This is a genomic window from Pseudomonas rubra, from assembly GCF_028656935.1.
GTDB lineage: Bacteria > Pseudomonadota > Gammaproteobacteria > Pseudomonadales > Pseudomonadaceae > Aquipseudomonas > Aquipseudomonas rubra.
In genome coordinates, this window is record NZ_JAMDGZ010000048.1 from 169762 (window position 1) to 227432 (window position 57671).

Annotated in this window: 47 protein-coding genes (2 of these 47 only partly in view); 13 read left to right on the plus strand and 34 right to left on the minus strand. The window is 60.2% G+C overall.

Annotation, left to right across the window (positions count from 1 at the left end; translation table 11 throughout):
- Window positions 1-381 carry the 3' portion of an autotransporter serine peptidase EprS gene (gene eprS / locus M5G17_RS21325; protein ID WP_273894868.1) on the plus strand. Its footprint begins 2619 nt before the window's first position, so the window shows 381 of its 3000 coding nt (coding positions 2620-3000); its start codon lies off the left edge, out of view; its stop codon occupies window positions 379-381.
- Between the two features lie 191 nt (window positions 382-572).
- Window positions 573-3572 carry an autotransporter domain-containing protein gene (locus M5G17_RS21330; RefSeq protein ID WP_273894919.1) on the plus strand — a complete coding sequence of 1000 codons (3000 nt, stop codon included), beginning with the start codon at window positions 573-575 and terminating at the stop codon, window positions 3570-3572.
- 155 nt (window positions 3573-3727) lie between these two features.
- Here the strand turns inward: M5G17_RS21330 and M5G17_RS21335 are convergent, their stop codons facing one another.
- From M5G17_RS21335 to rpmH, 23 genes are all read right to left on the minus strand, one after another.
- Entirely contained in the window at window positions 3728-8686 is a 4959-nt protein-coding gene (locus M5G17_RS21335; RefSeq protein ID WP_273894869.1) for a hemagglutinin repeat-containing protein, read from the minus strand.
- Window positions 8687-8787: 101 nt separating this feature from the next.
- Complete coding sequence (locus tag M5G17_RS21340) at window positions 8788-10512, minus strand: ShlB/FhaC/HecB family hemolysin secretion/activation protein (RefSeq protein WP_420793386.1); 1725 nt, start codon at window positions 10510-10512, stop codon at window positions 8788-8790.
- 769 nt (window positions 10513-11281) lie between these two features.
- Entirely contained in the window at window positions 11282-13117 is a 1836-nt protein-coding gene (gene glmS / locus M5G17_RS21350; RefSeq protein WP_273894872.1) for a glutamine--fructose-6-phosphate transaminase (isomerizing), read from the minus strand.
- Window positions 13117-13896: a DeoR/GlpR family DNA-binding transcription regulator gene (locus M5G17_RS21355; RefSeq protein WP_273894873.1), complete on the minus strand. Its 780-nt coding sequence runs from the start codon at window positions 13894-13896 to the stop codon at window positions 13117-13119. The genes glmS and M5G17_RS21355 overlap by 1 nt, the downstream gene beginning before the upstream one ends.
- A gap of 187 nt (window positions 13897-14083) precedes the next feature.
- Complete coding sequence (glmU, locus tag M5G17_RS21360) at window positions 14084-15451, minus strand: bifunctional UDP-N-acetylglucosamine diphosphorylase/glucosamine-1-phosphate N-acetyltransferase GlmU (protein WP_273894874.1); 1368 nt, start codon at window positions 15449-15451, stop codon at window positions 14084-14086.
- A 123-nt stretch (window positions 15452-15574) separates the two neighbouring features.
- A complete protein-coding gene (locus M5G17_RS21365; protein ID WP_028942548.1) occupies window positions 15575-15994 on the minus strand; it encodes a F0F1 ATP synthase subunit epsilon in 420 nt (139 codons plus the stop codon).
- 44 nt (window positions 15995-16038) lie between these two features.
- Window positions 16039-17415, minus strand: coding sequence for a F0F1 ATP synthase subunit beta (gene atpD / locus M5G17_RS21370; RefSeq protein ID WP_130262132.1), 1377 nt, complete (start codon window positions 17413-17415; stop codon window positions 16039-16041).
- 27 nt (window positions 17416-17442) lie between these two features.
- Window positions 17443-18303: a F0F1 ATP synthase subunit gamma gene (gene atpG / locus M5G17_RS21375; protein WP_038997915.1), complete on the minus strand. Its 861-nt coding sequence runs from the start codon at window positions 18301-18303 to the stop codon at window positions 17443-17445.
- Window positions 18304-18353: 50 nt separating this feature from the next.
- Complete coding sequence (atpA, locus tag M5G17_RS21380) at window positions 18354-19898, minus strand: F0F1 ATP synthase subunit alpha (RefSeq protein ID WP_273894875.1); 1545 nt, start codon at window positions 19896-19898, stop codon at window positions 18354-18356.
- Window positions 19899-19919: 21 nt separating this feature from the next.
- Entirely contained in the window at window positions 19920-20456 is a 537-nt protein-coding gene (locus M5G17_RS21385; RefSeq protein ID WP_273894876.1) for a F0F1 ATP synthase subunit delta, read from the minus strand.
- Window positions 20457-20468: 12 nt separating this feature from the next.
- The gene (locus tag M5G17_RS21390) at window positions 20469-20939 is read right to left on the minus strand and encodes a F0F1 ATP synthase subunit B (protein WP_273894877.1); all 471 of its coding nucleotides are present in this window, start codon (window positions 20937-20939) and stop codon (window positions 20469-20471) included.
- A 57-nt stretch (window positions 20940-20996) separates the two neighbouring features.
- Window positions 20997-21254, minus strand: a complete 258-nt coding sequence (gene atpE, locus M5G17_RS21395) for a F0F1 ATP synthase subunit C (protein ID WP_002555987.1) — start codon at window positions 21252-21254, stop codon at window positions 20997-20999.
- A gap of 143 nt (window positions 21255-21397) precedes the next feature.
- A complete protein-coding gene (atpB, locus tag M5G17_RS21400; protein WP_273894878.1) occupies window positions 21398-22267 on the minus strand; it encodes a F0F1 ATP synthase subunit A in 870 nt (289 codons plus the stop codon).
- Between the two features lie 16 nt (window positions 22268-22283).
- Window positions 22284-22691, minus strand: coding sequence for a F0F1 ATP synthase subunit I (locus tag M5G17_RS21405; protein ID WP_010222722.1), 408 nt, complete (start codon window positions 22689-22691; stop codon window positions 22284-22286).
- A 149-nt stretch (window positions 22692-22840) separates the two neighbouring features.
- A complete protein-coding gene (locus M5G17_RS21410; protein WP_273894879.1) occupies window positions 22841-23713 on the minus strand; it encodes a ParB/RepB/Spo0J family partition protein in 873 nt (290 codons plus the stop codon).
- A 9-nt stretch (window positions 23714-23722) separates the two neighbouring features.
- Window positions 23723-24514, minus strand: coding sequence for a ParA family protein (locus M5G17_RS21415; RefSeq protein ID WP_010222720.1), 792 nt, complete (start codon window positions 24512-24514; stop codon window positions 23723-23725).
- Between the two features lie 18 nt (window positions 24515-24532).
- The gene (rsmG, locus tag M5G17_RS21420; protein ID WP_273894880.1) at window positions 24533-25177 is read right to left on the minus strand and encodes a 16S rRNA (guanine(527)-N(7))-methyltransferase RsmG; all 645 of its coding nucleotides are present in this window, start codon (window positions 25175-25177) and stop codon (window positions 24533-24535) included.
- Window positions 25174-27066: a tRNA uridine-5-carboxymethylaminomethyl(34) synthesis enzyme MnmG gene (mnmG, locus tag M5G17_RS21425; RefSeq protein WP_273894881.1), complete on the minus strand. Its 1893-nt coding sequence runs from the start codon at window positions 27064-27066 to the stop codon at window positions 25174-25176. The genes rsmG and mnmG overlap by 4 nt, the downstream gene beginning before the upstream one ends.
- Before the next feature lie 517 nt (window positions 27067-27583).
- Window positions 27584-28954 (minus strand): tRNA uridine-5-carboxymethylaminomethyl(34) synthesis GTPase MnmE, encoded by a 1371-nt coding sequence (gene mnmE / locus M5G17_RS21430; protein WP_273894882.1) that lies wholly within the window; start codon window positions 28952-28954, stop codon window positions 27584-27586.
- An 83-nt stretch (window positions 28955-29037) separates the two neighbouring features.
- Window positions 29038-30720: a membrane protein insertase YidC gene (gene yidC, locus M5G17_RS21435; protein ID WP_273894883.1), complete on the minus strand. Its 1683-nt coding sequence runs from the start codon at window positions 30718-30720 to the stop codon at window positions 29038-29040.
- Between the two features lie 2 nt (window positions 30721-30722).
- Window positions 30723-30968 (minus strand): membrane protein insertion efficiency factor YidD, encoded by a 246-nt coding sequence (gene yidD, locus M5G17_RS21440; protein ID WP_080764817.1) that lies wholly within the window; start codon window positions 30966-30968, stop codon window positions 30723-30725.
- A complete protein-coding gene (gene rnpA, locus M5G17_RS21445; RefSeq protein ID WP_273894920.1) occupies window positions 30961-31365 on the minus strand; it encodes a ribonuclease P protein component in 405 nt (134 codons plus the stop codon). Before rnpA ends, yidD begins: the two co-directional genes overlap by 8 nt.
- A gap of 13 nt (window positions 31366-31378) precedes the next feature.
- The gene (gene rpmH, locus M5G17_RS21450) at window positions 31379-31513 is read right to left on the minus strand and encodes a 50S ribosomal protein L34 (protein WP_002551315.1); all 135 of its coding nucleotides are present in this window, start codon (window positions 31511-31513) and stop codon (window positions 31379-31381) included.
- Window positions 31514-32105: 592 nt separating this feature from the next.
- Between rpmH and dnaA the strand changes: the two genes are divergently transcribed.
- Genes dnaA through gyrB form a run of 4 tightly spaced genes read left to right on the plus strand, consistent with a single transcriptional unit; the run spans window position 32106 to window position 38309 of the window.
- Entirely contained in the window at window positions 32106-33620 is a 1515-nt protein-coding gene (gene dnaA / locus M5G17_RS21455) for a chromosomal replication initiator protein DnaA (RefSeq protein WP_273894884.1), read from the plus strand.
- Between the two features lie 40 nt (window positions 33621-33660).
- Window positions 33661-34764 carry a DNA polymerase III subunit beta gene (dnaN, locus tag M5G17_RS21460; RefSeq protein WP_273894885.1) on the plus strand — a complete coding sequence of 368 codons (1104 nt, stop codon included), beginning with the start codon at window positions 33661-33663 and terminating at the stop codon, window positions 34762-34764.
- A gap of 19 nt (window positions 34765-34783) precedes the next feature.
- Window positions 34784-35887 (plus strand): DNA replication/repair protein RecF, encoded by a 1104-nt coding sequence (recF, locus tag M5G17_RS21465; protein ID WP_273894886.1) that lies wholly within the window; start codon window positions 34784-34786, stop codon window positions 35885-35887.
- A 4-nt stretch (window positions 35888-35891) separates the two neighbouring features.
- Window positions 35892-38309, plus strand: a complete 2418-nt coding sequence (gene gyrB, locus M5G17_RS21470; protein WP_273894887.1) for a DNA topoisomerase (ATP-hydrolyzing) subunit B — start codon at window positions 35892-35894, stop codon at window positions 38307-38309.
- Window positions 38310-38375: 66 nt separating this feature from the next.
- On the opposite strand, the gene M5G17_RS21475 is transcribed toward gyrB, so the two are convergent.
- Window positions 38376-39689, minus strand: coding sequence for a sigma-54 interaction domain-containing protein (locus M5G17_RS21475; RefSeq protein ID WP_273894888.1), 1314 nt, complete (start codon window positions 39687-39689; stop codon window positions 38376-38378).
- Between the two features lie 240 nt (window positions 39690-39929).
- Here M5G17_RS21475 and M5G17_RS21480 point away from each other — a divergent pair, with 240 nt between their 5' ends.
- From M5G17_RS21480 to M5G17_RS21490, 3 genes are read left to right on the plus strand one after another with little or no spacing between them, the layout of a single operon-like run.
- The gene (locus M5G17_RS21480; protein ID WP_273894889.1) at window positions 39930-40814 is read left to right on the plus strand and encodes an MBL fold metallo-hydrolase; all 885 of its coding nucleotides are present in this window, start codon (window positions 39930-39932) and stop codon (window positions 40812-40814) included.
- A 37-nt stretch (window positions 40815-40851) separates the two neighbouring features.
- Window positions 40852-42129, plus strand: a complete 1278-nt coding sequence (locus M5G17_RS21485) for an NAD(P)/FAD-dependent oxidoreductase (RefSeq protein WP_273894890.1) — start codon at window positions 40852-40854, stop codon at window positions 42127-42129.
- Window positions 42126-42944: a sulfite exporter TauE/SafE family protein gene (locus M5G17_RS21490; RefSeq protein ID WP_273894891.1), complete on the plus strand. Its 819-nt coding sequence runs from the start codon at window positions 42126-42128 to the stop codon at window positions 42942-42944. The genes M5G17_RS21485 and M5G17_RS21490 overlap by 4 nt, the downstream gene beginning before the upstream one ends.
- 4 nt (window positions 42945-42948) lie before the next feature.
- On the opposite strand, the gene M5G17_RS21495 is transcribed toward M5G17_RS21490, so the two are convergent.
- Window positions 42949-43836, minus strand: coding sequence for a LysR family transcriptional regulator (locus M5G17_RS21495; protein WP_045199374.1), 888 nt, complete (start codon window positions 43834-43836; stop codon window positions 42949-42951).
- Window positions 43837-43972: 136 nt separating this feature from the next.
- Between M5G17_RS21495 and M5G17_RS21500 the strand changes: the two genes are divergently transcribed.
- Together M5G17_RS21500 and M5G17_RS21505 are read left to right on the plus strand one after the other, a co-directional pair.
- Complete coding sequence (locus M5G17_RS21500; protein WP_273894892.1) at window positions 43973-45622, plus strand: GMC family oxidoreductase; 1650 nt, start codon at window positions 43973-43975, stop codon at window positions 45620-45622.
- Window positions 45623-45722: 100 nt separating this feature from the next.
- The gene (locus M5G17_RS21505) at window positions 45723-47345 is read left to right on the plus strand and encodes an MFS transporter (protein ID WP_273894893.1); all 1623 of its coding nucleotides are present in this window, start codon (window positions 45723-45725) and stop codon (window positions 47343-47345) included.
- A gap of 173 nt (window positions 47346-47518) precedes the next feature.
- Here the strand turns inward: M5G17_RS21505 and M5G17_RS21510 are convergent, their stop codons facing one another.
- From M5G17_RS21510 to glyQ, 4 genes are all read right to left on the minus strand, one after another.
- Window positions 47519-48289: a lysophospholipid acyltransferase family protein gene (locus tag M5G17_RS21510; protein ID WP_273894894.1), complete on the minus strand. Its 771-nt coding sequence runs from the start codon at window positions 48287-48289 to the stop codon at window positions 47519-47521.
- Window positions 48290-48350: 61 nt separating this feature from the next.
- Window positions 48351-48884, minus strand: coding sequence for a D-glycero-beta-D-manno-heptose 1,7-bisphosphate 7-phosphatase (gmhB, locus tag M5G17_RS21515; protein ID WP_273894895.1), 534 nt, complete (start codon window positions 48882-48884; stop codon window positions 48351-48353).
- Between the two features lie 3 nt (window positions 48885-48887).
- Entirely contained in the window at window positions 48888-50942 is a 2055-nt protein-coding gene (gene glyS / locus M5G17_RS21520) for a glycine--tRNA ligase subunit beta (RefSeq protein WP_273894896.1), read from the minus strand.
- Complete coding sequence (glyQ, locus tag M5G17_RS21525; RefSeq protein WP_038997882.1) at window positions 50939-51886, minus strand: glycine--tRNA ligase subunit alpha; 948 nt, start codon at window positions 51884-51886, stop codon at window positions 50939-50941. Before glyQ ends, glyS begins: the two co-directional genes overlap by 4 nt.
- A gap of 82 nt (window positions 51887-51968) precedes the next feature.
- On the opposite strand from glyQ, the gene M5G17_RS21530 reads away from it, so the two are divergent.
- The gene (locus M5G17_RS21530) at window positions 51969-52565 is read left to right on the plus strand and encodes a DNA-3-methyladenine glycosylase I (protein ID WP_273894897.1); all 597 of its coding nucleotides are present in this window, start codon (window positions 51969-51971) and stop codon (window positions 52563-52565) included.
- Window positions 52558-53445 (plus strand): lysophospholipid acyltransferase, encoded by an 888-nt coding sequence (locus tag M5G17_RS21535; RefSeq protein WP_273894898.1) that lies wholly within the window; start codon window positions 52558-52560, stop codon window positions 53443-53445. The genes M5G17_RS21530 and M5G17_RS21535 overlap by 8 nt, the downstream gene beginning before the upstream one ends.
- A 141-nt stretch (window positions 53446-53586) precedes the next feature.
- Here M5G17_RS21535 and M5G17_RS21540 read toward each other — a convergent pair whose 3' ends face one another.
- The 5 genes in view from M5G17_RS21540 to def are tightly spaced (at most 57 nt apart) and all read right to left on the minus strand, a layout consistent with a single transcriptional unit that may run on beyond the window.
- Window positions 53587-53898, minus strand: coding sequence for a tetratricopeptide repeat protein (locus M5G17_RS21540; RefSeq protein ID WP_273894899.1), 312 nt, complete (start codon window positions 53896-53898; stop codon window positions 53587-53589).
- 12 nt (window positions 53899-53910) lie between these two features.
- A complete protein-coding gene (gene trkA, locus M5G17_RS21545) occupies window positions 53911-55284 on the minus strand; it encodes a Trk system potassium transporter TrkA (RefSeq protein WP_130262158.1) in 1374 nt (457 codons plus the stop codon).
- Between the two features lie 19 nt (window positions 55285-55303).
- Window positions 55304-56614, minus strand: a complete 1311-nt coding sequence (gene rsmB / locus M5G17_RS21550; RefSeq protein WP_273894900.1) for a 16S rRNA (cytosine(967)-C(5))-methyltransferase RsmB — start codon at window positions 56612-56614, stop codon at window positions 55304-55306.
- Window positions 56611-57543, minus strand: coding sequence for a methionyl-tRNA formyltransferase (gene fmt, locus M5G17_RS21555; RefSeq protein WP_273894901.1), 933 nt, complete (start codon window positions 57541-57543; stop codon window positions 56611-56613). The genes rsmB and fmt overlap by 4 nt, the downstream gene beginning before the upstream one ends.
- A 57-nt stretch (window positions 57544-57600) precedes the next feature.
- Window positions 57601-57671: the 3' end of a peptide deformylase gene (gene def, locus M5G17_RS21560; RefSeq protein ID WP_038605133.1), read on the minus strand. 436 nt of this gene lie beyond the right edge of the window; 71 of the gene's 507 nt are visible here — the last part of the coding sequence; its start codon lies beyond the right edge, outside the window; its stop codon occupies window positions 57601-57603.

Here is a 57671-nt window from a genome sequence, read left to right on the forward strand (position 1 = left end):
CGCGATGCCTTCCATGAAAAGGGCGACGCCGCGGCGCTGCAGGCTGGCGACGAGCAGCGTGATGCCTGGCTCAGCACCCTGGGCCTGCGTGGGCGCCAGCAATGGCAACTGAGCCCGCAGCAGGACCTGCAACTGGCGGCGAGCCTGGGCTGGCAGCACCGCCTGAGCGGGACCCAGGATCGCGAGCACCTGGCCTTTACCGGTAGCAACCTGCCGTTCCGGGTGGAGACTGCGCCGGCCTTGCGCGATGCCGCGCTAGTAGGGCTCCAGGCTCGGGTGGGGCTGACCCGCGACCTGGACCTGAGCCTGGACTACCAAGGGCGCCTGGCCAGCCGTGAGCAACAGCATGGCGCGGGCCTCAACCTGCAATGGCGTTTCTGAAGCGCTGTGGCGCGGATGGGGCCAAGGGCTCGCCGGCCAGGCGTTGCAATACGGAGTTTGACCAACGCAGTTTTTTATCAACGCAGCTAAGGAAGGTTGTAGTGAAGCAAGTCAAAAAGGATGACAGCGCGCTTGGGCAGGGCTGTGCCCTGGCCCCTCTGGGTCGGATATTGGTGGGCTGGGCGGCGCTAATGGGCACGGCCCAGGCCGCGCCCTACGTGGAGAGTGGCCGGTTGGGCGACGCCAGCAGTTGGCGCAGCAGTGAATTCAAGGCCGATTGGGGGCTGGGGGCTATCCACGCCGACAGCGCCTATGCCGCCGGTTACAGCGGCAAGGGGGTCAAGCTTGGGATCTTCGACCAGCCGGTGTACGCCCCGCACCCCGAGTTCGCCGGCAAGGACAAGATAGTGACCCTGGTCACCAGCGGCATTCGCCAGTACACCGACCCCTACATCCCGGTGAAAGCCGGTGATGCCTTCCGCTACGACGGTAGTCCTTCGGTGGGCTCGGACGGCAAGCTCGGCTCCCATGGCACCCACGTCGGCGGGATCGCCGCCGGCAACCGTGACGGCGTGCAGATGCATGGCGTGGCCTTCGCTGCGCAGATCATCAGCGCCGACAATGGCGACCCCGGCCCCGAGGATGGCATCGTCCTGGGCAACGATGGCGCGGTGTACAAGGCCGGCTGGGACAGCCTGGTGACCAGCGGCGCGCGGATCATCAACAACAGCTGGGGCATCGGCATCACCGATCGTTTCGCCAAGGGCGGTCGCAACCCGGACTTCGCGCATTTCACCGTGGACGATGCCCGGGCACAGTTCGCACAGATCCAGCCGCTGCTGGGCACCTTGCCCGGTGGCGCCTATGACGGCGCCATCGCCGCCGCCCGCAGCGGGGTCCTGACGATCTTCGCCGCCGGCAACGACTACAACCTGAACAACCCCGATGCGATTGCCGGGCTGGGCTATTTCGTCCCGGAGATCGCCCCCAACTGGCTAACCGTGGCGGCGTTGCAGCAGAACCCCGACACCAGCAGCGCCAACCCGTACCTGATCAGCACGTTCTCTTCGCGCTGCGGCTATACCGCAAGCTTCTGCGTATCGGCCCCCGGCACCCGGATCTACAGTGCGGTGATTGGCGGCACCAGCCTGGCAGACCTGACCCAGGGCTACGCCAACAAGAACGGTACGTCCATGGCCGCACCCCATGCCGCCGGTGCGGCGGCGGTGCTGATGGAGCGCTTCCCCTACATGAGCGGCGCACAGATCGCAAGCGTGCTGCGCACCACCGCCACCGACGTCGGCGCACCTGGCATCGATGCCTTGTACGGCTGGGGCATGATCAACCTGGACAAGGGTATCCGTGGCCCAGGCATGTTGGTCACCGAACAGGACATTCCCGAGGAGTACCGCATCGCCGGTGGCTACGGCGCGAGCCAGTTCGTAGCCGATCTGCCGGGTATCGGCGCCCTGGTGGATGCCGGCAAGCCGACCCAGCGGCGCTGCAACGACCTGAGCTGCATGCTGGACCTGTGGAGCAACGATATCTCTGGCCATGGCGGCCTGACCAAGCTGGGCATCGGCACCTTGGTGCTCACCGGTAACAACACCTACTCCGGCCCGACCCTGGTCAACCAGGGACGGCTGGCGGTCGATGGTTCGCTGCAATCGGCGGTGACGGTCAATGCCGGCGGCGTGCTGGGCGGCAATGGCCGGATCGGCGCGCTGGTGGCCAACGCCGGCGGCGTGGTGGCGCCAGGCAACTCCATCGGCACCTTGCACGTGAGTTCCGACGTGACCTTCCAGCCAGGTTCGACCTATGCCGTGGAGGTGGATACCACTGGCAGCGACCGCCTGGTCAGCGATGGCAAGGCTTCCCTGGGCGGTGCGAACCTGGCCCTGGATCTGCAGAACCCCGGGGTTTCGCTGCAGTCCCAGCAGACAACGAGCCTGGTGGGGCGTCAGTTCGACATCCTGGATGCTGCGGGCGGCGTGCAGGGCGGTTTCGCCACTGTGCAGTCCAACTCACTGTTCCTCGGGGGTGGCTTGGCCTATACCGGCAGCGGGGTGCGGTTGGCGGTGCAGCGTAACGCCACTTCCTTCTCCAGTGTTGGCCTGACCGCCAACCAGCGTTCGGTGGCCGCAGCCGCCGATCTGCTCGGCGCAGGCAACCCGGTCTACGAGAGCCTGCTGTGGTCGGCCGATGCTGGCAGCGCCCAGCAGGCTTTCGATCAACTGTCCGGGGAAATCCACCCGGCGGTGGGCAACCTGTTGATCAACGACAGCCGCCAGTTGCGCGACGCCGTCGGCGAGCGTACCCGCCAGCAAGGTATCGCCGCCGCGCCGGCCGTGGAAGGCCAGGGCAACGGCCTGTGGGTCAAGGCCCTGGGGGCCTGGGGCAAGGCTGACGGTGATTCCGGTCGGGCGCGCTATAGCAGTTCCATTGGCGGCATGTTGCTGGGGGTCGACGGGCAGATGAGCGAGGACACCCGTATCGGGGTCTTCACCGGCTACAGCGACAGTTCGCTGAGCATGGGCGATGGTCGTCATTCCTCGGCCAGTGTCGATAGCTACCATCTGGGTGCTTATGTCGGCAAGGAACTGGAGCAGATGCGCCTGAGCCTGGGCGGCAGCCACAGCTGGCACCGGATCGAGACCAAGCGCGAGTTGCAGTACAACGAGGTCAGCGATCGCCAGAAGAGCAAGCGCGATGCCCAGAGCACGCAGGTGTTCGGCGAGGCGGCATGGAAGGTCGCACTGCCGAGCATGGCGCTGGAGCCGTTCGCCAACCTGGCCTATGTGCATATAGCCAGCGACAGCTTCAAGGAACATGGCGGCGCTGCTGCGCTCAAGGGTGGGCAGGATAACCGCGATGCCTGGCTCTCGACCCTGGGCATGCGCGCCGGCAAGCAACTGCAATTGTCCAGCGGCCAGGCGGTGGAGCTTTCCGCCACCCTGGGCTGGCAGCACAACCTGAGCTCCACCGGGGCCGACCAGCACCTGGCCTTCGCTGGCCAGGGCGACACCTACAACGTCCAGGCGCTGTCTCTGGATCGTGATGCGGCGGTGGTCGGTGCACGGGCGGGGATCGCCCTGGGTCGCCAGGCCCGGGTCAACCTGGACTACAACGGGCTGCTGGGGAGTCGCGACAAGAGCCACGGGGTCGGTCTGACCCTGGATTGGGCGTTCTAAGGCCCCACTAAGGACCAGAGGCATCGCAGGAGACGGTGGGATAGACCTCACCGGCTCTGGATTTTGAGAATTAAAACTGTCGCAGCCACAAAGTCGGCAAAACGGATTGCACAGGTCAATTAAGGCCGCCCCCGAACAGGAGGGCGGCCCGTGCCTCATGGTATTTTCTGGTCGATTCCGGCTTGCAGCAACTGGCTGTCACTGTGGCCGCCTAAACGCAGCGGGCCAACGTTGAACAACTGGTCCTTTTGGGTGGCTTCGTCCTGGTTGCGGGTCAGTTCCTTGATGCTGCCCGTGATCTGGGTGAGCTGCGACGTGGACAGGTTGAGCCCGACATTCGCGCGATAGTCCGAACCGGCCAGAGCCGTGCTCGTTACCTTGGAACCGCCCAATTCGACGCGACCCTCGCTGGCACCGATGCGGGCACCGGTGAGCTGGGTTTCGCCGCCGACCTGCAGATTGATTCCCTGCTGAGCGTTGATCCCTGAGGCCTGTTCCACGCGGTTCTTGCTCTCGTGGCTGACGTTCAGGTTCAAGCTGGGGGTATAGGAGGTGGTGCCGCTCTTGTCGCCGAACAGCACCTCTTCAGCGGTGTTGGCCACCTTGCTGCCGGTGGTGGTGTTCTCGCTGACCGAGTAGCTGTCGCTGGTTTTCGGCCAGAAACGCTCTTTCAGGCTGGAGAAGCTATTGCCCACGGCGTCGGCTTTGTCGGCCAGGTAGTTCTTGGTCTTGTCCATGCCGCTGCCAAAAGCGCCACGTGGTTCAGGGTTGACGTCGTAGCTGCCGCTGCGGCTGAGTTTCTCCCCCAGGCGCTCCTTGGCGTCGCTGGCCTTGGCGACCAGGCTGTCCTTGGCCGAGCCGAGTTTGTCGACGCCCGTGTCGACTGCGTTTTCCAGCTTCTCGCGATTTGACTGGAAAGCTTCCTCTGCCTTGGCTTGCAAGGTGTCCTCAAGAGGACCTGTCGCGCCGGTTATCTTGTTCACCAGCCCAGGCTGATTTTTCTCCACCTCCAGTTTGGCGTCGAAATTGACCTGGGTGCTGTTCAGATGGTCTTGACGACTCAGGACCTTCAGATCGCCAATGATGGCTCCGTTGACCTGTTGTGCATCGATGCGTGCACCAGCCAGATAGACGTCGTCGGCGCTATTAAGGGTGACCTGATTGGCCTTGATTACGCTGTTATGCTGAGTGACACCTTGAGTGAAGTCGACGTCGACTTTGGCAGAGGCGTTGGTTCCAAGGTCGACCTTCGGCGAGTCATGTGCGAGTGCATCGGCCATGGTGGTTTTGCCGAGTTTGATACCGCCACCCAGGTCTACGCCCCAGTTGGAGTGTGACTGTGTGGACTGCGCTGACTCTTGGTAGATGCCTCCTTGAGTGGCTGTCAGCGTTACCTCAGGCGCCTCAATCTGCGTGCCTTGAAGGTGAATCGCATTGTCGCCTTTCGCGTTGCTCTTCAGCAGAACTTGACCGTTGCTGTACAGCGTTGAGCCGTGTTGGGTCTGGTCATTTTCTGCGCCCTGGCCAATGTTGAAATTGGCGCTGAAGTTGACGTTTTTGCTACTGCTCTCTTCGCCGCTGGTTTTACCGCCACCAGCCGTGAAGCCACCACCCAGGTTGCTGGCATTGCTACTGTGAGTATCGACAGCGGCCTGCAGGTCAAGCTTGCCACCGGCATTCAGACTGATATCGCCGGTGGGGTGTTCGGCATTGCCGATCTGGGTACCTTGTAATGTCAGATTACTGATACTGGTGAGCTCGACCGGTCCTTGGCCCTGGATGCTAGCGATCCGCGCCTGAGTGTCCTGTTGATTGTTGGCCTTGTGGTCCAATTGCAGACTGGCGCCCAGATTGAAGTCCTTTTCGTTGGCGCCCGGCTTGAGGCCAAAACTCAATGAGGCGTTCCCAGTCACGCTGGACTCACTGCTACTCTTACGGTCGTTGGCTTGCTCCAGTGCCAGTTCACCGCCGGTCTTGATGCTTACGCCACCCAGTTTCCCGTCGAACTGACTGCCTTCGAAGCGCCCGTCGCCTTTGAGATCAATGTTGACCCCCTGGCTGCCGGCATAGCTGCCCACTTGGGCTGTTTCGGTGCTGCTGGTTACGTTACTACTGCCGCCAGCACCGCTGCCGCGGATACTCACGTCGTTGAGGGTGTTGGTATAAACCCGCACACCGACGGTGGCGTCCACGCTCTGCTCGCTGCGGTGCTGGGTATTGCTGGTCGCGCTGGCTTGCAGGCTACGTGCACTTATCTTCAGAGCGCCATCTGTTGCTTGGTACTGGGTGCCTTGATCGCTCATCTGGCCAGTTGCATTAACTTCTACCTGGCTGCCGCTGAGTTGGCTGACTACTGCTGTGTTGCTACTTTCGTTGAGTTGACGGTTCTGGTGACCGATGTCGATATCGAGACCAGCGTTGGGTTGCTCCAGATCATCGAATGAGCTGAGTTCATCGAAATTGCCCTGGGCTATGTCTTGAATGGCTTTCGCTACAGGCTTGGTGAGCCCTTTATATTCAACGTTGGCGCCGACATCCACTCTCCAGTTGTTCTCCTTGTGGTCGCTGGTTTCGCTGTTGCGGGCGGCTTTGTTGTCGATTTCGGTGGCGTTGACCAGCAGTGTGCCTTGGGCCTTAACTTTTGCACCTTCAGTGCTAAGGCGGTTGTCGGCGTTGATGGTCAGGTTGCCCTTTGCCTCAATATTGCTGGTTTGCGCAGTGCTTTTACTGCTGCTGTCCTGAGTCTTGTTGTGGGCAACTTCGATACCGTTGCCAGCACGCTCGATGCCGCCTGTGTAATAGAAACCGCCGCCAGTGGTAGTGGTGTCGCTGTGCTTCTCTTGTGTGTGGTCCGAAGCCAGCAGTTGGACATTTTTCCCGCTCAGGTTAGCTGCACCAGCCGTAGCCTTCAGGGCGCTGCTTTCAATACGCAGATCCTCGTCTGCCTTGACCGTCAGGGTGCCGCCGGTGAGGCTGGAGGCCTGTTGCTGAGTACGGGTGGTGCTCTCGTTTTGCTGCTTATCCTGGTAGTGAACGCCGGCTCGGTACTGGTCGGTATCCGCTGCGTTTTCCTTGGCGTAGGTCTCTAAGCCGCGGACTTGTGTGCTGGTGCTGTTGTGCTGGGTGTTTTCGCCAGCCACGACCTTGACAGTGCCCTTGGCGCTTACCTTTAGATCGCCCTGCGCGGTGACCTGGGAGCCGCTAACGTTCAGGTCCTCTGCACTCTTCAGTGTGAGGTTGCTGTCCGAGCGCAGTTGGCTGCTGACGGTAGTCTTGTCCTTGTGCTGCTGATGGCTTTCGTCTTTGGCGATGCCAAAGAACTTACTGTCATTGCTGTTGCTGTTGCTGTGAGACGTGTCCTGCAAGCCATCGATGGTCAGTGAGCCCTGTTCGCTGATGACGCTGGCCTCGGTACCGCCCCGTGCCTGGCTGCCGCTGATGCGCACGCTGGCGGCGCGCACGATCAGCTTGCCGTCGGCATTGACCTTGCTGCCCTGGTTCTCGGTTTTGCCCTGGTCGCCGTCGGCGTTCTTGCCGAAAAAGCCACCGCCCACAAGGTCGCCGGAGTAGCTCTGGTTGTTCTGGCTCAGCTGGCGGCTGGCGCTGTTGATGTCCACATCCTGGGCGGCAAGTGTGATGTCACCCTGGCTGTGCAGTTCAGCGCCCTGCAGTTGCAGTTTCTGCTTGCTGGTCAGATCCAACTGCTTGTCGCCCTGGAGCTGGCTGGCGACAGTGCGTTGCTCACTGCTGGCGCTGTCCCAGTTTTCTTTCCACAGGTGCTTGCGATGCTTGCCTTGGTCGCTCTGGGTGTGGGTTTCGGTGGCCGCGGTCAGGCTCAAGTCGCCCTTGCTGTCGGCGCTCAGGCGGTTATGTGCTTTGACATTGCTGCCCTGGATTTCAGTCTCGGCGCCGGAGTTCAGTACGGCGTCGTTTTGGGCTACTACTTTGGTGCCGTGTTGGCGGCTGTCGCTGTCGGACTCGGTACGGTCGTAGGTTTCCCAGGTGATGCCGATGGTGCTGTTGTCCCACTGCTCGCGTTTTTCCTGGAGCTTGCGGCTTTCGATAGCGCTCAGGGTCAGGTTGCGCCCGGCATCAAGCTTGACGTTGCGGCCGCTGACGTCGGTGGCGGCCAGGGTCAGGTCCTTGGCGCCGTGGAGTTCGATATCGCCCTGACTGCGGACTCCGGCGCGCGTGGCGTCGAGGCTGTTGGCCACGGCCTCGCCGCGGATGTCCAGATCACCGGCGGAGCTCAGCTTGACTCCGTCGCGGCCGTCCACCTGGACGGCGCCGACGCGCACCCCGGCGCCTTCAGCGGTGCTGACGATATTGATCCGCCCAGCCTGCATGGCGCCGAACAGACTGGCGTCAATGCGTTGCTCCTGGGTGAGGCTGCTCGGATCGACACTCAGGACCTTGCCAGTGGGGTAGTCCAGCTGGTTACGGCCGACGGTCACATTCAACTGGTCGAGAGCCGTGAGCTCGCCCTTGCTGTCGATGCGTGGTGCGATCAGGTTGATCGAGCCTTCGGCATTGCGTAGACCGCCTCCGTGGATATCTAACTGGCCCCGGGTGTCCTGAGTGTTGAGACCCTGCAGTTTGCCGTCCTGGAGTTCCGGGCGACCGACCACCAGGCTGGCGTTGGGGGTGTTGATGAAGCTGCCGCCATTGACCGAGATGCCGTTGGGGTTGGCCAGCACGAAATCGGCGGCGCGGCCGAAGATTTCCTGGGCGCCATTGAGTTGTGAGGCGTTGCGGCTGATTACTTCGTTGAGAATCACGCTGGCCGCCTGGCCGTGGAGTTGCTGGTTGGCCGCCAGTTGCCCGGCCAGTTGCGACTGCCCGGCCTGCAGGGCGTTGTTCAGGACCACGCCTTGTTGCCCGACGTTGTAGTCGAGGAACTGGTTGTGGGACAGGCCACCGGTATTAGGCGCGACAATGTTGACGATGGGTACGCCGCCCTGGTTTTGCAGGATCGGGATGCCACCGGGGCCTTCGACCACGGTGATGCCGTCGGCCACGGCCAGAGGCAGATGGGACGCTAGCAGCAGGCTGGCGATGGTCCAGCGTAATGTGCCCTGGGGTGAAAGGTTGAATCTATAAGTGTTGTCAGACATGTGAATCTCGTTCTGAGTGGTTAAGCCTGGCATTGCTCTATCGGGTGCAGAACTTAATGGCGCTCAGGTTCGTCGTTGGTTTCAGGCTAATCAGTGGTGGTTTAAATTTGCAAGCTGAACCTGGCCAGCCAGACTTCCGGCTCCGTGCGAAAGCCCTGCGGGGTGGTGAGGCTGCGTTGGTAATCCAGGTCGACCTGGAGTTTTTTCCACGCCAGGTTGAGGCCCAGGCTGGCACCGTCGAGATGGCGGCTCTGGGCGCCGTGCTCGGCCTTGATCCAGCCGTTGTCCAGGCCCAGGCGTGGGGTGATCTTGACCGGCAGGTCGCTGTTCAGGGGCAGGCGCAGGGTGTTGCGCCAGACCCCGCCGATGGCGCCGGAGGCACTGTTTACGCGGTAGCCGCGGACCGCCGAATCGTCGGTGCCCAACAGTTGCTCGATAGCCGGCAACGGGTCCGGGCTGTATTGCAGGGACAACTGGCTCTGCCACTGCCAGCGCTGTGCGCCCCACTGGCCATTGCGCCACTGGCTCAGACCTGCGCGGTACTTGCGAAATTGCGCCTGGGGCAGGTTGCGCTGCACCTGCTGCGAATCACGGTCGGCACCGAACCAGGTCAGGCCCTGGGCGTAATTGACATCCAGGTTCCATACCGCGCTGTTGAGCCAGAACAGGTTGAGCCCGGCCTCGGCCACGGTCAGGGTCGGGCTCTGGATCTGCAGGTGGGCTTTTTGCAGGTAGCTGTCGACGTCCTTGTAAGCCAGTTGCAGGCTGGCGCTGAGCTGGTGGCTCTGGTCGCGCCACAGCACCCGGTCGGCGCGGCCGCTGACCATGTCGGTGCGGCCGCTGTTGTACAGAGTGGTGCGGGCCAGCTTGAGCGGGGCGCGGTATTCGGCGTGGCTGGCGAACAGGCTGTAGGTCCAGTAACCGTAGGGCACCGAGTAGAACAGGCTGCTGCTGCGGCTGTAGCGCGGGCCGTGGTTGAGGGTATCGCTGTAGTTCAGGTTCAGCGCGTCGTTGATGTGCAACGGGCTGTCCAGATTGAGGTTGATCGACTGCCGGTCGCGGCCGGTGCCGGCGCTGCCGAGGTTATCCACTCCCAGCCCGAGGCCCCAGCGCCCGGCGCTGCTGCGCGAACGCAGGATGATCCGCGAGGCACCGGGCTGGCTGCCTGGGGCGATGTCGGCGGTCAGGTCCAGGGAGCGCAGGCGGTTCAGTTGATCCAGGCCCTGCTCAAGGTCTCGCAGGTTCAGGGGCTTGCCGAGCATGCCCGGGAAAGCCCCGCCCAAGGAGACTGGCAGACTCTGGTCGGCCAGTTCGACGGCTTCGACGTAGCCTTCTTCCACCAGGATATCCAGGCTGTGGCCGGCAGCCGGGGTGCTGGCCAGGTAGGGGCGGCTGGCGATGTAGCCGGCCTCGACATAGAGACGGGTGATGGCTGCCAGCAGCTGGTTGATCTGATTGACCCCCATGCACGGTGCCACGTACGGCTTGATGTAGTCATTTATCCGGGTCTTGGCGAACAGACTGACGCCACCGATGCGGGTGCCGCTCAGGGGCCAGCAGCGGCTGTCGCTGGCGGTCTGTTTCGGCAGGGTGGGCGTGGCCGGGGTGCTGCTGAAGCTGCCGCGCTGCATCTGCCGCTGGCGCTGCTCCAGTTGCAACTGCTGCACGTCTCGTTGTTGCTGTTGTTGCAAACGTAGGGTCTCTTGGCCGGAAAGGAAGCCGTCGGCATGCGCTGGCGCGATATGCAACAGGCCCAGTAATGACCCGAGGCATAAAGTACGGACGCTGGAGAAAAAGGGGTGTTCAGTGCGTAATGAATGGTGCACTTGGCATCCTTATGGTTAACAGGACTCAATGCGTATAGATGATCTACGAAAGGCGGGATCGACTAGTGATTATGGCGTTAGTGCCGTTCTATGAGCATTGAGACTCACCGGTATAGTATCGAGTAACTGGGCTTAAATTTACGAAATGCAAACTTCTGACTTAGTGCCGTAGCAACCAATATCATTTAGGGGTGGCAAACGAACTGGACTCGTCGAGGGATAGACGTTAAAGCGAAGGTTAAAATTAGTTAGCCGGTTGGTTTTGATAGAGCAAAAACCTGAGGGGAAAATCTGATGCTTACGTAGAGCCTAGATGTGTTGTAACCACTACGAATGCAATAACCCCAAGGAGTGTAACACAGCGATGTAGTGGTCAACTAATCCCGGACACTGCGTTAAGTTTTCCCTCTGCAACAGCGGGCGGCAGCCCGCCATTGAATTGATGTGGCCTTTGCCAGTGAAGCACTCATGTAGCCCACGGACGGTAGCCTTGGTCGAGCGCCAGGCTAGCGGCTTCACGCTTGAATTCTGGGGTAAAGGTACGACGTTGCTTGGTCATCAGACACCTCTCTATGGCGAGCATTCTCGCCTAAATGGGTGTCCGGTTTCATTAGACCACTACAAAGCAGAGTTGCGGCCGGCGCAACTGGAGGAAGGAAGATCGCGCTGACGAAGGGAGCCAGTGGCGGCCCCCTTCGTCAGCGACAGTTTTAATTACGGATCGACAGATTTAATTCGCAAAAACCAAAGGATCTGACAGCAACTATCGTTACTCGACAGTCACCGATTTCGCCAGATTACGCGGCTGGTCGACGTCGGTGCCCTTGAGCACGGCAACGTAGTACGACAGCAACTGCAGCGGAATGGTGTAGAGGATCGGTGCCAGAGCATCAATGATGTGCGGCACGGCGATCACGTGGGTACCTTCACCATTGCTCATGCCAGCCTGCTCGTCGGCGAAGACGATCAGCTCGCCGCCACGGGCACGGACTTCCTGCAGGTTGGACTTGAGCTTCTCCAGCAGTTCGTTGTTCGGCGCCACGGTGACCACTGGCATGTCGCTGTCGACCAGGGCCAGCGGGCCGTGCTTGAGCTCACCGGCTGGGTAGGCTTCAGCGTGGATGTAGGAGATCTCTTTAAGCTTCAGAGCACCTTCCATCGCGACCGGGAACTGCGCGCCGCGCCCCAGGAACAGGGTGTGGTGCTTGTCGGCGAACAACTCGGCGGTCTTCTCGACGATGGCATCCATGGCCAGGGCTTCGCCCAGGCGGGTTGGCAGGCGACGCAGTTCCTCGACCAGCTCGGCCTCGACACCGACGGCCAAGGTGCCACGCACCTGACCCAGGGACAGGGTCAGCAGCATCAGCGATACCAGCTGGGTGGTGAAGGCCTTGGTCGAGGCGACGCCGATTTCCGGGCCAGCCTGGGTCAGCAGGGTCAGGTCCGACTCGCGCACCAGCGAGCTGATGCCGACGTTGCAGATCGCCAGGCTACCGAGGAAGCCCAGTTCCTTGGCGTTACGCAGTGCGGCCAGGGTGTCGGCGGTTTCACCGGACTGGGAGATCGAGACGAACAGGGTATCAGGCTGCACCACCACCTTGCGGTAGCGGAACTCGCTGGCGACTTCGACCTGGCAAGGAATACCGGCCAGGCTTTCCAGCCAGTAACGGGCAACCATGCCGGCGTGGTAGCTGGTACCGCAGGCAACGATCTGCACGTTGCGTACCTTGGCGAACAGCCCGGCAGCTTGCGGGCCAAAGGCCTGAACCATGACGTGGTCTTTGCCCAGGCGACCTTCCAGGGTGCGTTGCACCACGGTTGGCTGCTCGTGGATTTCCTTGAGCATGAAGTGGCGGTAGGCGCCCTTGTCAGCGGCTTCGGCACCTTCGTGGTACTGCACGGTTTCACGCTGGACAGCAGTGCCGACGACGTCCCAGATGGTCACCTGGTCGCGGCGGATTTCGGCGATATCGCCCTCTTCCAGGTACATGAAGCGGTCGGTGACCTGGCGCAGGGCCAACTGGTCGGAGGCCAGGAAGTTCTCGCCGTGGCCCAGACCGATCACCAGCGGGCTGCCGCTGCGGGCGGCCAGCAAGCGGTCAGGCTGCTTCGCGCTGATCACGGCCAGGCCATAGGCACCATGCAGTTGCTTGACCGTGGCCTTGAGCGCATCAGCCAAGTCAGGCACGGACTTGAGGGTGTGCGCCAGCAGGTGAACGATCACCTCGGTATCGGTCTCGGAGCTGAAGACGTAACCCAGGCCCTTGAGCTGTTCGCGCAGCGCTTCGTGGTTCTCGATGATGCCGTTGTGCACCACCGCCAGTTCATGGCCGGAGAAATGCGGGTGAGCGTTATGCTCGGTTGGCGCGCCATGGGTGGCCCAACGGGTGTGGGCGATACCCAGGTTGCCGGCCAGCGGTTCAGCGGCAACGGCAGCTTCAAGTTCGCTGACCTTGCCGATGCGGCGGCGGCGTTCGAGGTTGCCCTGCTGGGTAAAGACGGCCAGACCTGCGCTGTCGTAGCCGCGGTACTCGAGGCGCTTGAGGCCTTCGATCAGAATGGTTGTGATGTTACGTTCGGCGACGGCACCAACGATTCCACACATTAGTTATGCTCCTGGGTGATAGCGGCGCAAATCACGTTGATGCCGCGGGCTTCAATCTGTTCGCGTGCCTCAGTGGGCAGGCGTTCATCAGTAATAAGGGTGTTGACGCTGCCCCAAGGCAGTTCAAGGTTGGGGATCTTGCGCCCGACCTTGTCGGACTCGACCATGACGATCACTTCGCGGGCGACTTCAGCCATCACCCGGCTCAGGCCCAGCAGTTCGTTGAACGTGGTGGTGCCGCGCGCCAGGTCGATGCCATCGGCGCCAATGAACAGTTGGTCGAAGTCGTATGAGCGTAGTACCTGCTCGGCCACCTGGCCCTGGAAGGACTCCGAATGCGGGTCCCAGGTGCCACCTGTCATCAACAGCACCGGTTCGTGTTCCAACTCGCTGAGGGCGCGGGCCACGTTCAAGGAGTTGGTCATCACCACCAGACCTGGTTGATGACCAAGCTGCGGGATCATCGCGGCAGTCGTGCTGCCACTGTCAATGATGATCCGTGCGTGTTCGCGGATGCGACCCACGGCGGCTTTGGCGATCGCCTGCTTGTACAGGGAAACCGGCTGGCCCTGATCGGTAAACAGCTCCTGCGGCAGGGTCACTGCACCACCATAGCGGCGCAACAACAGCCCGTTGGCTTCGAGGGCAGCCAGGTCCTTGCGGATGGTAACTTCCGACGTTTCGAAACGCTTGGCCAGGGCATCGACGCTCACCTCACCCTGCTCATTGAGCAAAGCCAGGATGTTATGACGTCGTTGGGGAGTGTTACGTTTCGACATGGCGTCTTTAAGTTTCGTTTCGAAAGATAATGACGCCAATCAAAACCTATAGCGGCCGATGCGTCAAGGGTGCTCGGAAAAAATCCTTCTGTGAATAACGTTCCCCATGACAGCGGTTTATCCACACAACGAAAAAAGGCCGACTTATACACAATCCAGTCGGCCTTTCTGTTCAGCTGTGGGTAACTCAGCTCTTCTTGATCTTCTCTGGCCGCTTCCAGCCATCGATGTTGCGCTGACGCGCCCGACCAACCGCCAGTTGTGCCGCTTCAACATTCTGGGTGATGGTCGAACCCGCTGCAGTGGTAGCCCCATCAAGGATATCCACAGGCGCGACCAGAGAGTTGTTCGAGCCGATGAACACATCCGCGCCGAGCACCGTCTTGAACTTGTTGGCGCCGTCGTAATTGCAGGTGATGGTGCCGGCACCGATGTTGGTACGCGCACCTACCTCGGCATCGCCCAGGTAGGTCAGGTGACCGGCCTTGGCGCCTTCACCCAGATGGGCGTTCTTGAGCTCGACAAAGTTACCCACATGGGCGCGCGCCTCGAGCACACTGCCTGGACGCAGGCGGGCAAACGGGCCGGCATCGCTGCCTTCGCCCATGATCGCGCCTTCCAGGTGGCTGTTGGCCTTGACCACCACGCCTTTGCGCAAGGTGCTGTTCTTGATCACGCAGTTCGGGCCGATGACCACGTCGTCTTCGATTACCACGCGTCCTTCGAGAATCACGTTGATATCGATCAGCACATCGCGACCAACGGTTACGTCACCACGCACGTCGAAGCGCGCCGGGTCTCGCAGGGTCACACCCTGGGCCATCAGGCGACGGCCTTCACGCAGTTGATAGTGGCGCTCAAGCTCAGCCAGCTGGCGACGATCGTTGGCGCCCTGCACTTCCATCGGGTCCAGCGGCTGTTCGGTGGCGACCACCAGGCCATCGGCCACAGCCATGGCGATGACGTCGGTAAGGTAGTACTCACCCTGGGCATTGTTGTTCGACAGGCGCCCCAACCAGTCTGCCAGGCGTGCGCCCGGGACAGCGAGAATGCCGGTGTTGCCTTCCTGGATGGCTTTCTGCGCGTCGCTGGCATCCTTGTGCTCGACGATCGCCGTCACCTGGCCCTGGCCATCGCGAACGATGCGGCCGTAACCGGTCGGGTCATCCAGAGTCACGGTCAGCAGGCCGAGCTGCTGTGGCGTGACCTTGGCGAGCAAACGCTTGAGGGTATCGACTTCGATCAGTGGGACGTCGCCGTAGAGGATAAGCACGGTTTCGGCGCTCAGCGCCGGCAGGGCCTGGGCTACGGCATGGCCGGTACCCAGTTGCTTGTCCTGCAGGACGAAGTTCAGGTCATCGGCAGCCAGTCGCTCACGAACCAACTCCGCACCGTGCCCGATCACCACATGGATGCCCAGCGGCTGAAGCTGGCGGGCGCTGTGGATAACATGACCGAGCATGGAGTCGCCGGCGACCGGATGCAGTACCTTGGGCAGCGCCGAGCGCATGCGGGTACCTTGGCCGGCGGCGAGAATAACGATATCGAGAGACATTGACTGGCTACCAATCCTGAACGGTCAGCGCTGTGACCAAAAGAAGAAATTCGGAAAAAGAAAAAGGGTAGCCGAGGCTACCCTTTAACTCAATCGCAACAGAAGCAACCGGCGAGTGCCAGATTACTTGCCTTTGCGCATTTGCTGGACGGTACGCAGCTGGGCTGCGGCCTCGGCCAGACGTGCGGCAGCGGCGCCGTAATCGAACTCCGCGCCTTTTTCGTTCAGGGCGTTCTCAGCAGCCTTGAGGGCATCCTGAGCCTGAGCTTCGTCCAGGTCAGCAGCACGTTGCACGGTATCGGCAAGCACCTTGACCATGTTCGGCTGGACCTCGAGGAAACCACCAGAGATGTAGAACACCTCTTGGGCGCCACCCTGCTTGGTCAGCGTGATCGGACCTGGCTTCAGATTAGTGATCAGCGGCGCGTGGCCTGGAGCGATACCAAGATCACCCAGGTTACCGTGCGCAACCACCATCTCGACCAGACCGGAGAAGATTTCTCCTTCCGCGCTGACGATATCGCAATGGACTGTCATAGCCATCTGCTTGCCTCAACCTGATTAGCGCCCCTTGCGGGGCGCCGGGATTACAGTTTCTTGGCTTTCTCGACGGCTTCTTCGATGCTGCCGACCATGTAGAACGCTTGTTCTGGCAGGTGGTCGTAGTCACCTTTGAGGATGCCGCTGAAGCCTGCAATGGTGTCTTTCAGGGAAACGTATTTGCCTGGAGAACCGGTGAAGACTTCGGCCACGAAGAACGGCTGGGACAAGAAGCGCTGAATCTTACGAGCGCGGGATACCAGCTGCTTGTCGGTTTCGGACAGTTCGTCCATACCCAGAATAGCAATGATGTCCTTCAGCTCTTTGTAGCGCTGCAGTACGTACTGAACGCCACGCGCGGTGTCGTAGTGCTCGTTGCCGATCACGTTCGGATCCAGCTGGCGCGAAGTCGAGTCCAGTGGATCGACCGCTGGGTAGATACCCAGGGAAGCGATGTCACGGGACAGTACGACGGTGGCGTCCAAGTGGGCGAAGGTGGTCGCTGGCGACGGGTCGGTCAGGTCGTCCGCAGGTACGTATACGGCCTGGATCGAGGTGATCGAACCTTCCTTGGTCGAAGTGATACGCTCTTGCAGAACGCCCATCTCTTCAGCCAGGGTCGGCTGGTAACCTACTGCCGAAGGCATACGGCCCAGCAGTGCGGATACTTCGGTACCGGCCAGGGTATAACGATAGATGTTGTCGACGAACAGCAGAACGTCGTTACCTTCGTCACGGAACTTCTCAGCCATGGTCAGGCCGGTCAGCGCTACGCGCAGACGGTTTCCTGGTGGCTCGTTCATTTGACCGTATACCAGAGCAACCTTGTCCAGTACGTTGGAATCCTTCATCTCGTGGTAGAAGTCGTTACCCTCACGAGTACGCTCACCCACACCGGCGAACACGGAATAACCGCTGTGCTCGATGGCGATGTTACGGATCAGTTCCATCATGTTTACGGTTTTGCCTACACCGGCACCACCGAACAGACCAACTTTACCACCCTTGGCGAACGGGCAAACCAGGTCGATAACCTTGATGCCGGTTTCCAGCAGGTCGTTGCCGCCTGCCTGGTCAGCGAAGGAAGGCGCGTCGCGGTGGATACCCCAGCGCTCTTCTTCACCGATCGGGCCAGCTTCGTCGATCGGGTTGCCCAGTACGTCCATGATCCGGCCCAGGGTCGCTTTACCGACTGGAACGGAGATGGCTGCGCCGGTATCTGCAACGTCCAGACCGCGCTTCAAGCCTTCGGTCGAGCCCATCGCAATGGTACGAACCACGCCGTCGCCCAGCTGCTGCTGAACTTCCAGGGTGGTTTCCGCGCCTTGTACTTTCAGCGCGTTGTAAACACTCGGAACGCTGTCACGTGGGAATTCCACGTCGATGACGGCGCCGATGATTTGAACGATACGTCCGCTACTCATAGCTGGATCCTCTGAATATTTGAACCGTTAAACCGCGGCAGCGCCGCCGACGATTTCCGAGATCTCTTGGGTGATCGCAGCCTGACGCGCCTTGTTGTAGATCAGCTGCAATTCGCTGATCAAATCACCGGCGTTGTCGGTGGCGTTCTTCATCGCGATCATCCGGGCAGCTTGTTCAGCTGCGTTGTTCTCGACCACCGCCTGGTAGACCTGCGACTCCACGTAACGCACCATCAAGCCGTCCAGCAGCTCTTTGGCGTCAGGTTCGTAGAGGTAGTCCCAGTGGTGCTTGAGTTCTTGATCCGGGGTTGCAACCAACGGAATCAACTGCTCGACCGTTGGGGCTTGCGTCATGGTATTGACGAACTTGTTCGATACCACGGACAGACGGTCGATACGACCATCCAGGTAAGCGTCCAGCATGACCTTGACGCTGCCGATCAGATCATTGATCGACGGCTCTTCGCCCAGGTGGCTGATCGCGGCAACGACGTTACCGCCGAAGCTGCGGAAAAACGCCGCACCCTTGCTGCCAACCACGCAAAGATCGATCTCGATACCTTGCTCGCGGTTGACCGCCATGTCCTTGACCAGGGCCTTGAACAGGTTGGTGTTCAAGCCACCGCACAGACCACGGTCACTGCTCACGACAACATAACCGACGCGCTTTACTTCGCGTTCGATCATGAAGGGGTGGCGGTATTCCGGGTTGGCGTTGGCCAGATGACCGATAACCTGGCGGATACGCTCCGCATAAGGACGGCTAGCAGCCATGCGCATTTGTGCCTTGCGCATTTTACTGACCGCCACTTTTTCCATGGCGCTGGTAATTTTTTGCGTGCTTTTGATGCTCGCAATCTTACTGCGAATCTCTTTTGCGCCTGCCATGTAACACCTATCAGGTTAGCAAGCGGGGGCCGCAAAGCCCCCGCTGCGGCTTACCAGGTTTGGGTGGCCTTGAACTTCTCGATACCGGCTTTGATGCCAGCGTCGATTTCGTCGTTGAAGTCACCCTTCACGTTGATCTTCGCCATCAGTTCGGCGTGATCACGGTTGAAGTAAGCAATCAGCGCTTGTTCGAAGCTGCCGATCTTGGGGATTTCAACGTCGGTCAGGAACCCACGCTCAGCGGCATACAGCGACAGCGCCATGTCCGCGATGGACATTGGAGCGTATTGCTTCTGCTTCATCAGCTCGGTAACACGTTGACCGTGCTCGAGTTGCTTGCGGGTGGCTTCGTCCAGGTCAGAAGCGAACTGGGCGAATGCCGCCAGTTCACGGTACTGAGCCAGAGCAGTACGGATACCACCGGAAAGCTTCTTGATGATCTTGGTCTGAGCGGCACCACCCACACGCGATACCGAAACACCGGCGTTAACTGCAGGGCGGATGCCCGAGTTGAACATGGCCGATTCCAGGAAGATCTGACCGTCGGTGATGGAAATCACGTTGGTCGGAACGAACGCGGAAACGTCGCCAGCCTGAGTTTCGATGATCGGCAGTGCGGTCAGCGAACCGGTCTTGCCAGTTACAGCACCGTTGGTGAACTTCTCGACGTACTCTTCGGAAACGCGCGATGCACGCTCCAGCAGACGGGAGTGGAGATAGAACACGTCGCCTGGGTACGCTTCACGTCCTGGTGGACGGCGCAGCAGCAGGGAGATCTGACGGTAGGCAACGGCCTGCTTGGACAGGTCATCGTATACGATCAGCGCGTCTTCACCGCGGTCACGGAAGAACTCGCCCATGGTGCAACCGGCATATGGCGCCAGGAATTGCAGTGCGGCGGATTCCGAAGCACTGGCAACCACCACGATGGTGTTGGCCAGGGCGCCGTTTTCTTCCAGCTTGCGAACGATGTTGGCAACGGTGGAACGCTTCTGGCCGACAGCAACATAAACACAGAAAATACCGGAGTCTTTCTGGTTGATGATGGCGTCGATGGCCATGGCGGTCTTACCGATCTGACGGTCACCGATGATCAGCTCGCGCTGACCACGGCCGACCGGGATCATGGCGTCGACAGATTTGTAGCCAGTCTGTACAGGCTGGTCTACCGACTTACGCCAGATCACGCCCGGAGCAACTTTCTCGACCGCGTCGGTCTCGGTGTTGCCCAGTGGGCCTTTGCCGTCGATTGGGTTGCCCAGTGCGTCGACAACGCGACCCAGCAGTTCCTTACCAACAGGAACTTCGAGGATGCGGCCGGTGCACTTGGCGCTCATGCCTTCAGCGAGGGTGTCGTAGGCGCCCAGTACTACCGCACCAACGGAGTCTTGCTCCAGGTTGAGGGCCATACCGAACACGCCACCTGGAAACTCGATCATTTCGCCGTACATAACGTCGGCCAGACCGTGAATCCGCACGATACCGTCAGAAACGCTGACGACAGTACCCTCGTTGCGGGCTTGGGAGGTCACGTCGAGTTTCTCGATGCGACCCTTGATGATTTCACTAATTTCGGAAGGATTGAGTTGCTGCATTGCTCTGCTGCCCCTTCAAACTCAAGATTTCAATGCTTCGGCCAGTTTCGCGATTTTGCCGCGAACCGAGCCATCGATTACCAGGTCGCCGGCGCGGATCACGACACCACCGATAAGGGTGGCATCCTCCATCGCATGCAGGCGCACTTCCCGGTTGAGCCGTGCACTGAGAACCTTGGCGAGTTTGTCTTGCTGTTCTTGGTTCAACGCAAAAGCACTGGTGACTTCCACGTCCACGGATTTCTCTTGTTCAGCCTTGTACAGGTCGAACAACGCCGAAATCTCCGGCAAAAGCAGGAGACGGCCATTTTCCGCGGCAACATGAATGAAATTCTGTGCCTGTGCATCAAACTTGTCACCGCACACGTCAATAAACGCGGCGGCCTTTTCTGCGCTCGTCAGTCGCGGGGCCTTGAGCAGGCGCTGCACTGTGTCGTCTTCCGACACTGCAGCAGCCAGGCCGAGCATGGCTGACCAATTGGCCAGTTGCTGATGGGCCTGGGCGTGCTCAAAGGCCGCCTTAGCGTAAGGTCGGGCCAACGTGGTCAATTCTGCCATGATCGCCCTCGCTTAAATTTCAGCGGCCAGTTTATTAACCAGCTCCGCATGCGCGTTTTGATCGATTGTGGCGCCAAGGATTTTTTCAGCACCGCCGACAGCCAGCAGACCCACTTGGGCACGCAGGGCGTCTTTGACACCGTTAATATCCTGTTCGATCTCGGCTTGAGCCTGAGCCTTCACACGGTCAGCTTCGACGCGGGCCTGATCACGGGCTTCCTCGACGATCTGAGCACCGCGCTTCTTGGCTTGCTCAATGATTTCGGCTGCCTGAGCTTTCGCTTCGCGCAGTTGCTGACCCGCTTTGTCTTGGGCCAACTCCAGGTCGCGAGCTGCTCGGTTGGCAGCGTCCAGTCCATCCGCGATCTTCTTCTGACGTTCTTGCAAAGCCGCGATGACCGGAGGCCACACGAACTTCATGCAGAACAGCACAAAGATGAAGAACGCAACGGACTGGCCAATCAGGGTTGCATTAATGTTCACGCCAACACCTCGCTCGTTCTTTGTCCAACACACCAAACCACTCGAAAATCCGAGTGATTAGCCAGCGAGTTGACCAACGAAAGGATTAGCGAAGGTGAAGAACAGAGCGATACCAACACCGATCATGGTTACGGCGTCGAGCAGACCGGCAACGATGAACATTTTAACTTGCAGCATTGGCACCATCTCTGGCTGGCGAGCAGCGCCTTCCAGGAACTTGCCGCCCAGCAGGCCGAAACCAATGGCGGTACCCAGAGCACCCAGGCCGATCAGCAGAGCAACAGCGATAGCGGTAAGACCAACTACAGTTTCCATCTTTCCTCCCGACTTTTACGTCGTATTGGTTAGGTTTTTTAGTTTGAAGCGGTAAAACAAAATCGTTTGGTACAGCGGCCCTTGCGGACTTTTTCGACCCTCCCCGGTACTGGCGAGAGGGTCATCAGACACGCCAGGCGGTCTTAATGGTTATCTTCGTGAGCCATCGACAGGTAGACGATGGTAAGCATCATGAAGATGAACGCTTGCAGGGTGATGATCAGGATGTGGAACACAGCCCACGCCCACTGCAGCACCACGCCCAGGCCACTGAGCCAGAGCAGGCCGCTGCCGAACATCACGGCAATCAGGATGAATACCAGCTCGCCGGCGTACATGTTGCCGAACAGACGCAGGGCCAGCGAGATTGGCTTGGCAATCAGGGTCACGAATTCGAGCAGGAAGTTGACCGGGATCAGCAGGATCTGCAGGAAAATATTCTTGCTACCGAACGGGTGCAGGGTCAGTTCGCCGAGGAAGCCGCCAATGCCCTTGACCTTGATGCTGTAGAAAATAATCAGGGCGAACACGCTGAAGGCCATGGCCAGGGTCGCGTTCGGGTCGGTGGTCGACACGGCACGGAACGGAATGTGCGGATCACCGGAGATCAGGATGGCCAGCTGTGGAATCCAGTCGACCGGAATAAGGTCAACGGCGTTCATCAGGAAGACCCAGACGAAAATGGTCAGCGCCAGTGGGGCGATCACCGGGCTGCGGCCGTGGAAGCTGTCCTTGACGCTGCCGTCGACGAACTCAACCAGCACTTCTACGAAGTTCTGCAGGCCGCCAGGCTGGCCGGAAGTCGCCTTCTTGGCTGCCATGCGGAACAGGAGTACGAAAAGCAGACCCAGCGCGACCGACCAACCCAGGGTGTCCAGGTGGAAAGCCCAGAAGCCCATTGCCTTGGCTTCTGCTGCGGAATGGGCAAAGCCCCAACCGCCGTCTGGTAGTTGACCGAAGGTCAGGTTCTGCAAGTGGTGCTGGATATAGCCCGAAGCGGTTTCTGCTGCCATGGTTGCCTCAAACGCCCTAAGGTCTCGAAAGTCTTATATTCATCAGCAGGGGCGCGAACCAGCTGACCAACTGGGTCAGCAGAAAGACACCGAAGACTGCTAACGGCGCCAATGGCTTCACTCCTGCAAACGTCAGCGCAAAAAGCACTGCCGTCAAAATCAATTTGCCTGCCTCGCCAGCGTAGAACGACTTGACGATAGCCTGCGCTGCCCTGGCTCCGGTGTAACGAAAAGCCTTCCAGGCGAAATACACATTCGGCAGCCAGGCAATCAGCCCTCCGCAGAGTGCCGAATATCCACTGACCGCCCCGTGCCACTGCCACAACGCCAAAGTTGCCAACAGAAACACGACACACTGAGCCAACAGTACCGGAAAAACCGCCCAGCGATGGAAAGGCAAGCGGTTTGGCGTGCGGGTTTCCATCACAACTGCTCCTCAAAAGTCGACCAACCAGTCAGCTATGACTTGGCATAATTTGTGCCGACAAAATGCGCGCAGAGTATAGGGGCGGTTTAACCCCTATTCAACTGCCGGGTAGTGATTTCCGACTACGCGCTACAAAAGGAATTGTTTCAGCGGATGTGAGCAAGGACACCTTGCAACTCATCTAGTGAGTTGTAACGAATAACTAACTGGCCCTTGCCCTTGTTACCGTGACGGATCTGTACAGCCGAGCCCAGACGCTCTGCCAGACGCTGTTCAAGGCGGGTGATGTCTGGGTCCGGCTTGGCAGGTTCTACCGGCTCGGGCTTGCCATTGAGCCACTGGCGTACCAGTGCTTCAGTCTGGCGCACAGTCAGGCCGCGTGCGACAACGTGACGCGCCCCGTCAACCTGCTGATCATCCGGCAAACCGAGCAATGCCCGGGCGTGCCCCATCTCCAGATCGCCGTGGGACAACATGGTCTTGATCACGTCCGGCAACGAGATCAGGCGCAGCAGGTTGGCCACGGTTACCCGCGACTTGCCCACAGCATCGGCGACCTGTTGCTGGGTCAGCTGGAATTCCTGCTGCAAGCGCTGCAGGGCAATGGCCTCTTCCACCGGATTGAGGTCTTCGCGCTGGATGTTCTCGATCAGGGCCATGGCGATGGCCGCTTCATCCGGTACATCGCGGACCATTGCCGGGATGGTCTCCAGACCAGCCTGCTGGCTGGCACGCCAGCGGCGCTCACCGGCGATGATCTCAAAGCGGTTATCAGCGATCGGGCGGACCACGATCGGCTGCATCACGCCCTGGCTCTTGATCGATTGGGCGAGTTCTTCCAGTGCCTGCGAGTCCATGTCCCGGCGCGGCTGGTACTTGCCGCGCTGGATCAGATCGAGCGGCAGGTGTTGCAGTTCCTTCTGGTCGACCTGGACAGCCTGCTCTTCGAGCGCGCTGACGGTCGGACCACTGAGCAGTGCATCCAACCCACGTCCGAGACCCCGTTTCTTAACGGCCATGCGGATTCCTTAAGTTGTTTGTGCAGTGCGGGTTTGACGACGTTGGCGTCGCACCAGTTCCCCGGCCAGGGCCAGGTACGCCAGGGCGCCACGTGATTGCTTGTCGTACGCCAGGGCCGGCATACCGAAGCTCGGGGCCTCGGCCAGGCGGATGTTGCGCGGAATCACGGTGTCGTACAGCTGGTCGCCGAAGTGTTCCTTGAGCTGCGCGGAAACATCGTTGATCAGGCTCAGGCGCGGGTCGTACATGGTCCGCAGCAGGCCTTCGACCTTGAGCTGCGGGTTCAACCGCTCGCCGATCCGCTTGATGTTATCCACAAGGTCACTCAAGCCTTCCAGGGCAAAGTATTCACATTGCATTGGAATGATCACGCCATCGGCGGCAACCAGGGCGTTGAGGGTCAGCATCGACAGCGACGGCGGGCAGTCGATCAGGATGTAGTCGTAGTTCTCGCGGATCGGCGCCAGTGCGGTACGCAGGCGGCTCTCCTTCATCTGCATTTCCAGCAGCACCACTTCGGCAGCGGTCAGGTCGCGGTTGGCTGGCAGCAGCTGGTAGCCGCCGTGCTCGGAGAAGTGCATGGCCTGGGCCAGATCGCATTCACCGATCAACAGGTCATAGACCGAATGTTCCAGGACGTGTTTATCCACACCGCTACCCATGGTGGCGTTGCCCTGTGGATCGAGATCGATCAGCAGCACGCGGCGCTTGGTTGCCACCAGCGATGCTGCGAGATTGATACAGGTGGTGGTTTTACCCACACCACCTTTCTGGTTCGCGATTGCGAATACCTTAGCCATTCTTGCTTGTGTTCCCAGTCATGCCGTGCGGCGCAGTATCAGCAGATGGCGTTGGCCTTGGCAACCCGGAACGGTCAAGGCCTGCTCGCTATCCACTCTGAAATCTGCCGGCAATGCTACCAGCTCATCGGCAGGATGCAGCCCTTTCATTGCCAGCCACTGCGTCTGGGCGTCACCGAGGTGGCGCGTCCAGTTGGTGAAGTTCTCCATGCTGCTGAAAGCACGGGAAACAATTCCGGTGAAAGGCAGCTCCGGTTGGAACTCCTCGACCCGCTTGTGGATAACTGTGAGGTTATCCAGCTTGAGCTCCAGCTTTACCTGGGTCAGGAAGCGGGTTTTCTTGCCGTTGCTGTCGAGCACCGTGACGTGCTTCTCCGGATGCAGGATAGCCAAAGGAATCCCGGGCATGCCACCGCCGCTGCCAACATCCAGCCAGCGCTCGCTGTGGATAAACGGCATGACGCTGAGACTGTCGAGCAGGTGGCGGGAAACCATCTCGTCCGGATTGCGCACAGCGGTCAGGTTGTAGGCCTTGTTCCACTTGATCAGCAAGGCCAGGTAGGCCAGCAGTTGTGCCTGCTGGGCCTCGCTCAGCTCGACACCGAGCTGGCGGGCGCCTGTGGACAACTCTTCGGCGTGTTGAGGGGTGACCTGAGAACTCAAGCGCTTTGCTCCAACTCGCGGCCTGCGCCGCGTTTTTTCAGATGAATCAGCAACAGGGAAATCGCCGCCGGGGTCACGCCGGGGATACGCGAAGCCTGACCCAGGGTCTCGGGCCGGGTCTGGCCGAGCTTGCCCTGGATTTCCTTGGATAACCCGGAAATACCGCTGTAATCGATATCGTCGGGCAGGCGGGTATCTTCGCTGGCGCGCAGCCGGGCGATTTCTTCCTGTTGCCGGTCGATGTAACCGGCGTATTTGGTTTTGATCTCAACCTGTTCGGCCACTTGCGGGTCGATATCCGAGCCGCCAGTGACTTCCATCAGCCCGGCGTAATCGATTTCCGGGCGGGTCAGCAGGTTGAGTAGGTTGTACTCGTGGCTCAGCGGCGTGCCGAATTTCTCGGCAATGGCTTGGCCTTGCGCAGTGTCCGGGCGGACCCAAGTGGATTTCAGACGCTGCTCTTCCACGGTAATGCTTTCGCGCTTGGCGCTGAACGCGGCCCAGCGCTCGTCGTCAACCAGGCCCAGCTCGCGACCTTTTTCGGTCAGGCGCAGGTCGGCGTTGTCCTCACGCAGGATCAGGCGGTACTCGGCCCGCGAGGTGAACATGCGGTACGGCTCCTGGGTCCCCAGGGTAATCAGGTCGTCAACCAGCACGCCGATGTACGCCTCGTCGCGACGCGGGCACCAGCTTTCACGGCCCTGCGCACGCAGTGCCGCGTTGGTACCGGCAAGCAGGCCTTGCGCACCGGCTTCTTCGTAGCCCGTGGTGCCGTTGATCTGACCTGCGAAGAACAACCCGCCAATGACCTTGGTTTCCAGGCTGTACTTGAGGTCCCGCGGATCGAAATAGTCGTACTCGATGGCGTAGCCAGGACGCACGATGTGGGCGTTTTCCATGCCGCGGATCGAACGCACGATCTGCAACTGCACATCGAACGGCAAGGATGTGGATATCCCGTTCGGGTACAGCTCGTGGGTGTTCAGGCCTTCTGGCTCGATGAACACCTGGTGGCTTTGCTTGTCGGCAAAGCGATGGATCTTGTCTTCGATCGACGGGCAGTAGCGTGGGCCAATGCCTTCGATGACTCCAGAGTACATCGGTGAACGGTCGAGGTTCGACGCGATGATCTCGTGGGTACGGGCGTTGGTGTGGGTAATCCAGCAACTGACCTGACGCGGATGCTGCTCCTTGGAGCCCATGAACGACATCACCGGGATCGGTGTGTCACCGGGTTGCTCGGTCATGACCGAGAAATCCACCGAGCGACCATCGATACGTGGCGGTGTACCGGTTTTCAGGCGGCCGACGCGCAATGGCAGTTCACGCAGGCGACGTGCCAGGGCAATCGACGGCGGATCGCCAGCTCGGCCACCGGAGTAATTCTGCAAACCGATGTGGATAAGTCCGCCGAGGAAGGTTCCTGTGGTCAATACCACGGAGTCGGCGAGAAAACGCAGACCCATTTGGGTCACCACACCGCGTACCTGGTCCTGCTCGACGATCAGGTCGTCGCACGACTGCTGGAATATCCACAGGTTGGGCTGGTTCTCAAGAATCTCGCGCACCACCGACTTGTAGATGGCGCGGTCGGCCTGGGCACGTGTAGCGCGCACTGCCGGGCCTTTGCGGTTGTTCAAAACACGGAATTGGATACCGCTCTTGTCAGTGGCCAGTGCCATGGCACCGCCGAGCGCATCGATTTCCTTGACCAGGTGGCTCTTGCCGATGCCACCGATGGCCGGGTTGCAACTCATATGACCGAGGGTTTCCACGTTGTGGGTCAGCAGCAGGGTTTTCACACCCATGCGTGCAGACGCAAGCGCAGCCTCGGTACCGGCATGGCCGCCGCCGATGACGATCACTTCAAAACGGGAAGGGAAATCCACCACGCACCTCGTGCCTGTTTCGGGAATAGATAGGGATAACGCACAAGTATAGGGACTTACCTCCCTCTAAAGGAACCTTTTGCACAAAATTTAACCAGGCTGTGGATGAGTGGCGGGTAATAGAAATTAAAAGAGAGAAATTTATTAAAGCTTTGTTTTTATGTTTATTCTTAGTCAGGCACCTTTCTGTGGATAAGGTTCTACAGGCCTTTATTTACATTGTGTACAGAGATTCAAAACCCTGTGGTCTACCAGGGATGAGCATTCTGGATAAGCGCTTTAAGCCTGTGGATTAAATGGCCAGTTACCCACAGGCGAAGTTATCTCCAGCCTTGAAGGCCAGTTATCAACGGAGCTGAAGGTGGGTTTTCCACAGGGCTTATTTCAGCGAAATGTGGATAGACGCGCAGAAATCAACGCAGCACAACCGCTATGGCTGTACTGACCAGGAGAGGGGATTGGAGAAAATGGCTGCTACGGTCGGGCCCATTGCAGGCCCGACTGTGGATAAGAACGCTTACTTGCCGATGCAGAAGCTGGAGAAGATCCGCCCAAGCAAGTCATCAGAGCTGAATGCCCCGGTAATCTCGCCCAAGGCTTGTTGAGCCTGGCGCAGATCCTCTGCCAGCAGTTCACCGGCCCCGGCAAGGGTCAGCTGGGCGCGACCGTGCTCCAGGTGCGCACTGGCCTGACGCAGTGCCTCCAGATGGCGCCTGCGGGCGCTGAAGCTGCTTTCGGCAGTCTGTTCATAACCCATGCAGGACTTCAGGTGCTCGCGCAGTAGCTCAAGGCCCATGTCGGTATCTTTGGCGCTGAGGGTGATGGTGACATGGCCATCTTCACTCTGTTCCATGGCAATGGCTTCGCCACTCAGATCTGCCTTGTTACGAATCAGTGTGACCTTCGCCGGATCCGGGCGCAGATCGAGAAACTCGGGCCATAGGGCAAACGGATCACTGGCTTCCGGCGCAGTGGAGTCGACCACCAGCAAAACCCGGTCAGCCTCGTTGATCGCCTTGAGCGCACGTTCCACGCCGATCTTTTCCACATGGTCGTCGGTATCGCGCAACCCGGCAGTGTCGACAACGTGCAGCGGCATGCCATCGATGTGGATATGTTCGCGCAGGATGTCCCGGGTGGTGCCGGCGATATCGGTGACAATCGCGGCCTCACGGCCGGCCAGTACGTTAAGCAGGCTCGACTTGCCGGCATTCGGCCGACCGGCAATCACTACCGTCATGCCATCACGCAGCAACGCGCCCTGCCCGGCCTCGCGCTGCACTGTGGATAAATTGTTGCGCACCTCATCGAGCATGCTCAGCACGTGACCGTCAGCGAGAAAGTCGATTTCTTCCTCGGGGAAGTCGATCGCCGCTTCCACGTAAATACGCAGGCTGATCAGTTTTTCGGTGAGGTTATCCACACGACGGGAAAATTCACCCTGCAGCGAGCGCAAGGCATTGCGCGCCGCCTGTGCGGAGCTGGCTTCAATCAGGTCGGCGATGGCCTCGGCCTGAGCAAGGTCAAGCTTATCATTGAGGAACGCACGCTCGCTGAATTCACCCGGGCGCGCCAGCCGGCAGCCCAGTTGTACACAGCGTTGCAGGAGCATATCGAGCACCACCGGGCCACCGTGGCCCTGCAGTTCCAGCACGTCTTCGCCGGTGAAGGAGTTCGGCCCGGGGAAGAACAGCACAATGCCTTCATCCAGCACCAGGCCATCTTCAGCGCGGAACGGACCGTAATGGGCGTGCCGCGGTGTTAGCGTTTTGCCACAGATGGCCAACCCGGCTTGTTTGGCCAGAGGGCCGGATAGCCGCACGATTCCCACCCCCCCACGTCCCTGGGCGGTAGCAATGGCGGCAATGGTTTCACGCACAGTGTTCATGCTCGACGGTCTCACGACAAAAACGACAGATAGCAAAACGCCCCACGAGGGGGCGTTTATCCACAGGTTAGCTGGCTAACCCGTTAAGCGGCGGCATTCTTGGCAGCCTTTTCGATACCGCGGGTGATGTACCACTGCTGTGCGATCGACAAGCAGTTGTTCACAACCCAGTACAGCACCAGACCTGCAGGGAACCACAGGAAGAAGAAGGTGAAGATGATCGGCATCAGCTTCATCACCTTGGCCTGCATCGGATCCGGCGGAGTCGGGTTCAGCTGCTGCTGGATGAACATGGTCGCGCCCATGATGATCGGCAGGATGAAGAACGGATCCTTGATCGACAGGTCAGTGATCCAGAACATCCATGGCGCCTGACGCATCTCGACGCTTTCCAGCAGAACCCAGTACAGCGAAAGGAAGACTGGCATCTGCACCAGGATCGGCAGACAGCCGCCCAGCGGGTTGATCTTCTCTTTCTTGTACAGCTCCATCATGGCTTGCGACATTTTCTGCCGGTCATCGCCATGTTGTTCTTTGAGTGCTGCCAGTTTCGGCGCAACGGCACGCATGCGGGCCATCGAACGATAGCTGGCGGCCGACAGCGGGAAGAACAGCGCCTTGATCAGCATGGTCAGGACGATAATCGACCAGCCCCAGTTGCCGAGAAGGTTGTGGATATGTTGCAGCAGCCAGAAGATTGGCTGGGCAATGAACCACAGGATGCCGTAGTCGACGGTCAGTTCCAGACCTGGGGACAACTCCTTGAGCCGCTCCTGAATCTTCGGACCGGCATACAGCATGGTGCTGGTTTCAGCTTTGGCGCCAGCGGCAACGTTCAGCGCCGGTCCGGTGAAACCGATGATGTAGTTGCCTTGGCTGTCCTTGCGGGTCTGAACGATGTTGTTTTCAGACTTGTTAGGAATCCAAGCAGTTACAAAGTAGTGCTGCAGCCAGGCTACCCAGCCGCCGGTAACATTTTCTTTCAGATTTCCCTTGTCGATGTCTTTCATCGACACTTTTTTGTAGGGCTCCGAACTTGTCCACAGGGCAGCGCCGAGGTAAGTCGCAGTACCGGTTGCGGTGCTCGAGGAAGGATCCGAACTGGCATCGCGCTTGAGCTGTGCGAACAGGTTACCGGTCCAGGGCTGTGCGCTCTGGTTGTCGATCAGGTAGGTGACGGTCAGGTCGTACTCACCGCGCTTGAAGCTGAAGCGCTTGATGTAGTTGACGCCGGCATCGCTGAATTTCAGGTCGACTACCAGTTGGTCCTGACCGTCGGCCAGTTGATAACTTTTCTGATCAGCGGCGTACAGAGGACGGCCAGACGAACGCGCATCAGGTCCGTTGACACCGGTAAGACCGCTCTGAGCCAGGTAAGTACGCTCACCACCGTTGTCGAACAACTGGAACGGAATGTCTGGATGGTCTTGACGACGTGGGTATTTCGGCAGCATCAGCTGGGCGATGTCACCACCGTTTGGATCGATAGCCAGGTCGAGGACATCAGTCTTGACCCGAATCAGGTCCTTGCTGACCACTACCGGGGCAAGTTCTGCTGGGCTGGATTCAGCGTTGGCGCTCGGTACATCGGCGCTGGCGCCAGTGTTACCGGCCTGCGCGGTGTCCGGCAGGGCCGGGGCAACGTTGCTGGCAGCAGTATTCTGAGTCGGCAGGGCAGCCTGGCCATAGTCCTGGTTCCAGTTAAGGACCATGACGTAGGACACGATTGCCAGGGCCGCGATCAGGATCGTGCGTTTAATATCCATGATTACTCGGCTATCGAAGAAGTACGGGAAGAGGAGGCAGGTGGAACCGGGTCAAAACCACCGGCATTCCACGGGTGACAACGCCCCAGGCGACGAACGGTAAGCCACCCGCCGCGTAAAAGGCCATGTGTTTCGATGGCTTCGTACGCATAGCAGGAGCAACTGGGGTAGAAACGACAGTGACTGGCCATCAGAGGACTAATGGCATAACGGTAAAACTGGATCGGAACGAGCGCCAGTTTACGCATCTTGACTGTCTACCCCCACAGAGTCGGTGTTAACCACTGGAGCGGGCCGACTGCGTGCAAGGCGCTTCCAGAGCTTGCCAAAATGTTGGTGCAATTCTGGGTTTTCAATCTCGCCCAACCCTTTGCGCGCGACGATCACGATATCCCAACCGGCAAGCAAATGCTGGTTCAGGCGAAACGAATCGCGCATCAGGCGTTTCAGGCGATTGCGTTGAACGGAGAGCTTGACGCTCTTTTTCCCGATCACAAGCCCCAGGCGGGGATGATCAAGACCGTTCTCGCGAGCAAGGATCAGCAGGCATTTCCCTGGAACCTTGCCGGTTGGGGAGTCGAAGACCGCTTTGAAGTGCCGGGGAATAAGCAGGCGCTTTTCCCGACTGAAGTCCTGACTCACCACCATTGCCGAAAAATCAAACTGCCAGGCGCTTACGGCCTTTGGCACGGCGACGCGACAGAACGGCACGACCGTTCTTGGTGGCCATACGGGCACGGAAACCGTGAGTGCGAGCGCGCTTGATGGTGCTTGGTTGGAAAGTACGTTTCATGGCGTGTTACCTGGTTCGTCGACTACGGGCCGGAATGGCCCCCGTTTTAAGAGACCGGCGATTCTAGAGAAAGCGGGGCCGTAGGTCAATTTCCAACCAGCTTTTCCTTATAGACGGAAAATCGGCTGCGTTTTGGGCATCACTGGGGATGAGCGGCCAGGGCACGAGTAGTGGTTCACTTAAACATAGAAAAAAAGAGAGGACTTATTTAAAGCTTTTTAGTGAATCTTATAGAGCTTATGTAGAGACTTTCTGTGGATAACAAGCTGAAGGCCTTTAATTACCTACTGTACAGAGAACAGAAACCTTGTCGAGAAACGGTGCTGTGACTGTGCTGTAGCCTCGGAAAAGCTGTGGATGAAATAGCATGTTATCCACAGGCAGGTTATCCACTGGTTTCAGCCCCCAGTTGTGCAAAGACCTCAGGTCCGGTTATCCACAGAGCTTATTCACATGGCTCAAGTGTCATTTTGGTCACTAAATTGCTGATTTATCGCCATCCTCGTCTTACCTGCATGTGGATAACTGAGCTGGCGCTGGGTACAATGGGCGCTTGTTTTTGCCTCACCGGCTTTCAACTCAGGGGATATCCGTGTCAGTGGAACTTTGGCAGCAGTGCGTGGAGCTTCTGCGCGATGAACTGCCTGCCCAGCAATTCAACACCTGGATCCGTCCGCTACAGGTCGAAGCCGAAGGCGACGAGTTGCGCGTCTATGCGCCCAACCGTTTCGTTCTCGACTGGGTCAATGAAAAGTATCTGAGCCGTCTGCTCGAACTGCTGGGTGAACACGGCAACGGTATGGCGCCTGCGCTTTCCTTATTAATAGGTAGCAGGCGCAGTTCGGCACCGCGTGCCGCACCTAATGCACCGCTGGCTGCAGCCGTGGCGGCCTCTCAGGCACAAGCTGCACAAAGCGCAGTGGTCAGTGAGCCTGTGGCCGCACCCGTTGCAGCACCGGCAGCTGTGGCCGAAATCGAGCAAGCGCCTTCGCGTGACAGCTTCGATTCCATGGGAGAGGCCAATGCCGCTCCGGCACCGAGCCGCACCGAACAACGCACTGTGCAGGTCGAGGGTGCGCTCAAACACACCAGCTACCTGAACCGCACCTTTACCTTTGAGAACTTCGTCGAAGGTAAGTCCAACCAGCTGGCACGCGCTGCGGCCTGGCAGGTTGCCGACAACCCCAAGCATGGCTACAACCCGTTGTTCCTGTATGGCGGCGTGGGCCTGGGTAAAACTCACTTGATGCACGCGGTGGGCAACCACCTGCTCAAGAAGAACCCGAATGCCAAGGTGGTGTACCTGCACTCCGAGCGCTTCGTCGCTGACATGGTCAAGGCGCTGCAACTCAATGCCATCAACGAGTTCAAACGCTTCTACCGTTCGGTCGATGCGCTGCTGATCGATGACATTCAGTTCTTTGCCCGTAAAGAACGTTCCCAGGAAGAGTTTTTCCACACCTTCAACGCCCTGCTCGAAGGCGGCCAGCAGGTCATTCTGACCAGCGACCGTTATCCGAAGGAAATCGAAGGCCTGGAAGAGCGCCTGAAGTCGCGTTTCGGTTGGGGCCTGACCGTTGCGGTAGAGCCTCCAGAACTCGAAACCCGGGTGGCGATCCTGATGAAGAAGGCGGATCAAGCCAAGGTCGACCTGCCGCATGACGCGGCTTTCTTTATCGCCCAGCGTATCCGCTCGAACGTGCGTGAACTCGAAGGCGCCTTGAAGCGGGTGATCGCTCACTCGCACTTCATGGGCCGTGACATCACCATCGAGCTGATTCGAGAATCGCTCAAGGATCTTCTGGCACTGCAGGACAAACTGGTGAGTGTGGATAACATTCAGCGCACCGTTGCCGAGTACTACAAGATCAAGATCTCCGATCTGTTGTCCAAACGTCGTTCCCGTTCGGTCGCCCGCCCGCGGCAAGTTGCTATGGCCTTGTCCAAAGAGCTGACCAACCACAGCCTGCCGGAAATCGGCGACGTTTTCGGCGGCCGCGATCACACCACCGTGTTGCATGCGTGCCGCAAGATCAACGAGCTCAAGGAATCCGACGCGGATATCCGCGAGGACTACAAGAACCTGCTGCGGACTCTGACGACTTGATGAACGTCAGCGCAGCTTATTAAAGGCAAGGGACTAGACCATGCATTTCACCATTCAACGCGAAGCCCTGTTGAAACCCCTGCAACTGGTCGCAGGCGTCGTCGAGCGCCGCCAGACCTTGCCGGTACTGTCCAACGTACTGCTGGTGGTAGAGGGTCAGCAATTGTCGCTGACCGGTACCGACCTGGAAGTGGAACTGGTTGGCCGCGTGCAGTTGGAAGAGCCAGCCGAGCCTGGCGAGATCACCGTGCCTGCGCGCAAGCTCATGGACATCTGCAAAAGCCTGCCGAACGACGTGCTGATCGACATCAAGCTCGATGAGCAGAAGCTCGTGGTAAAGGCTGGCCGTAGCCGTTTCACCCTGTCGACCCTGCCGGCCAACGACTTCCCGACCGTGGAAGAAGGCCCGGGCTCGCTGACCTGCAACCTGGAGCAAAGCCGCCTGCGCCGCCTGATCGAGCGCACCAGCTTCGCCATGGCCCAGCAGGATGTGCGCTACTACCTCAACGGTATGCTGCTCGAAGTATCTACTGATACGTTGCGCGCCGTTGCCACCGACGGTCACCGTTTGGCCATGTGCTCGATGCGTGCTGAAATTGGCCAAGCCGATCGCCACCAGGTCATCGTGCCGCGCAAAGGTATCCTGGAGCTTGCTCGTCTGCTTACCGAGCCGGACGGCATGGTAAGCATCGTGCTGGGGCAGCATCACATCCGCGCCACCACGGGTGAGTTCACCTTCACCTCCAAGCTGGTCGACGGCAAGTTCCCGGACTACGAGCGTGTCTTGCCCAAGGGCGGTGACAAGCTGGTGGTGGGCGACCGTCAGGCACTGCGTGAAGCCTTCAGCCGTACTGCAATTCTGTCCAACGAGAAGTACCGCGGCATCCGTCTGCAGTTGGCCAGTGCCCAGTTGAAGATCCAGGCTAACAACCCAGAGCAGGAAGAAGCAGAAGAAGAAATCAGCGTCGAGTACAACGGTAGCTCGCTGGAAATCGGTTTCAACGTCAGCTACTTGCTGGACGTGCTGGGTGTCATGACCACTGAGCAGGTTCGTCTGATCCTGTCGGACTCCAACAGCAGTGCACTGCTGCAGGAAGCCGACAACGACGATTCCGCTTATGTCGTCATGCCGATGCGCCTGTAATTTGTCCAGCAGACTCTAGATGTCCCTCAGTCGCGTTTCTGTCACCGCGGTGCGTAACCTGCACCCGGTGACCTTCTCTCCCTCCCCCCGCATAAACATTCTGTACGGCGCCAACGGCAGCGGTAAAACCAGTGTGCTGGAAGCCGTTCATCTGTTGGGCCTGGCCCGGTCGTTCCGCAGCACTCGACTCACCCCGGTGATTCAGTATGAGCAACTGGCTTGTACAGTATTCGGCCAAGTCGAGTTAAGCGAAGGCGGTTCCAGCAACCTGGGTATTTCGCGGGATCGGCAAGGTGAGTTCACCATCCGCATCGACGGGCAGAACGCCCGTAGCGCTGCACAGCTGGCAGAGATCCTGCCGCTGCAGTTGATCAACCCCGACAGTTTTCGCTTGCTCGAAGGCGCGCCGAAAATACGCCGGCAGTTCCTTGATTGGGGGGTGTTCCACGTGGAACCCCGCTTCATGTCCACATGGCAACGCCTGCAGAAGGCTTTGCGGCAGCGGAACTCATGGTTGCGGCATGGTACACTTGACGCTGTTTCGCAAGCGGCCTGGGACCGGGAACTGTGCCTGGCCAGCGCGGAAATAGATGAATACCGTCGCAATTACATCAAGGCCTTGAAGCCTGTCTTTGAGCAAACTCTCAGCGATTTGGTCGAGCTCGAAGGGCTGACCCTGAGCTATTACCGTGGCTGGGACAAGGATCGCGAACTCAGTGAAGTGCTCGCCTCCTCCCTGCAACGTGATCAGCACATGGGCCATACCCAGGCCGGACCACAACGCGCGGACTTGCGTTTGAGACTCGGCGCCCATAACGCCGCAGACATTTTGTCTCGCGGTCAGCAGAAGCTGGTGGTCTGCGCATTGCGTATCGCCCAAGGCCATCTGGTTAGCCAGGCGCGTCGCGGCCAATGTATTTATCTGGTGGATGACTTGCCGTCGGAACTCGACGATCAGCACCGCCGCGCACTTTGTCGCTTGTTGGAAGACTTACGCTGCCAGGTGTTTATCACCTGTGTAGATCACGAATTATTGAGGGAAGGCTGGCAGACGGAAACGCCAGTTGCTTTGTTCCACGTGGAACAGGGCCGTATCACCCAGACCCACGACCATCGGGAGTGAAGGCATGAGCGAAAATCAAACGTACGACTCCTCCAGCATTAAAGTGCTGAAAGGGCTAGATGCCGTGCGCAAGCGTCCCGGTATGTACATTGGCGACACCGATGATGGTAGCGGTCTGCACCACATGGTGTTCGAGGTGCTCGATAACTCGATCGACGAAGCACTCGCCGGCCACTGTGACGACATCACCGTAACCATCCACCCGGACGAATCCATCAGTGTTCGCGACAACGGTCGCGGCATTCCGGTCGACGTGCACAAAGAGGAAGGCGTCTCCGCCGCCGAGGTCATCATGACCGTCTTGCACGCCGGCGGTAAGTTTGACGACAACTCCTATAAAGTATCCGGCGGTCTGCACGGTGTAGGTGTGTCGGTGGTTAACGCCCTGTCCGAGGAGTTGATCCTGACCGTTCGCCGTAGCGGCAAGATCTGGGAACAGACTTACGTCCACGGCGTGCCACAAGCCTCGATGGCAATCGTTGGGGATAGCGAAACCACCGGTACCCACATCCACTTCAAGCCGTCGTCTGAGACGTTCAAGAATATCCACTTCAGCTGGGATATTTTGGCCAAGCGGATTCGCGAACTGTCCTTCCTGAACTCTGGCGTTGGTATCCTGCTGAAGGATGAGCGTTCGGGCAAGGAAGAGCACTTCAAGTACGAAGGTGGCCTGCGTGCCTTCGTTGAATACCTGAACACCAACAAGACCCCGGTCAACCAGGTGTTCCATTTCAGCGTTCAACGTGAAGACGGCGTGGGCGTTGAAATCGCCCTGCAGTGGAACGACAGCTTCAACGAGAACCTGTTGTGCTTCACCAACAACATCCCGCAGCGTGACGGTGGTACCCACCTGGTCGGTTTCCGTTCGGCGTTGACCCGTAACCTGAACAACTACATCGAGCAGGAAGGCCTGGCCAAGAAGAACAAGGTTGCGACCACCGGCGATGACGCCCGTGAAGGTCTGACCGCGATCATCTCGGTGAAGGTGCCGGATCCGAAATTCAGCTCGCAGACCAAAGACAAGCTGGTTTCCTCGGAAGTGAAAACGGCCGTGGAGCAGGAGATGGGCAAGTACTTCTCCGACTTCCTGCTGGAGAACCCGAACGAAGCCAAGGCCGTTGTCGGCAAGATGATCGACGCTGCCCGTGCCCGTGAAGCAGCACGTAAAGCGCGTGAAATGACGCGTCGCAAAGGTGCGTTGGATATCGCCGGCCTGCCGGGCAAACTTGCGGACTGCCAGGAGAAGGACCCTGCCCTTTCCGAACTGTACCTGGTGGAGGGTGACTCCGCGGGTGGCTCGGCCAAGCAAGGTCGTAACCGCAAGACCCAGGCGATCCTGCCGCTCAAGGGCAAGATCCTCAACGTCGAGAAAGCACGCTTCGACAAGATGATCTCGTCCCAGGAAGTGGGCACGTTGATCACCGCGTTGGGCTGCGGTATCGGCCGCGAAGAGTACAACATCGACAAGCTGCGTTATCACAACATCATCATCATGACCGATGCTGACGTCGACGGTTCGCACATTCGCACCCTGCTGCTGACCTTCTTCTTCCGTCAGTTGCCGGAGCTGGTCGAGCGTGGCTATATCTACATCGCCCAGCCGCCGCTGTACAAGGTCAAGAAAGGCAAGCAAGAGCAGTACATCAAAGACGACGAGGCCATGGAAGAGTACATGACTCAGTCGGCTCTGGAAGATGCCAGCCTGCACCTGGACGAATCCGCACCACCTGTTTCCGGCGTCGAGCTGGAGCGTCTGGTCAACGAATTCCGTACCGTGATGAAGACTCTCAAGCGCCTGTCGCGCCTGTACCCGCAGGAGCTGACCGAGCACTTCGTCTACCTGCCGGCGGTATCGCTGGAGCAGTTGGGCGACCATGCTGCCATGCAGCAATGGCTGGGCAAGTTCGAAGAGCGTCTGCGTACCAGCGAGAAGTCCGGCCTGCTGTACAAGGCCAGCCTGCGCGAAGACAAAGAGCGCAATGTCTGGCTGCCAGAAGTGGAAATCACCTCCCACGGCCTGGCCAGCTACGTCACCTTCAACCGTGACTTCTTCGGCAGCAACGACTACCGCACCGTCACCGCCCTCGGTGCACAGCTGACCACCCTGCTGGGTGACGGCGCCTACGTGCAACGTGGCGAGCGCAAGAAAGCCATCACCGAGTTCAAGGAAGCACTGGACTGGCTGATGACCGAAAGCACCAAGCGCCACACCATCCAGCGCTACAAAGGTCTGGGTGAGATGAACCCGGATCAGCTGTGGGAAACCACTATGGACCCAACCGTGCGCCGCATGCTCAAGGTGACCATTGAAGACGCGATCGCTGCTGATCAGATCTTCAACACCCTGATGGGCGACGCCGTTGAGCCACGTCGTGAGTTCATCGAGAGCAACGCCCTGGCGGTGTCCAACCTGGACTTCTGATCAGGCGCTACCGCTACAAACAACAACCCCGGCCAAAAGCCGGGGTTTGTTGTTTCTGCGCATAGGTCAAAGCCCCAGCTCGCGCAAGCGTCGGTACAGGGTGCGTTCACTCAGGCCCAAGTGACGGGCCAGCTCGCTGCGCGAGCCGTTGAAACTGTCCAGGGCCTGGGCCAGTTGTCCGAGGTTGTCCTTGGCACGGCGGCTCAGGGTTTGCGTCGGTTCAAGGACTGAACCGAGTTCCGCAGGCAGATGTTCGGCTCGGATCAGTCCGTCGTCAGCGAACAACCGCGCTCGCTCGAGGATATTTCGTAGCTCGCGGATGTTGCCGGGATAGGTATGCAAGCTCAGCCGTTTCATCGCTTGGGCATCGACTTGCGGCGCGGCCGAACCGGCCATGCGCTGCAGCAGGCTCTGGATCAACAACGGCAGATCATCAACCCGCTCACGCAAGGCCGGCAGCCGAATCGGAAAGCCACTGATGCGGTAGTACAGGTCCTCGCGAAAGGTGCCTGCTGCAGCCATTTCCTTGAGGGGTTTGTGGGTAGCCGAGACCAGCCTGAAATCCGAGTGAACCGTACGCAGGCTGCCAACCGGACGAAAGCTGCCGGACTCGATCAGGCGCAGCAGTTTGACCTGCATCGCCAGCGGCACTTCACCGATTTCATCGAGGAACAAGGTGCCGCCATGGGCTGCTTCGGCCAGGCCGATCTTGCGCTGATGAGCGCCGGTGAAGGCGCCTTTCTCGTAGCCGAACAACTCGCTTTCGAACAACGACTCGGTCAGGCCGGTGCAATCGACCACTACCAGTGGACCGTTCGCCCGCGGACTACTCAGGTGCAACGCGCGGGCAAACAGCTCCTTGCCGGTGCCGGACTCACCCTGGAGCAACACCGGGATTTGCGCCGGTGCTGAGCGCTGCAAGCTGGCCAGTGCTTCCTGGAATGCCGGTGAGCGCCCGACCAGTCCGTGCTGCTGGGGCTGAGCCGAGGCGACGGTGATGCTGGTCAGGCGCTCGACAAAAGCCACCACCTGACCCTCTTCATCGAGGATAGGGCGCAATTCGACATCGACGTGTTCTGGCCCGCGTGGCGTGTGGTGCACATGCAACACACGTTCAGGTGCACGACTGTCCCAGGCCTTGCGCATCGGACAGTGTTCGCCAGCCTGGTCGCAAGGCACGGCGTAGTGGTGGGACACCCGGTGGCACTTGGCGCCAATAGGCGGCTGACCATCAATGCCGAACTGGCGGCGGTAGGCGCTGTTGGCCGCAAGGATGTTGTAGTCAGTGTCGAGCACGATGGTCGGCTGGGCGTCGTGTTCGAGGTAGGACACCAATGCCTGCACGGCAGGATCAGGAGTAACAACGGAAGAGAAGGACATGGCGACACCTGGGCAAGCTCGGGCAAAGCTTAACTGAAGGTGCCAAGGACTGCCAAAAACTGCCATGTCACTGCCAACTATGCTGACAGTTTGGCAGCGGTAAGCGATACGCAGCCCGAAAATTCGCCGTAGCCATTGAGAAACAGCCCACCTAAATGGTGGCACATATCTTGATGACAGTCTGCCCACTGCCAGCAAGGCTTCATAGCTGGCATTTGTGATGAATTCGGAGCGTGGTAAATGATCATCGGCGGCAACTTGTATGTGGAGGCACTGTTCGACACGGTGACCTCGACCATCAGCTATCTGGTGATGGACCGTGACAGCGGTGACTGTGCCTTGATTGACAGCGTGCTGGATTACGATCCAAAGTCCGGGCGCACCCACAGTGCATCGGCGGACAAACTGATCGATCGGGTCAGCGAACTAGGCGCCAAGGTTCAGTGGATTCTGGAAACCCATGTTCATGCTGACCACCTGTCTGCCGCCGCCTACCTCAAGCAAGCCCTGGGTGGCCGGATCGCGATAGGTAGCCAGATTACCCAAGTGCAGAAAGTTTTCGGTGCACTGTTCAATGCCGATGGCGGTTTCGCCCGCGATGGCAGCCAGTTCGATGTGCTGTTCAACGATGAGCAGCCCTTCACCATCGGCAATCTTCAGGCCCGCGCTTTGCACACGCCCGGGCACACCCCGGCGTGCATGACCTATGTGGTGGAGGTCGCCGGGCAGAGCATTGCCTTCGTCGGTGACACCTTGTTCATGCCCGATTACGGCACTGCCCGATGCGACTTTCCCGGCGCCAGTGCGCGCACCCTGTACCGTTCGATCCAGCGCATTCTTGCCTTGCCCGCCCAGACGCGCTTGTTCATGTGCCACGACTACCTGCCGGGTGGCCGCGAACTGCGGTACATGACCACAGTGGCCGAACAGCGCGCGAGCAATATCCATATCCGCGAAGGCATAAGCGAAGACAGCTTCGTCGCCATGCGCGAAGCCCGCGACGCCACCCTGGAAATGCCGGTGCTGATTCTGCCCTCGGTACAGATCAACATGCGCAGCGGTCAGTTGCCCGAACCTGAAGACAATGGAGTGCGCTACCTGAAGATCCCGCTCAACGTGCTCTGAGCTACACCCCAGAATTATTATTAGAAGGATCCTTGCCATGCCTGCTCAACTCTCCTCTGCCGAGGTACCGAAAGGCGACCACCATAAAGTGCTGATTGTTGGTGCCGGTGCCGCCGGTATCGCTGCCGCTTCCAGCCTGATCAGCCGAGACCCTTCGCTGGATGTCGCCATCATCGACCCGGCCGAAGTTCACTACTACCAGCCTGGCTGGACCATGGTCGGTGCCGGTATCTTCCGGGCGCCTTCGACCGCGCGCACCATGGCGTCGACCATTCCCGCCGGCGTGCAGTGGATCAAGGCACGGGTCGAGACGTTTGACCCGCAGGCACAAACCGTCAGCCTCAATGACGGCCGCGTGCTCAGTTACGAGCAGTTGGTGGTCTGCCCTGGGCTCAAGCTCGACTGGGACGCCATCGAAGGCCTGAGCCAGACACTCGGGCGCAATGGCGTGACCTCCAATTACCGTTACGACCTGGCGCCGTACACTTGGCAACTGGTACAGAACCTGCGCGAAGGCCGGGCGCTGTTCACCCAGCCGCCGATGCCGATCAAGTGCGCCGGTGCGCCTCAAAAAGCCCTGTACCTGTCGTGTGATCACTGGCTGCGCAATGGCCGATTGGGCAACATCCAGGCGCAGTTCTTCAATGCCGGCGGCGTACTGTTCGGGGTGCCCGACTATGTTCCGGCGCTGATGGAGTACATCGACAAGTACGCCGTGGACTTGCAGTACGCCCATCGCCTGGTGGCGGTCGATGGCCCGGGTAAACGGGCGACGTTTGTGCGCACCCTGCCCGATGGCAGCACCGAAACCCGCATTCAGCCCTTTGACATGCTGCATGTGGTGCCGCCTCAGGTTGCACCGGAATTCATCCGCAACAGCCCGCTGGCTGACCAGGCCGGCTGGATCGATGTCGACCCGGCCACTTTGCGTCACAAGCTCTACGGCAACATCCACGCCTTGGGTGACGGCATCAATACCAGCAACGCCAAGACCGCAGCAGCTGCGCGCAAGCAGGCACCGGTGGTGGCCAACAATGTGCTGGTGGCGCTGGGCCGCTTGCCCAATCTTGCTCACTACGATGGCTATGGCTCCTGTCCGTTGACGGTCGAGCGCGGCAAGATCGTGCTCGCCGAGTTCACCTATGGCGGCAAGCTGTCGCCGAGCTTCCCACGCTGGCTACTCGACGGCCGACGGCCTACGCGCCTGGCCTGGCTGCTGAAGGCGCAGATCCTGCCGCCGCTGTACTGGCGCTGCATGCTCAAGGGTCGTGAGTGGCTGGCCAAACCCCGAGTTGCCGCCGAGGGTCTGCGGTGATTGAGCATCAATTCGTAGCGGCAGGTTTGGGGGTGATCATCGGTGCGGTGCTGGCGCTGACCGGCGCCGGTGGTGGCATTCTTGCCGTGCCCTTGTTGGTGTTCGGCTTGGGTTTGTCGATGGTCGAGGCGGCGCCAGTGGGCTTGCTGGCCGTCGGCATGGCCGCGGCAGTGGGTGCCCTGTTGGGATTGCGCCAAGGCCTGGTGCGTTATCGCGCGGCGCTGTTCGTGGCGTTGATCGGCATCGCTGTTGCGCCCTTCGGGCTGATGCTGGCCCATCGCTTGCCGAACGGGCCATTGGCCCTGACCTTTGCCCTGGTGCTGGTCTATGCCTGTGCACGCATGCTGCTCAAGGCGCACCGCGAGCTGCGTGGGCAGCCGCCATTGGGGCAGCGCATGGTCATGCCTTGCGTGCTTAATCCCTTGCAGGGGCGTTTGCGCTGGACCCTGCCCTGCGCACGCGCCCTGGCGTTTACCGGCGCCCTGTCTGGTTTACTGTCGGGGCTGCTGGGTGTCGGTGGTGGTTTTGTGATCATTCCGGCGCTGAGCCGTTATACCAACCTGGACATGAAAAGCATCGTTGCCACGTCCCTGGCGGTGATTGCCCTGATCTCCACCGGCAGCGTGGTCAGCGCTACAGTTGGCGGCGCCATACAGTGGACAGTGGGTGCCCCCTTTGCCGGTGGCGCAGTGCTTGGGTTGCTGTTGGCGCGTCAGGTCGCTGGCAAACTGGCCGGGCCGCGACTGCAGCAACTGTTCGCTACTGTGGGGATCTGCGCGGCAGTGCTGTTGGCGGTCAGAACCTTGGCCAGCTGACGCCCTACTCTGCCAGTAAGGCGTCCTGCTCTTGTGCGCACAAGGCCAGGAGAAAATCCCAGACGACCCGTAGCCGTACCGACTTGTGCAACTCGCGGCGGGTACAGATCCAGTAGCTGCGCTGGATCGTCTCGCTGGGCAGCACCCGTACCAGCGCCGGATCGTGGCGGGCCATGTAGTTGGGTAGCACGGCAATGCCCAGGCCGGCGCGAGCGGCTTGTTGCTGGGCGATCACGCTGGTGCTGCGAAACACCACATTCGGCGCTCGGCAGAAGCTGTTCAAAAACAGCAGTTCCTGGCTGAACAGCAGGTCGTCGACGTAACCGATCCAGCTGTGCTTGGCCAGGTCTTCGCGGTGGTTGAGCGCCGGCGCCTGCGCCAGGTACTCGGGGCTGGCGTATAGCGCCAGGCGATAGTCGGTGAGTTTGCGGGTTATCAACAGGTCGGCATTGGGCCGCTCCAGGTGAATGCTGATTTCTGCCTCGCGGTTGAGGATGCTGACAAAGCGCGGCACCGCCACCAGCTCCACTTCAAGGCCCGGGTAGCGTTCGAACAGGCTGCCCATGCGCGGAGTGAAGAACATGATGCCGATGCCTTCGGTCACCCCCAGGCGAATCTTGCCCAGTGGCGTGATGGCCTGGGTGATCTCTTCCTGAGCCAGCAGGGCGACGTTTTCCATCGCTTCGGCATGCTTGAGCAGGGCCTGGCCGGAGGGCGTCAGTTCGTAACCCTGGGCGTGCTGAACGAACAGGGCTGTGCCTAGGCTCTGCTCGATATTGTCGATATGCCGGGCCACGGTGCTGTGGGTGGTGTTGAGGCGCTTGGCTGCGGTCAGTAGCCGGCCACTGCGCTGCAACTCGAGAAAAAACCGCAGATCATTCCAGTCGAACATGCTTTTCCTTGTGAATCGGTGTTCACGGACGTTGTGTTAAAACGCACAGCACTTGAGTGAAATCTAACGTTTTCATCCCGAAATTAATCAATAACATGGGCTGGGACAAGAATAATAATCAGGCGCGAGGTTGCCCATGCCATCAGCCGATCCTGTCTACGATTATGTGGTGGTGGGTGCCGGCCCTGCCGGATGCCTTCTGGCCAATCGCTTATCTGCCGACCCAGGCTGCCGGGTGCTGCTGCTCGAAGCCGGTGGGCGCGACAACTACCCCTGGATTCATATCCCGGTGGGTTACCTTTACTGCATTGGCAATCCCCGTACCGACTGGTGCTTCAAGACCCAAGCGCAACCGGGCCTCAATGGCCGTGCTCTGGGTTATCCACGGGGCAAGGTGCTCGGTGGCTGCTCCTCGATCAACGGCATGATCTACATGCGCGGCCAGGCGGGCGACTATGATCGCTGGGCCGAGCAAGGCAATGCCGGTTGGGCCTGGAAGGATGTGCTGCCGCTGTTCAAGGCCAGCGAAAACCACTTCGGCGGCGCCAGCCAAGCCCATGGGGATCAAGGCGAGTGGCGGGTCGAACAACAACGTTACTCCTGGCCGATCCTCGATGCGTTCCGCGAAGCCGCGGCGCAGAGCGGCATCGCCAGCGTTGACGACTTCAACACTGGGGATAATCAGGGCTGTGGATACTTTCAGGTCAACCAGCGTTCTGGTATTCGCTGGAATTCGGCCAAAGCTTTTTTGCGGCCGATCCTCAAACGCCCCAACCTGACTGTACTGACCGATGTGCTGGTTGATCAGGTGCTGTTGAAAGACGGCCGTGCTGATGCAGTACGAGCCCGCTGGCAGGGCGACTGGCAGCACTTCAGCGCGCGCCGGGAGATCATCCTGTGCGCAGGTTCCGTAGGTTCCCCCGGGATCCTGCAACGCTCCGGCATTGGTCCACGTGGTTTGCTCGAGCGCCTGGGGATAACCGTTCGACATGAGCTGCCTGGCGTCGGTGGCAACCTGCAGGATCATCTGCAATTGCGCTTGATCTACCAGGTTAGCCAGGCGCGAACCCTCAACCAGGTCGCCAACAGCATCTGGGGCAAGCTCGGTATGGGCTTGCGTTACCTCTATGATCGCAGCGGGCCGTTGGCGATGGCACCAAGCCAGTTGGGCGCCTTCGTTCGCTCCGGCCCCGAACAGGCTTCGGCCAACTTGCAGTACCACGTACAGCCCCTGTCGCTGGAACGTTTTGGTGAACCGCTGCACCGTTTCCCGGCCTTTACCGCCTCGGTGTGCAACCTGCGCCCTGCCAGTCGCGGGCGTATCGATATCTGCTCGGCCAACCCGGACGATGCACCGCTGATCGATCCCAACTACCTGAGTGACCCCGAAGACCTGCGCGTCGCCGCCCAGGCCATTCGCCTGACCCGCAAGATCGTTCAGGCCCCTGCCCTGGCTGCCTTCAACCCGCGCGAATACCTGCCGGGCCCGGACTTGCAAAGCGAAGAGCAACTGCATGAAGCCGCCGGGCAGATCGGCACCACCATCTTCCACCCGGTGGGCACCTGCCGGATGGGCAGCGGCGCGCTGGATGTGGTCGACGACCAGCTACGCGTGCACGGTGTGCCGGGGCTGCGCATTGCCGATGCCTCGATCATGCCGCACATCGTCTCCGGCAATACCTGCTCACCTACCTTGATGATTGCCGAGAAGGCGGCGCAACTGATTCGACAGGGGATGTTATCCACAGCCAGCATCGACGAAAAAAGCACAGTACCGACGCCCTGACCGGGGTGCGTAGCAATAACGACGCCGGACGCAGTCTGCCGGTGACGACAGTGGAACAACAAAAATAATCACTGGGGCCTGCAGGCCGAGGACAGCAACGATGTCGGATTACATTCAAGAGCAGGGCGCTGCAACGGCGAGCAACAGTCGCCGGGAAGAACGCAAGATCATTTTCGCGTCATCCCTCGGCACGGTGTTCGAGTGGTATGACTTTTTTCTCTACGGGGCGTTGGCCGCGGTCATCAGCAAACAGTTTTTTGCCGGGGTAAACGATACCACCGCCTTTATCTTCGCCTTGATGGCCTTCGCCGCCGGTTTCCTGGTAAGGCCTTTCGGTGCGCTGGTGTTTGGCCGCCTGGGCGATATGATCGGGCGCAAGTACACCTTCCTGGTGACTATCGTGCTGATGGGGCTGTCGACCTTTGCCGTCGGCCTGTTGCCAACCTACGCCAGCATCGGTATCGCGGCACCGATTATTCTGGTGGTGCTGCGTATGCTTCAGGGCCTGGCGCTAGGAGGTGAGTACGGTGGCGCGGCGACCTATGTTGCCGAGCATGCACCCCCCGGCAAACGCGGCTTCCATACCGGCTTCATTCAGTCCACAGCGACCCTTGGCCTGCTGCTGTCATTGCTGGTGGTCCTGGGCAGCCGCTATATCAGTGGCGACCAGTTCGAAGTCTGGGGCTGGCGTCTACCGTTCCTGTTGTCGATTGTCCTGCTGGGGATTTCCACCTGGATCCGCATGAGCATGCATGAGTCGCCTGCTTTTGTGAAAATGAAGGCTCAGGGCAAGCTCAGCAAGTCACCCATTCGTGAGTCCTTCACCTCCTGGCCAAACCTGAAAGTGGTACTGACCGCACTGTTCAGCATTAATGCGGGCCAGGCGGTCACCTTCTACACGGCACAGTTCTATGTGCTGTTCTTCATGACCCAGATGCTCAAGATGGACCCGGCCCAGGCCAATACCTTGCTGATCATCAGTGTGGTGATCGGTGCGCCGTTCTTCGTATTCTTTGGCTGGCTGTCCGACCGTATCGGGCGCAAACCGATCCTGATGCTCGGCTTGTTGCTGGCAACGGTGCTCTACTTTCCGCTGTTCAAAGCACTGAGCCATTACGCTAACCCACAGATCGATGCCGCCAGCCGTCAGGCACCTATTGTGGTCATGTCAGACCCGCAGGCATGCACCTTCCAGTTCGATCCGGTGGGCAAGGCGCGGTTTGACAGCCCCTGCGACAAGGTCAAGACCTTCCTGGTCAAACAGGGCCTGCCTTATAGCTCGGCTGAGGCTGTTGCGGGCGCCGAGGTGGTGGTGAGTATCGGCGAGCAGAAGATCAGCGGCTTCGACGAAGCGGCCATGCGTACAGCCATCGAAAAGGCCGGCTACCCGGCCAAGGCAGACCCTGCCAGCGTTAACCAGCCGATGGTGGTGTTGCTGATCGTGGCGATGATCCTGATCGCGACCATGACCTACGGACCGCTGGCAGCGGTGATGGTCGAGCTGTTCCCGACCCGCATCCGCTACACCTCCATGTCCCTGCCCTACCACATCGGCAACGGCTGGTTCGGTGGCTTCCTGCCGACTGTGTCGTTCGCTCTGGTGGTATACACCGGCGACATCTTCTATGGGCTCTGGTACCCGGTCCTGATCACCGGTATCAGCCTGGTGGTGGGGCTGTTCTGCCTGAAAGAAACCCGGGACGTGGATATCGACAAGGTTTAAGAAACTACGGGTACAAAAAAACCGGCGCAAGCGCCGGTTTTTTTATGCCGCGGAAAAACTTATGCACGATTTTAAGAAATCAGTCATACAGAGAAATAAATAGCTAAATTAGTAACTTAGCGAATTTTTATCTGAGAAATCCCAATACTGTACACAAGTTATCCACAGATCGCTCAGGCTACGCCGTGTGCTTGATTTGGCACAGCTGCTGGCAGCGAGCCGAGGTCGCGCTGGGCTTGTTCGTTCCACGCCGCTGCGCGGTCGTTTAGCTCGGCAATGGCCCGTGGGCCGCTGCCCTCTGCGTACATCGGAGCACCAATCACTACCTCGATGGTGCCCGCACGTTTGCTCCAGCCCTGCTTGGGCCAGAACTTGCCGGCGTTGTGGGCGATCGGCAGCACAGGCAGGTCGGCGTTGACCGCAAGCGCCGCACCGCTGCGCGAAAACTTGCCGATCTGGCCAAACGGCACGCGGGTGCCTTCAGGGAAGATCAGGACCCAGACGTTTTCCTTGAGCAGTTTGTTGCCCTTGCTGGCGACTTGCTTCAAGGCTGCCTTGGGGTTGTCGCGGTCAATGGCGATTGGTCGCAGCATGGCCATGGCCCAGCCGAAGAACGGCACGTACAACAGTTCACGCTTGAGCACCTGGCTCAAGGGCGAGAAATAGGCGGAAAGGAAAAAGGTTTCCCAGGTGCTCTGGTGGTTGGAGAGGATCACGCAAGGCTGCTTGGGGATGTTCTCAGCTCCGGTGACCTTGACCTTGATGTTGAGAAACACCCGTACCAGCACCAGCGCGAAGCGGCACCAGTAAACGTTGATGAAGCGGTAACGGGCGCTGAATGGCAGAAACGGCGCGATAAAAAAGCTCAGGGTGCACCACAGCAAGGAGCTGGTACCCAGCAGCAGGTAAAAAAGAAAAATTCTGATCGCCTGCAAGATCGACATAGCGGCATGTACCGTTGCGGGCTTGCCCGCCTAGTAAAAGTGCGCCTGTTGTGCAGACGCGCTATTTGTGGATAAGTTCTCTGGCGATGGCTGCCAGATCATCGAAAATAAGCGTATTTTCAGGAATCCCCTTGCTCAGGGTCTTCTCGCCTTTTCCGGTTTTTACCAGAATCGGTTGAGCATCGACGGCCAAAGCGGCTTCCAGGTCACCCTTACTGTCACCAACAAACCATACACCGGCCAGATTCACCTGGTAGTGCACGGCAATGGTGCTCAGCATTCCCGGCTTGGGTTTGCGGCAGGCGCAGCCCTCATCGGGCCCATGCGGGCAATAGACGATCATCCCGACCTCGCCCCCCTGCTCGGCCACTAGCTCGCGCAGGCGCGCATGCATGGCCTCGAGGGTAGCCAGGTCGTAGTAGCCACGGGCAATGCCGGACTGGTTGGTGGCAACGGCCACCGTCCAGCCGGCTTTGCTCAACTGCGCAATCGCATCGATCGAACCGGGGATTGGAATCCACTCGTCCAGCGACTTGATGTAGGCGTCGGAGTCCTGGTTGATCACCCCGTCCCGATCGAGAATCAGCAGCTTCAAGACTTACCCCAGCAACGAAATGTCGGCAACGCCCAGGAACAGACCGCGCAGGCGGCTGAGCAAGGCATAGCGGTTGGCGCGGACATTGGCATCGTCGGCGTTGACCATCACCGCCTCGAAGAAGGCGTCGACCGGTTCGCGCAGGGCAGCCAGGCGTGCCAGCGATTCGCTGTACTGGCGAGCGGCGGCCATTGGCTGCACAGCCTGGTCGGCCTGCTGGATCGCCGAGTACAGGGAGAACTCGTTGGCGTTGTCGAAGTACTTCGGCTCGACCGTGCTGGCGACAGCGCCCTCGGCCTTGCTCAGCAGGTTCGACACACGCTTGTTCACCGCGGCCAGGGCAGCGGCTTCGGGCAGCTGACGGAAGGCTTGTACGGCCTGCACGCGTTGGTCGAAGTCCAGTGCCGAACCCGGCTTGAGGGCACGCACCGACAGGTAGGTGGCAACGTCGATACCTTCGTCTTCATAACGGGCACGCAGGCGATCGAAGACGAACTCCAGGACTTGCTCGGACAGGCCTGCGGCCTTGATCTTGGCACCGAACTGGCTGACGGCGAAGTTCACCGCCTCGTTCAGGTCCAGGTCCAGCTGCTTCTCGATCAGGATACGCAGTACGCCCAGTGCTGCACGGCGCAGGGCGTAGGGGTCCTTGCTACCGGTCGGGAGCATGCCGATACCGAAGATACCGACCAGGGTGTCGAGCTTGTCGGCAATCGCCACCGCCGCACCGGTCAGGGTCGACGGCAGTTCAGCGCCAGCACCGCGCGGCATGTACTGCTCGTTCAGGGCCAGGGCGACGTCTTCAGGCTCGCCGTCGTTGAGGGCGTAGTAGTAACCGGCAACACCCTGCATCTCAGGGAACTCACCGACCATCTCGGTGGCCAGGTCGCACTTCGACAGCAGGCCGGCACGTGCCGCGCGCTGGGCGTCGCCGCCAATGCGCTGGGCGATGAAGGCTGCCAGCTTGGCAACCCGCTCGGCCTTGTCGAAAACGCTGCCCAATTGAGCCTGGAACACCACGTTTTTCAAGCGTTCGTTGAAGCTTTCCAGCGCCTGCTTCTTGTCTTGCTTGAAGAAGAACTCGGCGTCGGTCAGGCGCGGGCGCACGACCTTCTCGTTACCTTCGACGATCTGCTTCGGATCGCGGCTCTCGACGTTCGCTACAGTGATGAAGCGCGGCAGCAGCTTGCCGTCGGCGTCCAGCAGGCAGAAGTACTTCTGGTTGTCCTGCATGGTGGTAATCAGTGCTTCTTGCGGCACCTCGAGGAAGCGTTCCTCGAACGAGCACACCAGCGGCACCGGCCATTCAACCAGTGCGGTTACTTCGTCGAGCAGCGCCGGCGGCACGATGGCGCTGCCTTCCTGCTGCAGGGCGAGTTCGGCAGTACGCTTGCTGATCAGCTCGCGGCGCTCGGCAAAATCTGCCAGGACGTAGGCCTTGCGCAGGTCTTCCTGGTAGTTGGCCGGGGCGGTGATACGCACGTTTTCCGGGTGGTGGAAGCGGTGGCCACGGGATTCGCGACCGGCTTTCTGCGCCAGCAGGGTGCAGTCAACCACCTCGTCACCGAGCAGCATGACCAGCCACTGGGTCGGACGCACGAACTCTTCCTTGCGCGCACCCCAGCGCATGCGCTTGGGGATTGGCAGGTCGTTGAGCGAGTCCTCGACGATGGTCGGCAGCAGGCTGGCGGTGGCCTTGCCCGGGATGTGCTGGGAGAAGCGCAGTTTGGCGCCGCTCTGGTCGATATCCGAGAGCTCTACACCGCACTTCTTGGCAAAGCCCAGGGCGGCCTGGGTTGGCTTGCCTTCCGCGTCGAAGGCAGCCTGGCGTGGCGGGCCGTCGAGGTTGACGCTGCGGTCCGGCTGCTGGGTGTCGAGGTTGCGAATCAGCACGGCCAGGCGGCGCGGTGCGGCGAACACCTGCTTGTCGGTGTAGTTCAGGCCAGCGGCCTGCAGGCCTTTCTCGATACCGGCGAGGAAGGCATCACCCAGGCTGCTCAGGGCCTTGGGTGGCAGTTCTTCGGTGCCCAGTTCAACCAGGAAATCTTGAGCACTCATTGTGCAGCCTCCAGCTTAGCCAACACTTCATCACGCAATTCAGGGGATGCCATCGGGAAGCCCAGCTTGGCGCGGGCTTGCAGGTAGCTCTGGGCCACGGCCCGGGCCAGGGTCCGTACGCGCAGGATGTAGCGCTGACGCTCGGTCACCGAAATGGCGCGGCGGGCATCGAGCAGGTTGAAGGTGTGCGAGGCCTTGAGGACCATTTCATAGGTCGGCAGCGGCAGCTCCAGCTCGATCAGGCGGTTGGCTTCGCTCTCGTAGAAGTCGAACAGTTCGAACAGCTTTTCGACGTTGGCGTGCTCGAAGTTGTAGGTCGACTGCTCCACCTCGTTCTGGTGGAACACGTCGCCATAGGTCACCTTGCCGAACGGGCCGTCGGTCCAGATCAGGTCGTAGACCGAATCCACACCCTGCAGGTACATGGCCAGGCGTTCCAGGCCGTAGGTGATTTCACCAGTGACCGGCAAGCACTCGATGCCGCCCACTTGCTGGAAGTAGGTGAACTGGGTGACTTCCATGCCGTTGAGCCAGATTTCCCAACCCAGGCCCCAGGCGCCGAGGGTCGGCGATTCCCAGTTGTCTTCGACGAAGCGAATGTCGTGCACCAGCGGGTCGAGGCCGATGGCTTTGAGCGAGCCCAGGTACAGTTCCTGGAAGTTCGCCGGGTTCGGCTTGAGGACTACCTGGAACTGGTAATAGTGCTGCAGGCGGTTCGGGTTTTCGCCATAACGGCCATCCGCCGGACGACGGCTAGGCTGCACATAGGCGGCGTTCCAGGTTTCCGGGCCGATGGCGCGCAGGAACGTGGCAGTATGGAAAGTGCCGGCGCCTACTTCCATATCGTAGGGCTGAAGCACCACACAACCTTGCTCGGCCCAGTAGTTCTGCAGGGCGAGGATCAAGTCTTGGAAGGTACGCACGGCTGGCGTAGGCTGGCTCACGAAATTCACCTGTTTCTAGGGCTGCGAATATAAAGAGCGGGAGTATAACCCGATTCGCGCAGGCCTCTACCCTTGGAGCCTTATGCCACGTTGCTTTTGGTGTACCGACGATCCGCTTTACCAGGCTTACCACGACGAGGAATGGGGCACGCCGCAGCGCGACCCCGGGCAGCTGTTTGAAATGCTTCTGCTCGAAGGCTTCCAGGCCGGGCTGTCGTGGATCACCGTGTTGAAGAAGCGCGAGCGCTACCGCCAGGTGCTGTTCGGCTTCGATCCGCAGCGCCTGGCGCAGATGAGCGACGAAGAAATCGAAGAGCGCATGCTCGACCCGGGCATCATCCGCAACCGCCTCAAGCTCAATGCCGCGCGGCGTAATGCCCGGGCCTGGCTGGCGCTGGAAAACCCGGCGCAATGGCTCTGGTCGTTTGTCGCAGGCTCCGCCAAGGTCAATCATTTCAACCAGCGCAGTGAAGTCCCGGCCGTGACCGCTGAAGCCGAGGCCATGAGCAAGGCGTTGCGCAAAGCCGGCTTCACCTTTGTTGGCCCGACCATTTGCTACGCCTTCATGCAGGCGACCGGCATGGTCATGGACCACACCACCGACTGTGATCGTTACGCCGCGCTTGCCCAGGGGGTTACAATGGCCGGCTTGCAGAAAGAGGAACCAGCTTGTGGATAAGTTCAAGGGCGCCCTGATGGTCGGGGCGTTGCGATTGTTTGCCAAGCTCCCCTGGAGCGCCGTACAGCGGGTCGGCGCAGCGATTGGCTGGATCATGTGGAAGGTGCCGAACAGTTCACGCAACGTCGTGCGCATCAACCTGGCCAAGTGCTTCCCGGACATGGACCCGGTTGCCCGCGAGCAACTGGTGGGCCGGACCCTGATGGACATCGGCAAGTCCTTTACCGAAAGCGCCTGTGCCTGGATCTGGCCGGCCCAGCGCTCGCTCGACCTGGTGCGCGAGGTCGAAGGCCTGGAAGTGCTGCAGGCGGCCTTGGCTTCGGGCAAGGGCGTGGTCGGTATCACCAGCCACCTGGGCAACTGGGAAGTGCTCAACCACTTCTATTGCAGCCAGTGCAAACCGATCATTTTCTACCGCCCGCCCAAGCTCAAGGCGGTCGATGACCTGTTGCGCGAACAGCGCGTGCAACTGGGCAACCGCGTGGCGGCGTCGACCAAGGAAGGCATCCTGAGCATTATCAAGGAAGTGCGCAAAGGGGGTCAGGTGGGTATTCCGGCCGACCCTGAGCCGGCAGAGTCGGCGGGGATCTTTGTGCCGTTCTTCGCCACCCGGGCGCTGACCAGCAAGTTTGTGCCGAACATGCTCGCAGGCGGCAAGGCGGTCGGGGTGTTCCTGCATGCCCTGCGCCTGCCGGATGGTTCCGGCTTCAAGGTCATCCTGGAAGCGGCGCCCGAGGCCATGTACAGCGAAGACACCGAAACCTCTGCTGCGGCCATGAGCCAGGTGGTCGAGCGCTATGTACGGGCTTATCCGAGCCAGTACATGTGGAGCATGAAGCGCTTCAAGAAGCGCCCGGCGGGCGAGCCGCGCTGGTATTGAGGGCCCTTGCACCCTTGTAGGCGCTGGCTTGCCTGCGATCGGCGGCGAAGCCGTCGTAAATCCTGAGTCCCGGTTGTATCTGACAAACCTAGGACTCAGGTTCTGCGGCCGCTGCGCGCCCGATCGCAGGCAAGCCAGCTCCTACAAATTCTTATCCAGCTTCTTCAGAAACACCGTCATCTCTTTCTCGGCCTGCTTGTCGCCATGGGCCTTCGCCGCTTCCAGCCCCTGCTCCCAGGCTTGGCGCGCACCTGCCAAGTCACCCTCAAGCTGATGCGCCTTGCCCAGCAGCTTCCACGCCGCCGAGTACTTGGGATCAAACTCGATGCAGCGCTGCAGGTGTACAGCCGCCTCGGCGCCGTTGCCATCGTCGAGCCAAGCTTTGCCCAGGCCGAAGCGCAACAGGGCGTTATCCACACCCTTGGCCAGCATTTTCTCCAGTGATTCGCGCATTCCAGGTCCCTCTTAGAAGAAGCTCAACCCTACATGGAACAGCTTCTCGACGTCACGGATGTACTTTTTATCCACAACGAAGAGGATCACGTGGTCACCGGCTTCGATCACTGTGTCGTCATGGGCGATCAGCACTTCTTCGTCGCGGATGATCGCGCCGATTGTAGTGCCGGGTGGCAGGGCGATGTCTTCGATGGCCTTGCCGATCACCTTGCTCGACTTCGAGTCACCGTGGGCAATCGCTTCGATGGCCTCGGCCGCCCCGCGACGCAGCGAGTGCACGCTGACGATATCGCCGCGGCGCACGTGGGCCAGCAGGGTGCCGATGGTAGCCAGCTGCGGACTGATGGCGATATCGATCTCGCCGCCCTGGACCAAGTCGACATAGGCCGGGTTGTTGATGATGGTCATCACCTTGCGCGCGCCCAGGCGCTTGGCCAGCAGCGAGGACATGATGTTGGCTTCATCATCGTTGGTCAGGGCCAGGAAGATGTCGGCTTCGGCGATGTTCTCTTCGAGCATCAGGTCGCGGTCCGAGGCACTGCCCTGCAGTACCACGGTGCTTTCCAGTGTGTCGGACAGGTGCCGGCAGCGCGCCGGGTTCATCTCGATGATCTTCACCTGGTAACGGCTTTCGATCGCCTCGGCCAGGCGCTCGCCGATCTGCCCGCCGCCGGCGATGACCACCCGCTTGTTGGTTTCATCGATACGTCGCAGCTCGCCCATCACCGCACGGATGTGCGCCTTGGCAGCGATGAAGAACACCTCGTCGTCGGCTTCGATGACCGTATCGCCTTGCGGCAGGATCGGCCGGTCACGGCGGAAGATCGCGGCCACGCGGGTGTCGACATTGGGCATGTGCGCGCGGATCTGGCGCAGTTGCTGGCCGACCAGCGGCCCGCCGTAGTAGGCCTTGACCGCCACCAGCTGGGCCTTGCCTTCGGCGAAATCGATCACCTGCAGGGCGCCGGGGTGTTCGATCAAGCGCTTGATGTAATGGGTCACCACTTGCTCGGGGCTGATCAGTACGTCAACCGGGATGGCCTCATTGTCGAACAGGCCGGCGCGGGTCAGGTAGGCCGATTCACGCACCCGGGCGATCTTGGTCGGGGTATGAAACAGGGTGTAGGCGACCTGGCAGGCGACCATGTTGGTTTCGTCGCTGTTGGTCACCGCCACCAGCATGTCGGCATCGTCGGCGCCGGCTTGGCGCAACACGGTCGGGAACGAGGCGCGGCCTTGCACGGTACGGATGTCCAAGCGATCACCGAGGTCGCGCAGGCGGTCGCCATCGGTGTCGACCACGGTAATGTCGTTGGCTTCGCTGGCCAGGTGTTCGGCCAGCGTACCGCCGACCTGCCCTGCGCCGAGGATGATGATCTTCATCCGCTGTTCCCTTCTCTTGTTATCCGCGCGCGGCGGCGATTTTGATCAGCTTGGCATAGTAGAAGCCGTCGTGTCCGCCTTCCTGGGCCAGCAACTGGCGGCCATGGGGTTGGCGGATACCGGCCTGGGTCGCCAGGTCGAGCTCGCGGGCACCGGGGGTACGAGCGAGGAAGGCCTCGATCACTTCGGTGTTTTCCGTCGGCAGGGTCGAGCAAGTGGCGTAAAGCAGGATGCCGCCCACTTCCAGGGTTGGCCACAGGGCGTCGAGCAATTCGCCTTGCAGGCTGGCCAAGGCTGCGATGTCGTCGGCCTGGCGGGTCAGCTTGATGTCCGGATGACGGCGGATCACGCCTGTGGCCGAGCATGGCGCGTCGAGCAGGATCCGCTGGAAGCCCTTGCCGTCCCACCAACTGGCGGTGTCGCGGGCGTCGCAGGCAATCAACTGGGCGTCGAGGCCCAGGCGGTCGAGGTTCTCGCGCACGCGGGTCAGGCGTTTGGCTTCCAGGTCGATGGCGACCACGGCGTCGAGCCCGGCCTGGGCTTCCAGCAGGTGGCAGGTTTTGCCACCCGGCGCGCAGCAGGCGTCGAGCACGCGCTGGCCGGGAGCCAGGTCAAGCAGGTCGGCGGCCAGTTGCGCGGCTTCGTCCTGGACGCTGATCCAGCCCTGGTCGAAACCGGGCAAGCCGCGTACATCGCAGGCCTCGGCGAGCAGGATGCCGTCGCCGCTGAATTGGCATGGCGCCGCTTCGAGGCCGGCATCACGCAGCAGTCCGAGGTAAGCGTCACGGCTGTGATGGCGGCGGTTGACCCGCAGGATCATCGGCGGGGGGGGATTGTTGGCCGCGCAGATGGCTTCCCATTGCTCGGGCCAGAAGGCCTTGAGCGACTTTTGCAGCCAGCGCGGGTGCGCAGTGCGTACGACCGGGTCGCGCTCAAGCTCAGCGAAGATTTCGCTGCTTTCGCGTTGCGCGCGGCGCAGCACGGCGTTGAGCAAACTCTTGGCCCAAGGCTTTTTCAACTTGTCGGCACAGCCAACGGTTTCGCCGATGGCGGCGTGTGCAGGGATGCGCGTGTAGAGCAACTGGTACAGGCCGACCAACAGCAGCGCCTCGACGTCGGCATCGGCAGCCTTGAACGGTTTCTGCAGCAGGCGCTCGGCCAGGGCCGATAGCCGTGGCTGCCAGCGCGCGGTACCGAAGGCCAGGTCCTGGGTCAGGCCACGGTCACGAACTTCGACCTTGTCCAACTGGCCTGGCAGGGAACTGTTCAGCGAGGCTTTGCCACTGAGTACTGCCGCCAGGGCGCGGGCGGCTGCAAGACGTGGGTTCATTGGCCAAGCACCGTGCCGATGGCGAACTTCTCGCGGCGGCTGTTGAACAGGTCGCTGAAGTTCAGCGCCTTGCCACCCGGCAGTTGCAGGCGGGTCAGGCACAGCGCCTGATCAGCGCAAGCGACGATCAGGCCGTCCTTGCTGGCAGCGAGGATTTCACCTGGCGTGCCCGAGTCTGTGGATAAGCTTGCGGCAAGCACCTTCAGCGCTTCACCGTTGAGCGTGCTGTGGCAGATCGGCCATGGGTTGAAGGCGCGAATCAGGCGTTCCAGCTCAACAGCCGGGCGAGTCCAGTCCAAGCGCGCTTCGTCTTTGTTCAGCTTGTGTGCATAAGTGGCCAGGTTGTCGTCCTGGACTTCACCCTGCAAGGTCCCCGCAGCAAGACCGGCAATGGCTTCAAGTACCGCCGGCGGGCCCATCTGGGCCAGGCGATCATGCAAGGTGCCACCGGTATCACTGGCGCTGATCGGGGTGCTGACCTTGAGCAGCATGGGTCCGGTGTCCAGGCCTGCTTCCATGCGCATTACCGTCACCCCGCTTTCGCTGTCACCGGCCTCGACCGCGCGCTGGATCGGTGCGGCGCCGCGCCAGCGTGGTAGCAGCGAGGCGTGGCTGTTGATGCAACCCAGGCGCGGAATATCCAGCACCGCTTGCGGCAGGATCAGGCCATAGGCGACCACCACCATCAGGTCGGGCTTGAGGGCGGCCAGTTCCGCTTGTGCCTCGGCATTGCGCAGGGTCGGCGGTTGCAGGACCTGGATGCCGTTATCCACAGCCAGTTGCTTGACCGCGCTTGGCATCAGTTTTTGCCCTCGACCGGCCGGGCGGTCCGGCTGGGTGTAGACCGCCACCACGTCATAGGGGCTGTCGATCAGGGCTTTGAGGTGTTCGGCGGCAAACTCTGGGGTGCCTGCGAAGACAATGCGCATGGAGTTCTCGCTTAAAAAGAAAAAGGCTTGCCGGAGCAAGCCTTTGGGAAGAGGAGATCAAGCTTGCTGGCGGTGCTGCTTTTCCAGCTTCTTCTTGATCCGGTCGCGTTTGAGCGTCGACAGGTAGT

Excerpts from the sequence above, each read along its gene's own strand:
- M5G17_RS21330 (WP_273894919.1), top strand. The coding sequence starts at position 573 with ATGGGCACGGCCCAGGCCGCGCCCTACGTGGAGAGTGGCCGGTTGGGC.
- M5G17_RS21335 (WP_273894869.1), bottom strand. The coding sequence starts at position 8,686 with ATGTCTGACAACACTTATAGATTCAACCTTTCACCCCAGGGCACATTA.
- glmS (WP_273894872.1), bottom strand. The coding sequence starts at position 13,117 with ATGTGTGGAATCGTTGGTGCCGTCGCCGAACGTAACATCACAACCATT.
- M5G17_RS21355 (WP_273894873.1), bottom strand. The coding sequence starts at position 13,896 with ATGTCGAAACGTAACACTCCCCAACGACGTCATAACATCCTGGCTTTG.
- glmU (WP_273894874.1), bottom strand. The coding sequence starts at position 15,451 with ATGTCTCTCGATATCGTTATTCTCGCCGCCGGCCAAGGTACCCGCATG.
- M5G17_RS21365 (WP_028942548.1), bottom strand. The coding sequence starts at position 15,994 with ATGGCTATGACAGTCCATTGCGATATCGTCAGCGCGGAAGGAGAAATC.
- atpD (WP_130262132.1), bottom strand. The coding sequence starts at position 17,415 with ATGAGTAGCGGACGTATCGTTCAAATCATCGGCGCCGTCATCGACGTG.
- atpG (WP_038997915.1), bottom strand. The coding sequence starts at position 18,303 with ATGGCAGGCGCAAAAGAGATTCGCAGTAAGATTGCGAGCATCAAAAGC.
- atpA (WP_273894875.1), bottom strand. The coding sequence starts at position 19,898 with ATGCAGCAACTCAATCCTTCCGAAATTAGTGAAATCATCAAGGGTCGC.
- M5G17_RS21385 (WP_273894876.1), bottom strand. The coding sequence starts at position 20,456 with ATGGCAGAATTGACCACGTTGGCCCGACCTTACGCTAAGGCGGCCTTT.
- atpE (WP_002555987.1), bottom strand. The coding sequence starts at position 21,254 with ATGGAAACTGTAGTTGGTCTTACCGCTATCGCTGTTGCTCTGCTGATC.
- atpB (WP_273894878.1), bottom strand. The coding sequence starts at position 22,267 with ATGGCAGCAGAAACCGCTTCGGGCTATATCCAGCACCACTTGCAGAAC.
- M5G17_RS21405 (WP_010222722.1), bottom strand. The coding sequence starts at position 22,691 with ATGGAAACCCGCACGCCAAACCGCTTGCCTTTCCATCGCTGGGCGGTT.
- M5G17_RS21410 (WP_273894879.1), bottom strand. The coding sequence starts at position 23,713 with ATGGCCGTTAAGAAACGGGGTCTCGGACGTGGGTTGGATGCACTGCTC.
- M5G17_RS21415 (WP_010222720.1), bottom strand. The coding sequence starts at position 24,514 with ATGGCTAAGGTATTCGCAATCGCGAACCAGAAAGGTGGTGTGGGTAAA.
- mnmE (WP_273894882.1), bottom strand. The coding sequence starts at position 28,954 with ATGAACACTGTGCGTGAAACCATTGCCGCCATTGCTACCGCCCAGGGA.
- yidC (WP_273894883.1), bottom strand. The coding sequence starts at position 30,720 with ATGGATATTAAACGCACGATCCTGATCGCGGCCCTGGCAATCGTGTCC.
- yidD (WP_080764817.1), bottom strand. The coding sequence starts at position 30,968 with ATGCGTAAACTGGCGCTCGTTCCGATCCAGTTTTACCGTTATGCCATT.
- rpmH (WP_002551315.1), bottom strand. The coding sequence starts at position 31,513 with ATGAAACGTACTTTCCAACCAAGCACCATCAAGCGCGCTCGCACTCAC.
- dnaN (WP_273894885.1), top strand. The coding sequence starts at position 33,661 with ATGCATTTCACCATTCAACGCGAAGCCCTGTTGAAACCCCTGCAACTG.
- recF (WP_273894886.1), top strand. The coding sequence starts at position 34,784 with ATGTCCCTCAGTCGCGTTTCTGTCACCGCGGTGCGTAACCTGCACCCG.
- gyrB (WP_273894887.1), top strand. The coding sequence starts at position 35,892 with ATGAGCGAAAATCAAACGTACGACTCCTCCAGCATTAAAGTGCTGAAA.
- M5G17_RS21475 (WP_273894888.1), bottom strand. The coding sequence starts at position 39,689 with ATGTCCTTCTCTTCCGTTGTTACTCCTGATCCTGCCGTGCAGGCATTG.
- M5G17_RS21480 (WP_273894889.1), top strand. The coding sequence starts at position 39,930 with ATGATCATCGGCGGCAACTTGTATGTGGAGGCACTGTTCGACACGGTG.
- M5G17_RS21485 (WP_273894890.1), top strand. The coding sequence starts at position 40,852 with ATGCCTGCTCAACTCTCCTCTGCCGAGGTACCGAAAGGCGACCACCAT.
- M5G17_RS21495 (WP_045199374.1), bottom strand. The coding sequence starts at position 43,836 with ATGTTCGACTGGAATGATCTGCGGTTTTTTCTCGAGTTGCAGCGCAGT.
- M5G17_RS21500 (WP_273894892.1), top strand. The coding sequence starts at position 43,973 with ATGCCATCAGCCGATCCTGTCTACGATTATGTGGTGGTGGGTGCCGGC.
- M5G17_RS21505 (WP_273894893.1), top strand. The coding sequence starts at position 45,723 with ATGTCGGATTACATTCAAGAGCAGGGCGCTGCAACGGCGAGCAACAGT.
- M5G17_RS21510 (WP_273894894.1), bottom strand. The coding sequence starts at position 48,289 with ATGTCGATCTTGCAGGCGATCAGAATTTTTCTTTTTTACCTGCTGCTG.
- glyS (WP_273894896.1), bottom strand. The coding sequence starts at position 50,942 with ATGAGTGCTCAAGATTTCCTGGTTGAACTGGGCACCGAAGAACTGCCA.
- M5G17_RS21530 (WP_273894897.1), top strand. The coding sequence starts at position 51,969 with ATGCCACGTTGCTTTTGGTGTACCGACGATCCGCTTTACCAGGCTTAC.
- M5G17_RS21540 (WP_273894899.1), bottom strand. The coding sequence starts at position 53,898 with ATGCGCGAATCACTGGAGAAAATGCTGGCCAAGGGTGTGGATAACGCC.
- trkA (WP_130262158.1), bottom strand. The coding sequence starts at position 55,284 with ATGAAGATCATCATCCTCGGCGCAGGGCAGGTCGGCGGTACGCTGGCC.
- rsmB (WP_273894900.1), bottom strand. The coding sequence starts at position 56,614 with ATGAACCCACGTCTTGCAGCCGCCCGCGCCCTGGCGGCAGTACTCAGT.
- fmt (WP_273894901.1), bottom strand. The coding sequence starts at position 57,543 with ATGCGCATTGTCTTCGCAGGCACCCCAGAGTTTGCCGCCGAACACCTC.